This is a genomic window from Mycobacterium sp. NGS59, from assembly GCF_059812345.1.
This window is the reverse complement of sequence record NZ_JCALCN010000008.1, coordinates 57,484-113,846: the sequence shown is the minus strand read 5'-3', so window position 1 is coordinate 113,846 and position 56,363 is coordinate 57,484. Positions and strand designations below refer to the sequence as shown.

The 56,363-nt window shown below is 66.9% G+C and carries 52 protein-coding genes and 3 tRNA genes (2 of these 55 only partly in view); 34 read left to right on the top strand and 21 right to left on the bottom strand.

Translation table 11 applies throughout. From position 1 onward, the window contains the following. From AC5Y46_RS11875 to AC5Y46_RS11840, 8 genes are all read left to right on the top strand, one after another. Window positions 1–153, top strand: partial view of an acyl-CoA dehydrogenase family protein gene (locus AC5Y46_RS11875; RefSeq protein ID WP_499944337.1) — the 3' end only. It extends 1,026 nt beyond the left edge of the window; 153 of the gene's 1,179 nt are visible here — the last part of the coding sequence; its start codon lies beyond the left edge, outside the window; its stop codon occupies window positions 151–153. 4 nt (window positions 154–157) lie between these two features. Next, entirely contained in the window at window positions 158–1,291 is a 1,134-nt protein-coding gene (locus AC5Y46_RS11870; RefSeq protein ID WP_499944338.1) for an acyl-CoA dehydrogenase family protein, read from the top strand. Beyond that, window positions 1,284–1,784, top strand: a complete 501-nt coding sequence (locus tag AC5Y46_RS11865) for a MaoC family dehydratase (protein WP_499944339.1) — start codon at window positions 1,284–1,286, stop codon at window positions 1,782–1,784. Before AC5Y46_RS11870 ends, AC5Y46_RS11865 begins: the two co-directional genes overlap by 8 nt. Then, window positions 1,781–2,206 carry a MaoC/PaaZ C-terminal domain-containing protein gene (locus AC5Y46_RS11860; protein WP_499944340.1) on the top strand — a complete coding sequence of 142 codons (426 nt, stop codon included), beginning with the start codon at window positions 1,781–1,783 and terminating at the stop codon, window positions 2,204–2,206. Before AC5Y46_RS11865 ends, AC5Y46_RS11860 begins: the two co-directional genes overlap by 4 nt. After that, window positions 2,203–3,405 carry a thiolase family protein gene (locus AC5Y46_RS11855; RefSeq protein ID WP_499944341.1) on the top strand — a complete coding sequence of 401 codons (1,203 nt, stop codon included), beginning with the start codon at window positions 2,203–2,205 and terminating at the stop codon, window positions 3,403–3,405. The genes AC5Y46_RS11860 and AC5Y46_RS11855 overlap by 4 nt, the downstream gene beginning before the upstream one ends. Before the next feature lies 1 nt (window position 3,406). Beyond that, window positions 3,407–3,814 (top strand): Zn-ribbon domain-containing OB-fold protein, encoded by a 408-nt coding sequence (locus AC5Y46_RS11850; protein WP_499944342.1) that lies wholly within the window; start codon window positions 3,407–3,409, stop codon window positions 3,812–3,814. Then, window positions 3,807–5,378: a fatty-acid--CoA ligase FadD1 gene (gene fadD1 / locus AC5Y46_RS11845; RefSeq protein ID WP_499944343.1), complete on the top strand. Its 1,572-nt coding sequence runs from the start codon at window positions 3,807–3,809 to the stop codon at window positions 5,376–5,378. The genes AC5Y46_RS11850 and fadD1 overlap by 8 nt, the downstream gene beginning before the upstream one ends. Window positions 5,379–5,499: 121 nt before the next feature. After that, complete coding sequence (locus tag AC5Y46_RS11840; protein ID WP_499944344.1) at window positions 5,500–6,870, top strand: HNH endonuclease signature motif containing protein; 1,371 nt, start codon at window positions 5,500–5,502, stop codon at window positions 6,868–6,870. Between the two features lie 15 nt (window positions 6,871–6,885). On the opposite strand, the gene AC5Y46_RS11835 is transcribed toward AC5Y46_RS11840, so the two are convergent. Further along, a complete protein-coding gene (locus AC5Y46_RS11835) occupies window positions 6,886–8,130 on the bottom strand; it encodes a cytochrome P450 (RefSeq protein ID WP_499944345.1) in 1,245 nt (414 codons plus the stop codon). A 119-nt stretch (window positions 8,131–8,249) separates the two neighbouring features. On the opposite strand from AC5Y46_RS11835, the gene AC5Y46_RS11830 reads away from it, so the two are divergent. After that, a complete protein-coding gene (locus AC5Y46_RS11830; protein WP_499944347.1) occupies window positions 8,250–8,558 on the top strand; it encodes a hypothetical protein in 309 nt (102 codons plus the stop codon). A 4-nt stretch (window positions 8,559–8,562) separates the two neighbouring features. Here the strand turns inward: AC5Y46_RS11830 and AC5Y46_RS11825 are convergent, their stop codons facing one another. The 3 genes from AC5Y46_RS11825 to AC5Y46_RS11815 all read right to left on the bottom strand — a co-directional run bounded on the left by AC5Y46_RS11825 (window position 8,563) and on the right by AC5Y46_RS11815 (window position 13,729). Next, on the bottom strand, window positions 8,563–10,707 hold the full coding sequence (locus AC5Y46_RS11825) for an FUSC family protein (protein WP_499944348.1): 2,145 nt from the start codon (window positions 10,705–10,707) through the stop codon (window positions 8,563–8,565). Between the two features lie 32 nt (window positions 10,708–10,739). Next, complete coding sequence (locus AC5Y46_RS11820) at window positions 10,740–11,225, bottom strand: hypothetical protein (RefSeq protein ID WP_499944349.1); 486 nt, start codon at window positions 11,223–11,225, stop codon at window positions 10,740–10,742. A 128-nt stretch (window positions 11,226–11,353) separates the two neighbouring features. Beyond that, a complete protein-coding gene (locus tag AC5Y46_RS11815; protein WP_499944350.1) occupies window positions 11,354–13,729 on the bottom strand; it encodes a lysylphosphatidylglycerol synthase transmembrane domain-containing protein in 2,376 nt (791 codons plus the stop codon). A 181-nt stretch (window positions 13,730–13,910) separates the two neighbouring features. Here AC5Y46_RS11815 and AC5Y46_RS11810 point away from each other — a divergent pair, with 181 nt between their 5' ends. The 3 genes from AC5Y46_RS11810 to AC5Y46_RS11800 are packed head-to-tail and all read left to right on the top strand — an operon-like array spanning window position 13,911 to window position 17,013. Further along, window positions 13,911–14,855, top strand: coding sequence for a class I SAM-dependent methyltransferase (locus AC5Y46_RS11810; RefSeq protein ID WP_499991175.1), 945 nt, complete (start codon window positions 13,911–13,913; stop codon window positions 14,853–14,855). After that, window positions 14,852–15,928 carry a galactose-1-phosphate uridylyltransferase gene (gene galT, locus AC5Y46_RS11805; RefSeq protein ID WP_499944352.1) on the top strand — a complete coding sequence of 359 codons (1,077 nt, stop codon included), beginning with the start codon at window positions 14,852–14,854 and terminating at the stop codon, window positions 15,926–15,928. Before AC5Y46_RS11810 ends, galT begins: the two co-directional genes overlap by 4 nt. After that, complete coding sequence (locus AC5Y46_RS11800; protein WP_499944353.1) at window positions 15,925–17,013, top strand: galactokinase; 1,089 nt, start codon at window positions 15,925–15,927, stop codon at window positions 17,011–17,013. The genes galT and AC5Y46_RS11800 overlap by 4 nt, the downstream gene beginning before the upstream one ends. A 22-nt stretch (window positions 17,014–17,035) precedes the next feature. Here AC5Y46_RS11800 and AC5Y46_RS11795 read toward each other — a convergent pair whose 3' ends face one another. Beyond that, on the bottom strand, window positions 17,036–18,124 hold the full coding sequence (locus tag AC5Y46_RS11795) for a DUF8808 domain-containing protein (protein WP_499944354.1): 1,089 nt from the start codon (window positions 18,122–18,124) through the stop codon (window positions 17,036–17,038). Window positions 18,125–18,342: 218 nt separating this feature from the next. On the opposite strand from AC5Y46_RS11795, the gene AC5Y46_RS11790 reads away from it, so the two are divergent. Beyond that, complete coding sequence (locus tag AC5Y46_RS11790) at window positions 18,343–19,308, top strand: hypothetical protein (RefSeq protein ID WP_499944355.1); 966 nt, start codon at window positions 18,343–18,345, stop codon at window positions 19,306–19,308. A gap of 92 nt (window positions 19,309–19,400) precedes the next feature. Here AC5Y46_RS11790 and recD read toward each other — a convergent pair whose 3' ends face one another. Genes recD through recC form a run of 3 tightly spaced genes read right to left on the bottom strand, consistent with a single transcriptional unit; the run spans window position 19,401 to window position 27,792 of the window. Next, window positions 19,401–21,161 (bottom strand): exodeoxyribonuclease V subunit alpha, encoded by a 1,761-nt coding sequence (recD, locus tag AC5Y46_RS11785; RefSeq protein ID WP_499991174.1) that lies wholly within the window; start codon window positions 21,159–21,161, stop codon window positions 19,401–19,403. Beyond that, window positions 21,158–24,508, bottom strand: coding sequence for an exodeoxyribonuclease V subunit beta (recB, locus tag AC5Y46_RS11780; RefSeq protein WP_499944357.1), 3,351 nt, complete (start codon window positions 24,506–24,508; stop codon window positions 21,158–21,160). Before recB ends, recD begins: the two co-directional genes overlap by 4 nt. Then, on the bottom strand, window positions 24,508–27,792 hold the full coding sequence (gene recC, locus AC5Y46_RS11775; protein WP_499991173.1) for an exodeoxyribonuclease V subunit gamma: 3,285 nt from the start codon (window positions 27,790–27,792) through the stop codon (window positions 24,508–24,510). The genes recB and recC overlap by 1 nt, the downstream gene beginning before the upstream one ends. A gap of 123 nt (window positions 27,793–27,915) precedes the next feature. Here recC and cynS point away from each other — a divergent pair, with 123 nt between their 5' ends. Both cynS and AC5Y46_RS11765 read left to right on the top strand, forming a co-directional pair. Further along, the gene (gene cynS / locus AC5Y46_RS11770; RefSeq protein ID WP_499944359.1) at window positions 27,916–28,374 is read left to right on the top strand and encodes a cyanase; all 459 of its coding nucleotides are present in this window, start codon (window positions 27,916–27,918) and stop codon (window positions 28,372–28,374) included. A 19-nt stretch (window positions 28,375–28,393) separates the two neighbouring features. Further along, on the top strand, window positions 28,394–29,428 hold the full coding sequence (locus tag AC5Y46_RS11765; RefSeq protein ID WP_499991170.1) for a patatin-like phospholipase family protein: 1,035 nt from the start codon (window positions 28,394–28,396) through the stop codon (window positions 29,426–29,428). An 11-nt stretch (window positions 29,429–29,439) separates the two neighbouring features. Here AC5Y46_RS11765 and AC5Y46_RS11760 read toward each other — a convergent pair whose 3' ends face one another. The 5 genes from AC5Y46_RS11760 to AC5Y46_RS11740 all read right to left on the bottom strand — a co-directional run bounded on the left by AC5Y46_RS11760 (window position 29,440) and on the right by AC5Y46_RS11740 (window position 34,705). Then, complete coding sequence (locus AC5Y46_RS11760) at window positions 29,440–29,919, bottom strand: hypothetical protein (protein ID WP_499991169.1); 480 nt, start codon at window positions 29,917–29,919, stop codon at window positions 29,440–29,442. Continuing rightward, window positions 29,916–32,252 (bottom strand): molybdopterin oxidoreductase family protein, encoded by a 2,337-nt coding sequence (locus tag AC5Y46_RS11755; RefSeq protein ID WP_499991167.1) that lies wholly within the window; start codon window positions 32,250–32,252, stop codon window positions 29,916–29,918. The genes AC5Y46_RS11760 and AC5Y46_RS11755 overlap by 4 nt, the downstream gene beginning before the upstream one ends. A gap of 54 nt (window positions 32,253–32,306) precedes the next feature. After that, entirely contained in the window at window positions 32,307–33,002 is a 696-nt protein-coding gene (locus AC5Y46_RS11750) for a crotonase/enoyl-CoA hydratase family protein (RefSeq protein ID WP_499991165.1), read from the bottom strand. Window positions 33,003–33,038: 36 nt separating this feature from the next. After that, window positions 33,039–33,872: a DUF8453 domain-containing protein gene (locus AC5Y46_RS11745; RefSeq protein ID WP_499991164.1), complete on the bottom strand. Its 834-nt coding sequence runs from the start codon at window positions 33,870–33,872 to the stop codon at window positions 33,039–33,041. Window positions 33,873–33,988: 116 nt separating this feature from the next. Next, window positions 33,989–34,705, bottom strand: a complete 717-nt coding sequence (locus AC5Y46_RS11740) for an MBL fold metallo-hydrolase (RefSeq protein WP_499944365.1) — start codon at window positions 34,703–34,705, stop codon at window positions 33,989–33,991. Window positions 34,706–34,792: 87 nt separating this feature from the next. On the opposite strand from AC5Y46_RS11740, the gene AC5Y46_RS11735 reads away from it, so the two are divergent. The 13 genes from AC5Y46_RS11735 (at window position 34,793) to AC5Y46_RS11675 (ending at window position 41,371) form a co-directional block, all read left to right on the top strand. Continuing rightward, window positions 34,793–35,008 (top strand): type II toxin-antitoxin system VapB family antitoxin, encoded by a 216-nt coding sequence (locus tag AC5Y46_RS11735; protein ID WP_499944366.1) that lies wholly within the window; start codon window positions 34,793–34,795, stop codon window positions 35,006–35,008. A gap of 99 nt (window positions 35,009–35,107) precedes the next feature. Next, window positions 35,108–35,180 (top strand) — tRNA-Thr (locus tag AC5Y46_RS11730). Between the two features lie 37 nt (window positions 35,181–35,217). Next, window positions 35,218–35,291: transfer RNA gene (locus AC5Y46_RS11725), tRNA-Met, on the top strand. A gap of 45 nt (window positions 35,292–35,336) precedes the next feature. Beyond that, window positions 35,337–35,504, top strand: coding sequence for a 50S ribosomal protein L33 (rpmG, locus tag AC5Y46_RS11720; protein ID WP_036352522.1), 168 nt, complete (start codon window positions 35,337–35,339; stop codon window positions 35,502–35,504). A 42-nt stretch (window positions 35,505–35,546) separates the two neighbouring features. Further along, window positions 35,547–36,023, top strand: coding sequence for a (3R)-hydroxyacyl-ACP dehydratase subunit HadA (gene hadA, locus AC5Y46_RS11715; protein WP_499991162.1), 477 nt, complete (start codon window positions 35,547–35,549; stop codon window positions 36,021–36,023). Continuing rightward, the gene (hadB, locus tag AC5Y46_RS11710; protein ID WP_499944368.1) at window positions 36,010–36,438 is read left to right on the top strand and encodes a (3R)-hydroxyacyl-ACP dehydratase subunit HadB; all 429 of its coding nucleotides are present in this window, start codon (window positions 36,010–36,012) and stop codon (window positions 36,436–36,438) included. The genes hadA and hadB overlap by 14 nt, the downstream gene beginning before the upstream one ends. A gap of 3 nt (window positions 36,439–36,441) precedes the next feature. Next, window positions 36,442–36,942 (top strand): (3R)-hydroxyacyl-ACP dehydratase subunit HadC, encoded by a 501-nt coding sequence (gene hadC / locus AC5Y46_RS11705; RefSeq protein ID WP_499991160.1) that lies wholly within the window; start codon window positions 36,442–36,444, stop codon window positions 36,940–36,942. A 117-nt stretch (window positions 36,943–37,059) separates the two neighbouring features. Then, window positions 37,060–37,132, top strand: a tRNA-Trp gene (locus AC5Y46_RS11700). A gap of 147 nt (window positions 37,133–37,279) precedes the next feature. Further along, window positions 37,280–37,765, top strand: coding sequence for a preprotein translocase subunit SecE (gene secE, locus AC5Y46_RS11695; RefSeq protein WP_499944370.1), 486 nt, complete (start codon window positions 37,280–37,282; stop codon window positions 37,763–37,765). A gap of 31 nt (window positions 37,766–37,796) precedes the next feature. Further along, window positions 37,797–38,507 carry a transcription termination/antitermination protein NusG gene (nusG, locus tag AC5Y46_RS11690; RefSeq protein ID WP_499944371.1) on the top strand — a complete coding sequence of 237 codons (711 nt, stop codon included), beginning with the start codon at window positions 37,797–37,799 and terminating at the stop codon, window positions 38,505–38,507. A gap of 41 nt (window positions 38,508–38,548) precedes the next feature. Beyond that, window positions 38,549–38,980, top strand: coding sequence for a 50S ribosomal protein L11 (gene rplK, locus AC5Y46_RS11685; RefSeq protein WP_463825760.1), 432 nt, complete (start codon window positions 38,549–38,551; stop codon window positions 38,978–38,980). Between the two features lie 78 nt (window positions 38,981–39,058). After that, the gene (gene rplA, locus AC5Y46_RS11680; protein WP_499991158.1) at window positions 39,059–39,769 is read left to right on the top strand and encodes a 50S ribosomal protein L1; all 711 of its coding nucleotides are present in this window, start codon (window positions 39,059–39,061) and stop codon (window positions 39,767–39,769) included. A 315-nt stretch (window positions 39,770–40,084) separates the two neighbouring features. Further along, complete coding sequence (locus tag AC5Y46_RS11675; RefSeq protein WP_499991157.1) at window positions 40,085–41,371, top strand: IS110 family RNA-guided transposase; 1,287 nt, start codon at window positions 40,085–40,087, stop codon at window positions 41,369–41,371. Between the two features lie 115 nt (window positions 41,372–41,486). Here the strand turns inward: AC5Y46_RS11675 and cobN are convergent, their stop codons facing one another. After that, entirely contained in the window at window positions 41,487–45,062 is a 3,576-nt protein-coding gene (cobN, locus tag AC5Y46_RS11670) for a cobaltochelatase subunit CobN (protein ID WP_499945145.1), read from the bottom strand. A gap of 56 nt (window positions 45,063–45,118) precedes the next feature. On the opposite strand from cobN, the gene AC5Y46_RS11665 reads away from it, so the two are divergent. Then, window positions 45,119–45,319, top strand: coding sequence for a hypothetical protein (locus tag AC5Y46_RS11665; protein WP_499945144.1), 201 nt, complete (start codon window positions 45,119–45,121; stop codon window positions 45,317–45,319). A 5-nt stretch (window positions 45,320–45,324) separates the two neighbouring features. On the opposite strand, the gene AC5Y46_RS11660 is transcribed toward AC5Y46_RS11665, so the two are convergent. Then, the gene (locus tag AC5Y46_RS11660) at window positions 45,325–46,842 is read right to left on the bottom strand and encodes a molybdopterin-dependent oxidoreductase (protein ID WP_499945142.1); all 1,518 of its coding nucleotides are present in this window, start codon (window positions 46,840–46,842) and stop codon (window positions 45,325–45,327) included. 95 nt (window positions 46,843–46,937) lie between these two features. On the opposite strand from AC5Y46_RS11660, the gene AC5Y46_RS11655 reads away from it, so the two are divergent. Continuing rightward, window positions 46,938–47,771 (top strand): SDR family oxidoreductase, encoded by an 834-nt coding sequence (locus AC5Y46_RS11655; RefSeq protein ID WP_499991155.1) that lies wholly within the window; start codon window positions 46,938–46,940, stop codon window positions 47,769–47,771. Window positions 47,772–47,825: 54 nt separating this feature from the next. Here the strand turns inward: AC5Y46_RS11655 and AC5Y46_RS11650 are convergent, their stop codons facing one another. Further along, window positions 47,826–48,497: an alpha/beta hydrolase gene (locus AC5Y46_RS11650; RefSeq protein ID WP_499991153.1), complete on the bottom strand. Its 672-nt coding sequence runs from the start codon at window positions 48,495–48,497 to the stop codon at window positions 47,826–47,828. 63 nt (window positions 48,498–48,560) lie between these two features. Between AC5Y46_RS11650 and cobG the strand changes: the two genes are divergently transcribed. The 3 genes from cobG to AC5Y46_RS11635 are packed head-to-tail and all read left to right on the top strand — an operon-like array spanning window position 48,561 to window position 51,766. Then, window positions 48,561–49,652: a precorrin-3B synthase gene (cobG, locus tag AC5Y46_RS11645; RefSeq protein ID WP_499991152.1), complete on the top strand. Its 1,092-nt coding sequence runs from the start codon at window positions 48,561–48,563 to the stop codon at window positions 49,650–49,652. Window positions 49,653–49,661: 9 nt separating this feature from the next. Continuing rightward, on the top strand, window positions 49,662–50,288 hold the full coding sequence (locus AC5Y46_RS11640) for a precorrin-8X methylmutase (protein WP_499991149.1): 627 nt from the start codon (window positions 49,662–49,664) through the stop codon (window positions 50,286–50,288). Next, window positions 50,285–51,766 (top strand): precorrin-2 C(20)-methyltransferase, encoded by a 1,482-nt coding sequence (locus AC5Y46_RS11635; protein WP_499991147.1) that lies wholly within the window; start codon window positions 50,285–50,287, stop codon window positions 51,764–51,766. Before AC5Y46_RS11640 ends, AC5Y46_RS11635 begins: the two co-directional genes overlap by 4 nt. Window positions 51,767–51,866: 100 nt before the next feature. Here the strand turns inward: AC5Y46_RS11635 and AC5Y46_RS11630 are convergent, their stop codons facing one another. Genes AC5Y46_RS11630 through AC5Y46_RS11615 form a run of 4 tightly spaced genes read right to left on the bottom strand, consistent with a single transcriptional unit; the run spans window position 51,867 to window position 55,253 of the window. Then, a complete protein-coding gene (locus tag AC5Y46_RS11630; protein ID WP_499991146.1) occupies window positions 51,867–52,586 on the bottom strand; it encodes a cobalt-precorrin-6A reductase in 720 nt (239 codons plus the stop codon). Continuing rightward, on the bottom strand, window positions 52,586–53,341 hold the full coding sequence (gene cobM / locus AC5Y46_RS11625; RefSeq protein WP_499991144.1) for a precorrin-4 C(11)-methyltransferase: 756 nt from the start codon (window positions 53,339–53,341) through the stop codon (window positions 52,586–52,588). The genes AC5Y46_RS11630 and cobM overlap by 1 nt, the downstream gene beginning before the upstream one ends. Next, on the bottom strand, window positions 53,338–54,507 hold the full coding sequence (gene cbiE / locus AC5Y46_RS11620; RefSeq protein ID WP_499991143.1) for a precorrin-6y C5,15-methyltransferase (decarboxylating) subunit CbiE: 1,170 nt from the start codon (window positions 54,505–54,507) through the stop codon (window positions 53,338–53,340). The genes cobM and cbiE overlap by 4 nt, the downstream gene beginning before the upstream one ends. Continuing rightward, window positions 54,504–55,253 (bottom strand): SDR family NAD(P)-dependent oxidoreductase, encoded by a 750-nt coding sequence (locus tag AC5Y46_RS11615; RefSeq protein ID WP_499991141.1) that lies wholly within the window; start codon window positions 55,251–55,253, stop codon window positions 54,504–54,506. Before AC5Y46_RS11615 ends, cbiE begins: the two co-directional genes overlap by 4 nt. Before the next feature lie 35 nt (window positions 55,254–55,288). Between AC5Y46_RS11615 and AC5Y46_RS11610 the strand changes: the two genes are divergently transcribed. Beyond that, a complete protein-coding gene (locus tag AC5Y46_RS11610) occupies window positions 55,289–55,699 on the top strand; it encodes a F420-dependent biliverdin reductase (RefSeq protein ID WP_499945123.1) in 411 nt (136 codons plus the stop codon). An 11-nt stretch (window positions 55,700–55,710) separates the two neighbouring features. Here the strand turns inward: AC5Y46_RS11610 and AC5Y46_RS11605 are convergent, their stop codons facing one another. Continuing rightward, window positions 55,711–56,363: the 3' portion of a phosphoinositide-specific phospholipase C-related protein gene (locus AC5Y46_RS11605; protein WP_499991139.1), read on the bottom strand. Its footprint extends 808 nt past the window's final position; only the last 653 of its 1,461 coding nucleotides appear in the window; its start codon lies beyond the right edge, outside the window — the gene reads right to left on this strand; its stop codon occupies window positions 55,711–55,713.

The following is a 56,363-nucleotide window of genomic DNA, read 5'->3' as shown; positions in this document are numbered from 1 at the left end:
CTCGCGCATCGCAGTACCGCCGCACCGCTCGACGGCTTCTTCGAGCGTCTGTACCGGGTGTCGCCGCTGATGCGGTTCGGTGGCGGCACCAACGAGGTGTTGCGCGATGTGATCGCCCAGTGGGGATACCGCCTGCCCTCCTACGGCCGGTGATCGCATGCGGCTGATACCCGATCAGGACGAACGTGATCTTGCGGCGATGTGCCGCAAGATGCTGGCCGCCGAGTGTCCGGCGACACCGGCTCGCGGGTTGCAGCCACCGGACGGGGACCGCGTCACGCCATCGCTGTGGAAGGCGCTGGGCGAGTCCGGCGTGCTGGGGCTCGCGGTCGAGGAAGCGCTCGGAGGTGCCGGCGGCGGACTCGGTGAACTCGGCGTGTTCAGCGTGGAGGCCGGGCGTGCGTTGTGCCCGATGATCGTGCACAGCAGCATCCATGCCGCGCTCGCCATCGACTGGTTGGGCGGAGGTGACGCCCGGAAAGCGTGGCTGCCGGCGCTGGCGTCCGGCAGCGCCCGCGGGACGGTTGCGTTGTGCAATCCGCGCGACGCGGCCGACCTCACGCCGTCATTACAGGCACGCCGCGACGCCGACGGCCGCTACCGTCTGGACGGCACGGTGGATTTCGTCGCCGACGCCGACCTGGCCGACTTGATTGTCGTCACTGCCGACACCGGCGGCGCCGCACAGGGACTCGTGGTCGACACCTCGTCGTCCGGAATCTCGGCGGAACCCTTGAAAGTGATGGGGGCGCACCCCGTTTTCGCGTTGCGCTTCGAGGACGTGCTGATCGACGACCCCCGCCGAATTCTCGCCGGCGCTGCGGGTCTGACCCAGTCGGACCTGCGCCGGGTGGTCAACGCCACCCTGGCGCTGCTCTGCCTGGATCTGACCGGGGTGGCCGAAGGGGTGCTGCAGCGCACGGTCGACCACACCAAGATGCGTGAGCAGTTCGGGCGTCCCATCGCGTCGTTCCAGGCCGCTCAGCACCTGGTGGCCGACATGCACATCGCGCTGACGGCTGCCCGGCTGGCCGCCCACTCGGCGGTGTGCTGGATCGGCCGCGGCCGCACCGGCACCCGGGAGACAGCGATCGCGCGGATGCACGCAAGTCGGGTCAAGCAGATCACGCTGGATGCCCACCAGTTGCACGGCGGCATGGGTTATGTCGTCGACACCGACCTGCACCTGTTCTCCGAGCGTGCCCGAGTGCTCGCGACCCTGGGAGGCGGCGCCGATATTGCCGCGAGATGGCTTGAGGACGAGATGAATTGGGATGCAACCAGTGACTGACAGTCTCATCGATCCGGAAACCGCCGCGAGCGTCGGCACCGTCGTCGCCACCGCCAGCGGCGAAGTGAACCAGCGGGACTGGCAACGTTGGGCCGCCGCGGTCGATGATCGCAACCCGCTGTGGTTCGACGCCGACCACGCACGCGCGCACGGCTACCGCGACGTGATTTGTCCGCCGTTGTTTCTGCAGTACGCGGTCCTCGGTGTGGCCACACTGGACAACCTGCGCCCAGACGGATCTTCGGGCGCCGTCACCGGCAGCCTGGCCTTCCCGCGGGCGCCAAGGCGGATGGCTGGCGGTGAGAGCACCACGTTCCATCTGCCCGCCTATCATCGGGATCAGGTCGAACTGGTGCGTACCGTCGACGCCATCACCGAAAAGGAGGGCAGGTCAGGCAGGTTCGTGCTGGTGACCTGGCGCAGCGAATACCGCAATCAGCGCGGTGACCTGCTCGCCGAGGCGACCACCTCGATGATCGCGAGGCCCGCATGACCGGACAGCTGTACTACGAGGACATCGAAATCGGTTCTTCGGTAACGCCGTTGACAGTCACGGTGACCGAGACGCAGATGTTCTTCTTCAGCGCCGCGACCTACAACGGGCACCGCATCCACTACGACAAGGCGTGGGCCCGCGACGTCGAAGGTTACGACGACGTACTGGTCCAGGGACCACTGCAGGCGGCGCTGTTGTCGCGTGCCCTGACCGACTGGATCGGTGGTGCCGGGCGGTTGCTGCGTTTCTCGGTGCAGAATCGCGCGATCGCCTACCCCGGGCAGGAGTTGACCTTCGGAGGTGTCGTGACGGGGAAGGGGGAGGGCATCGTGGACCTGGACATCTCCTGTCGACGCGGCGACGAGGTGTTGATGCCCGGCACAGCCAGCGTCTTGTTGCCCCGCAGGAACATTCGGTGAGCGGCCTGCGCGGCGAGGCCGCCATCATAGGCATCGCAGAACTACCGGCGGAGCGGCGCCAGACCCGCCCGGCGTCCTTCACGTTGGATCAGTATGCGTTGCTCGCCAAGCTGGTGATCGAGGATGCCGGCGTGGAACCCACTGTGGTGAACGGACTGTCGTGCCATGGCATCGCCGAGTCGGACATGTTCGCACCGGCGACGCTGTCGGAGTATCTCGGGATCCCGCTGGATTTCGGTGACCGGGTGGACCTGGGCGGTGCGACGGCCGCCGGGATGGTGTGGCGCGCCGCAGCGGCGGTCGAACTGGGCGTGTGCGATGCGGTGCTCGCGGTGGTGCCGGGATCCCTGGAGATCCCCCGCTCGGAGCAACGACCCGGCCGCACGCTGGGCTGGTACGGCGCGTCGAGCAACAACTACGGCTCGCCGCAGGCTGAATTCGAGATCCCGTACGGCAACGTCGGCCAGAACGCCCCGTACGCGCAGATCGCCCAACGCTACGCCGCCGAATACGGTTACGATGCAGCCGCTTTGGCCAGGATCGCGGTGCAGCAACGGACCAATGCCTGCGCCCACCCCGGCGCGGTGTTCCACGGCAAACCGCTCACCGTCGACGACGTCTTGACCAGTCCGGTCATCGCCGACCCAATCCACATGCTGGAGACCGTGATGCGGGTTCAGGGCGGGGCCGGCGTGCTGGTGGCCAACGCCGAGATAGCGCGCCGCGCCCGCCACCGGCCGGTCTGGATCAAAGGCTTCGGCGAACACATCCGGTTCAAGACCCCCACTTACGCCGACGATCTCATGCGCACGCCGATCGCCCGTGCCGCCGAAAAAGCCTTCGCAATGGCGGGACTGGACCGTGCCGACGTCGACGTCGCCTCGATCTACGACTGCTACACCATCACGGTGCTGATGACCCTCGAGGACGCCGGCTTCTGCGGCAAAGGCGAAGGCATGCAATGGTTGACCGAGCACGACCTGACCTTCCGCGGCGACTTTCCGGTCAACACGGCCGGGGGCCAATTGTCGTTCGGGCAGGCCGGCATGGCCGGCGGCATGCATCACGTGGTCGACGGGGCGCGGCAAGTGATGGGCCGCTCCGGCGATGCTCAGGTGCGCGACTGCGACACCGCGTTCGTGACCGGCAACGGCGGCATCATGAGCGAGCAGGTGGCCCTGGTGCTAGGAGGTGACTGACATGAGCCGACCGTTGCCTGAGCCGACACCGGTATCCCAACCGTTCTGGGATGCGTTGCGCGAGCACAAGATACTGATCCAGTACTCGCCGTCGTCGCGCCGGTACGTGTTCTATCCGCGCACACTGGCACCAGGCACCCTGGCCGACGACCTGGAATGGCGCGAGATCGACGGCGCGGGAACGCTGTACACCTACACCGTTGCGCGGCGCCCGACGGGGCCGCCATGGGCTGAGCAGCTGCCGCAGCTGCTCGCCGTCGTGCAATGGGATGCCGGACCGCGGGTCAGCGCCGAGTTGGTGGATGTCGACCCGCAGGACATCCGTATCGGCATGCGGGTTGCGCCCGTCTTCTGTGACGTCCCAGGCCATGAGATCACGCTGTTGCGATACCGGCCGGCCGATGTTTGAGACGGTGCAGCAATTGCTGCGATCGCGGATGGACGACGACACCGTCGCGGTGCGGGACGGGGATCGGACGTGGACCTGGCGCGAGCACCTCGGCGAAGCTGCGGCCGAGGCGTCGGTGCTGCTGGAGCGGCTCGATCCGGCGCGGCCGCTGCATGTCGCTGCGCTGCTGGGCAATTCGCCGGCCATGCTGCGGTCGATGGCCGCGGCTGCGCTCGGCGGGTATGTGCTGTGTGGGATCAACACGACCCGCCGCGGGCAAGGGCTGGCCGCCGACATCAGGAGGTCGGACAGTCAACTGGTGCTCGTCGATACCGAACACCTGGCGTTGCTCGACGGGCTGGATCTGCCCGTCCTGAATGTCGACGGCGCCGAATACCGCGAGGCGGTGACTGCCGCGCAACCCCTTGTGCCGATTCAGGTTTCCGGCGCCGACCCGGTGATGATGATCTTCACCTCCGGCACCAGCGGCGACCCCAAGGCGGTGCGTTTCGCACACGCGATGGCGGTCATGTGCGGCGCCAGCCTGGCCGAGCGGTTCGAGCTGACCGCCGCGGACGTGTGCTATCTCGCGATGCCGCTGTTTCACTCCAACGGTGTCGCGGCCGGGTGGGCCGTTGCCATCAGCGCCGGTGCCGCGATGGTGCCCGCCAGATTCTCCCCGTCACGATTCCTCGCCGACATCCGGGGCTACGGCGTCACCTACATGAACTACGTCGGCAAGCCGCTGGCGCTGGTGCTGGCCACCCCGGAGCGTCCCGACGACGCCCACAACACGCTGCGCGCCGCGTTCGGCAACGAGGCAACCGAGCGTGACCTCGACGAGTTCGCCAGGCGTTTCGGATGCCGGGTGGTGGACAGTTTCGGATCCAGCGAGTTCGCCGTCGTCGTGATGCGTGAGGACGGGACACCGCCGGGTTCCATCGGCAAGGGATATCCGGGTGTCAGCGTGTACCACCCGGAAACCCGGACCGAGTGCGCCGCAGCGGTTTTCGATCAGCACGGTGCGCTGGCCAATTTCGACGACGCCGTCGGTGAACTGGTGAATACTTATGGCGCAGGCGGTTTCAGCGGCTACTACAACGACGCCGCCGCCACCGACGAGCGGATGCGACACGGTATGTACTGGTCGGGTGACCTCGCCTACCGCGACGCCGAGGGCTGGATCTACTTGGCCGGACGCACCGCGGACTGGATGCGAGTGGACGGTGAGAACCTGGCGGCGGGTCCTGTCGAGCGCATCCTGCAGCGCCTGCCGGAGATCAACCACGTTGCGGTGTACGCCGTTCCCGACGAGCGGGTAGGGGATCAGGTGATGGCCGCAATCGTGCTCAACAGCGGAGCGTCGCTGTCTCCCAGCCAGTTCGGCGATTTCCTGGCTGCCCAGCCCGACTTGTCGCCGAAGGCGTGGCCGAGATATGTGCGGATCAACGCCGAGTTGCCGCGCACCGCGACCAACAAGATCCTCAAGCGCGAGCTGATCAGGGATGGCGTGTCTGCCGGGGACGGGGTGCTCTGGGAGCGGGCCGAGCGTGGACGCGAGTACCGCCGCGAGGATGTTGGGTGAATTTCACGATTCCGCAATGAATTTGGAGCCACCACACGGGCTTATGCACAGTTGCAGGTTTATGCACAGGTATGTCGTCGGGGCCGGGGAGTTGTCGGTGCCGGTTCCTAGAATTTGAGGTATGGCAGCGAGCACGCGTGAAGAGATCGTGGAGGTCTTCGATGCACTCGATGCAGATGTGGATCGTTTGTGCGCGTTGTCCTTTGAGGTGTTCACCACCCCGGAGCGGATGCGGGCTCTGGCGCGCCTGGAACGGGCAGCCCGCCAACTGCGCACACCCCAGCACGCGGTGATCAACCAACTCGCCGCCCACGCCGCCGAGGAGGAGTTAGGCGGCAAGCTGCGCAGCGCGTTGGCTGATCGGTTGCGGATCTCTAAAGCCGAAGCCGGCCGGCGCATCGCCGAAGCCAAAGATCTCGGCGCGCGCCGGGCGCTGTCCGGGGAGCCGCTGGGGCCGCTGCTCACCGCGACCGCGACCGCCCAAGGCGCCGGACTCATCGGTGATGAACACATCCGCTTGATCCGCAAATTCCTGGCCCATCTGCCGGACACGGTCGATGCGGGCACCCGGCAGGACGCCGAAGCCGACCTGGTCGACAAGGCCACCCACTTTCGCCCCGAACAAGTGCAGACCTATGCCCAGGAAGTGATGGCCTATTTGCACCCCGACGGCAACTACTCCGAGGAGGAGCGCGCCCGCCGGCGCGGCCTGATGCTGGGCAAGCAGGAGTTCGACGGGATGTCGCGCCTGAGCGGGCTGGTCACCCCGGAACTGCGGGCCGCGATCGAAGCGGCGTGGACGAAGTTGGCCGCACCGGGGATGTGCAACCCGAACGACGAGGCACCGCGCGTGGACGGCGAACCCGACGCCGATGAGGCGCAGCGCGATACCCGCTCGGGACCCCAACGCCAGCACGACGCGCTGCTGGCCGGGCTACGCGCACTGCTGGCCTCCGGGCAGTTGGGCCGCCACCGCGGGCTGCCGGTGACCATCATCGCCACCACCACCGTGGCAGAACTGGAAGCCGCCGCGGGATGGGCGCGCACCGGCGGCGGCTCCCGCCTACCCATGAGTGATCTGATCCGCATGGCCGGCGGCGGCGCCCACCACTATTTGGCGATCTTCGACGGCGCCAAACCCCAAGCCCTCTATCACACCAAACGTTTGGCCTCCCCGGCCCAACGGATCATGCTGTGCGCCAAAGACCTCGGCTGCACCAGACCCGGCTGTGACGCCCCGGCCTACCACAGCGAAGTCCACCACGTCACCGCCTGGCGCCAAACCGGCCGCACCGACATCAACGACCTCACCCTGGCCTGTGGCCCCGATAACAGACTGGCCGAAAAAGGCTGGACCACCCGCACCAACACCCAAGGCCACACCGAATGGATCCCCCCAGCACACCTCGACCACGGCCAACCCAGAATCAACACCTTCCACCACGCCGAGAAACTGCTGATACCCGACGACGACGACGACGAACCCGATTGATCGGGACGGCCTCGATCAGACCGGGCACCTCGTCCCGTACTCGACCTGCCAGTGCTTTATGCCGGTGATGAATGGTGATCGCAGCCGCTCGGGTTCGCCCAGCGAGGTCAGATCCGGCATCGTGTCGGCGATCGCGTTGAACATCAGGTCGATCGTCATGCGGGCCAGATTCGCGCCGATGCAGTAATGCGCGCCGGTGCCGCCGAATCCGACATGGGGATTCGGGAACCGCAGAATGTTGAAGGTGTAGGGGTCGTCGAACACCTCTTCGTCGAAGTTGGCCGAGCGGTAGAACATCACCAGCCGTTGGCCCTTCTTGATCGAGACTCCGCCAACTTCGGTGTCCACCAACGCGGTTCGCTGAAACGCGGTGATCGGCGTCGCCCAACGAATGATCTCGTCGGCCGCGGTGCCCGGTCGCTGGGCCTTGAACAGCTCCCATTGGGCGGGGAAGTCGGTGAACGCCATCATTCCGTGGGTGATCGAATTGCGAGTCGTCTCGTTGCCGGCGATCGCCAACGTCACCACGAACATGCCGAACTCGGCCTCGGATAACCGGTGCCCGTCGGCGTCCGGCTGGATGAGCGTCGTGACGATGTCTGCGCCCGGGTCCTTGGCTCTGCGCTCCGCCAATTGCATGGCATACCACATCATTTCGGCCGCCGATGTCAGCGAATCGTGGTCGGCGAACTCCGGATCGTCGCTGCCGATCATCTGGTTGGACCAGTCGAAAAGCTGTTCGCGGTCTTCCAGCGGAACCCCGAGCAGTCCCGCGATCGCCTGCAGCGGCAACTCGCAGGCGACCTGCCGGACGAAATCGCCCGATCCTTCCGCAGCTGCCCGCGCGGCGATCTGCCGCGCTCGCTCGGTCAGGTCGGCGCGCAGCCGCTCGACGGCGCGGGGGGTGAACCCGCGCGCGACGATCTTGCGCAGTCGGCTGTGCTCGGGGTCGTCCATCATGATCATCGACGTCCGTCCGAGCTCGATCTGGGCCTGCGCCAACTCTTCCGGGTAGCGCGGCACCACCGACTTCTCCGCCGAGGAGAAGACGTCGCTGCGCAGCGATACGTCGCGAACGTCGCGATGCTTGCTCACCACCCAGTAGCCACCGTCGCCGAATCCGCCCCGATCCGGCGGTTGCTCGTTCCACCAGATCGGTGCTGTCGAGCGCAGTTCGGCGAACTCCGCCACCGGCAACCGGTGCGCGTAGATGTCGGGATCGGTGAAATCGAAGCCCGGCGGCAAGTTCGGGGCGGCCATTCAAACCTCCTCGGCGAGGTGCAGAACGCAACGATCAGGCTGATCGTAACGAGGCACCAGCCCCCGGATGCAACAGTTACGCAAGAATCAGGCAAGCGGAGCCCGGCAGGGTGGCGTTCATGAGAGTCACCGCGATAGTGGGAGCCCTGTTGATCGGCGCGCTGGTGGCAGCCAGTCCGGCAAGGGCCGATCCCCGCGCCGAGGTGCAACAGCTGCAGCAGCAGACATCGGATTTGCACGCCAGCTGGGACAGTCTGAGTCCGGCGGAGCGACAGCAGCGGTTGAACCAACTGAGTCAGCAGACGACCATCGTGCAGCGGGGTGTCGACGCCCTGCCCCCGGAGCAGCGGCCGGAGGTTCAGTTGATGCTCAGTCAGGTCGCCATCCAGCTGGCCGACCTGCTCGGCAGATCATGGCCGCGTCAGTAGGTCTTCAATGATGTTGTGCACCAATGAAAAGCGCATCCGGGTCCAGGTGAGTTGCGGCGGCGACGACGATCCGGTCTATCTGGCGCAGCGGGTACAGGGCCGATAAATCCCGAGCCAGTGCCTCGGCGGCGTCGAGGGCGTCGGCCGCCGAGACCAGGCCCTCCGGCTGCGTGCCGTCGAGGGTCTCGATCAGCACATCGATGTTGTGCTGGACCTGCACAGCGGCGCCGGTCACGGCGTCGGCGACCTCGTCGGGGCAGTCGAGGTTTCGGTACTGTTCGCTGCGCCGGGCCAGGACTCGGGCGTAACGATCGCAGGCCGCGAACAACCGAAGCTCGCGCTGGATGCTGCGGCGGCCCGCCAACCCGGCGACACCGGCCAGGAGCGGTTTGGCGGTCGCCCGGTACTGCCGCAGCTTCCGGTCGAGTTGGCGTGCCTGTTCGGTGGGGCTGCCCGCTGCGTCGTGTTCGAACATTATCGCGATGGACGTTTCGATCAGGGCGCACAATGCAGTGAGGAACTCATGGGTGTCGTTGCGGATTGTGGTGCCGATATTGGTGGGCAGCACCAGGATCGCGACGGCGACGCCGATGACCGCCCCGACCGCAGTCTCCTCGATCCGCACCACCAAGACGTCGAGGCTGAACTGGCCCATCAGTCCGTACAGCAGCGCCAGCATCGTGGTGATCCAGAAGGCCATCAGACTCTGGGTGACCTGCATGAAGTAGAACGTGCAGAACAGGCAGACGAAGACCATCACCACCGACCCGACCGTGTTGCCGTCGAAGGCGGTGGCGACCAGCATTCCACAGGGCACGCCCAGCGCCGTGCCCAGCAGGCGCTGCCAACCTTTGGTGAGGGTGTCGCCCCACGTGTTGGTGCCGGCGAAGACCACGAACGCCGCGATCACCGCCCAGTACCAGCGATCCGGTGACACCACGTCGCCGGCGACGATGGCCAGCGACGCCGCGGTGCAGGCCTGGATGGCTTGCCGCGTCGTGGGCAGCAGGCCGCTTCGGGCCGCCTGGACGTCGTCATCGGAATCGTCGTCCGGCTCCGTCGCGGGTCCGGTGGCGTCGGCGGCTTCCTCGATCAGCGACCGCACCTCCGAAGTGGCTGTGGCAGCGCCGATTATCGCCATGGCAAGCCGACGGACGGCAGCGTCGCCGGGCTCTTCTGAGGTGGCGGGCTGGCCGTCGAGCACACCCTGGGCCCGGTCGGCTGCGGCCCGTAGGCCGTCGGGACTGGGAACCCTGATGGCCCAGCCGAGTTCGGAAAGGGCGGCGACGAGTTCGGCGCGGACGGCAGTCGGGATGGCCGGCCCGTGCATGGCGGCCAGCGCCACCCGCTGACCGGCGATCGCCACCCATTCGACGGCGAGTTCGGCGTCGAACAGCCACGGGGCCAAGCGTTCCCCGAGCGAAGTAGCGGCCGGATTGGACTTGTCTTCGAGCCGGTCCTGCACCATCAACGCGGTGTCGTTGAGCCGCGCGATGCGGGTGCGCATCCGGCGTCGGCGTCGCTCGTTGAGCCGGTCCGCCCGCAATACTTCGGCGGTGGCGTCGACCAGGATCGCCATCCGGGCCCGCAGCGAGCGAATGGTGGCTTGTAGCAAACGATCCGGATGGTCGGGCAGCACATAGGTCGTCGTCAGGAAGGTGCACAACGTGCCCACCAGCACGGCGGCGATCATCCACGGCAACTCATGCGGGCCCGCACGTAGATACAGGGCAAAGAAGTAAGCCATGAACGCGACCATGCCCAGTGCCTGTCCACGCGCACCGAACCGGCGGATGTAGACCGCGACGAACACCACTGCCACGAAGACGATGTCGCTGACGAGCTGGTGGCGCGACAGCAGGGCGGCCGCGGTGATGGACAGCGTCGCCGGCACCGGCAGCAACGCCATGGTGATGCGTTGCCGCCGCGGGTCCGGCTCGTTGACCGACCGGGCCGCGACCATGGTGATGACAGCTCCGAGCAGCGCGACGGTCAGGGATTGCCTTGTCGCGGTGGTCAACACGTACATCGCCAGCAGCGAACAACCCAACGCTGTGGTGGCGCGGATGGCCAGTCTGAGGCGAAGCAAGCCGGGATCGGAACCGATCGTCCAGGTTCGTACCCGCTGGAATGTGGCGGCGAGCGTCATCCGCTCAACAACGTTGTGCGCAAAGAGAACTGCTACCCGGCCGGGGTGAACTTGATCGCTACCAGTTTCAGCCGGTCGATCGCCTCGGCGAACTCCTCCCGGGCCGGCACGCGGTCATCGCGGAATTTCAGCCCCATCATCCGCTGCGCCTGCTTGACTCCGTAGGACTGCGCGCAGCGCAGATAGAGGTCGTACGTGGTGCCACGGTCTTCGACGACTTCGCCACGCATCGTGCGGGTCTTGCCGCCGTAGACCACCTGCGCGGGGGCGCCGCCCTTGAAGTTGTACTTCCAGTTGGCGCCGGCCAGCGCATACAGATCGTTGTCGATCACGTGGGCGCTCACCGGGATCGAGAACGATTTTCCCGACTTTCGTCCGGTGAAGTTCAGCACCATCAGCTGCTTGCGCAGCGGCCCCGCGAGCGGAGTGCGTAACAAGGACTTCAACACGGGGTTGACCGCGCGAAGCAAGGGTTCTGGAGGATGTCCGATGTCTACCGCATACGACTGATCTGTCATGTCCACCACCGTAAGTCCATTTGCCGAAAAAGGAACGCCGCGGCGGGGGACGGGCAGGTCGCCGCGGTGGACCGGGACTTGATTGATGTTCTTCTCCGGGATGTAGTGGTCCTGAACGGCGCGCGTGCTCAGACCATCTCGTTCTTGGTGAGCCAGCGCATCACCGGCCAGCCGAGGAACACCGGTAGCCAGCAGGTGAGCACCCGGTACAGCAACACCGAGGGCACCCCGATCGCCGCGGGAACGCCGAAGGCGGCGAGCCCACCGATGAGCGCCGCCTCGACGGCGCCGACCCCGCCGGGTGTGGGGGCGGCCGATGCAAGGGTCCCGCCCACCATCGTCACCACCGTGACGGTGACGAACGTCGTGCCGCCACCGAATGCTTCGACGCTGGCCCACAAAGCCAGTGCCGCGCCGAGAGTTGTTCCGGCACTGCCCAATACGATCAGCGCGAAGCGTCTCGGCTCCTTGGCGAGCTCGACGAGGTCGTTGGTCACCTCTTTGAGTTTCGGCCGTAGTTCGGTGGCCAGCCAGCGCCGCAGGTTGGGCACGAACAAGAAGGTGCCGACGATGCCCAGCGCGACGCCGGCGATCAGGTACAGCACAGTGGCATCCGGGACGAAATGCGAGAGGTCCGTCGACGTCCCGGCCACCGCGCTGAACATGATCAGCAGCGCGACGTGGACGATCACCTGCACGGCTTGTTGAAGCGCGACCGCGGCGGTGGCCCGCAGCGCGGTCAGCCCACCCTTCTGCAGGAAGCGGGTACTGAGGGCAAGCCCACCCACTCCGGCCGGGGTGGTGGTGGCCGCAAAGGTGTTGGCTATCTGGACGATTGTCAACTTCCAGAAACCCACCAACCCGTCCGCGCAGGCCCACAACGCGGCGGCCGCACCGACGTAGGTCAGCGCCGACACCGCCAGGCCCAGCAGCGCCCACGACCAGTTGGCGTGACTGAGTTCGGAGAAGAACGTCGGCGCGGTGCTGAGGAAGGGGTACGCGACATAGACCAGCGCCCCGATCAGGACCAGTTGAATGACCTGGCCACGGGTGAACCTGGTGATCGTCTCGTCTTTGATCTGATCGGCACCCGTCTGGCGTTTCACCTCCGCCCGGGCTTCGGAGATGACGCCCTTCGGGTTGGCGACCGACTGCCGGATGCGTTTCGGCACAGCGGATTTCGTCAGCCTCCGAGAAGCGATGAGGATGGTTTCCTTGCCGAACGTGTCGATCGCGGCGGCCACCGCGGAGTGCGCGTCGTACAACGCCGAGGTCGTCACGAGCAGGTGGGCGATGTCGGACTGCAGTTGGGCGTCGGTGGCACCGTATTCGGCCGAACCGAAACCGCCGAACAGCACGGAGCCGTCGGCGACGGTGATCTCGTTGCAGCGCAGGTCTCCGTGGGAGATCTGGTGATCGTTGAGGACTCGCAGGGATTCCCACGCTTTTGCGACCGGCGTCTGGCCGGCACATTCGTCCAGCGGCACCCCTCGGACGGGCTTGTGCGCGTAGAGCGTCCAGCCGCGGTCGAGTGCGGCCAGCGCGATGGTCGCGGTGTTGGCAACGCCGATGTCCCCGATGGCGATGGCCATCAGCGCGCGATGCTCGACGGCGCGGCGCAGCGAGGTCTGCAGCGGTGCCGTCTCGGATCCGCGCAGCCGCAACTTCCACCACAGTTGCCGCAGGGCGCCACCGCTGCGTTGATGAGGCCCGTACAGCTCGACCGCCGCTCTGGCTTCGGGATCGGTGGATTCCGCGGACAGCACCAGAGGACCGGGCCCGCCCGGCCGGACCACCAGCAGCCTGGACACCAGGAAGCCACGCTTGGCCATCGCGCGGACCGCACCCTCCAGCGGCACCTCCAGGGCGGGGGTCCCCACGACCAGCACCACGAACGCGCCGACGAACCAGCCCACCGCCAGCCCGACCACCGCGCGCGCCGGGACGATGGCGCTGACGACGAGGTGAATCGGTACGAACGCCAGCAGCAGTCCCCACCACCAGTGCCGCCAGCGGGCCGGTAGCCAGGGCCCCGACACGGTCAGCACCGCGGAGAGCATCGCGATCCAGCGCGGGTCGTCGAGGAACTGCTCTGGCAGCGAACTGAGTTTGTCGGACAGGTCGAAGTGCCAGCGCGGCGCGGCGATGCGGTTGCTGCTGATGGACAGCGGGAGAACGGCCATCAGCGCGGCGGCGCCGTATGCGCCGAGCAGCTTCCATTGGCGCGAGACGATCAGGCCGATCAGGATCACGAACGGCAGCGCCAGGATCGCGATGCCATAGACCAGGTACACCAGGTCGGACTGGGTCTGGGTCAGCACTCCGACGATTTGGGAGATGGATTTCTCCAGCGCCACCCACCGAGGACGGGTGATCAGCGAACTGGTCACCACTGCCACCAGCGCGACGGCCGCCAGCGCCAGCCGGATGATGTCGTTGGTGCGCCGGGTCATCGGTTGCAGCAAGCTGCCGGACACCGTGATGTCGCGTCCGTCAACTCGCATGTCCATAGATCCTTCGGCTGCGCCGTGTCTCTTAGCGGCCCGCACACAACTTAACCGGAGTCATGCGTCATGGGGCTGATGGACACCGGCGACGCGCTGTGATCAATCGCGAAGCCGGGGTGCGCATCTGCGCAGGCTGAGGCGTTCTAATGTCGAGTGTCGACAACGGAAGGGCGCGGACGTGGCGAGGACAGACGACGACAGCTGGGAAATCACCGAAAGCGTGGGAGCTACTGCGTTGGGGGTGGCCGCGGCCCGCGCGGCGGAAACGGAGAGCGACGATCCGCTGATCAGCGATCCGTTCGCACGGGTATTCCTGGACGCTGTCGGCGATGGCGTGTGGAACTGGTTCGCCGGACCAGATCTGCCCGAGAAGGTTCTCGAGGCCGAACCCGAACTGCGGACCCGGATGGGGTCGATGAGAGGCTACATGGCCTCTCGCACAGCCTTTTTCGACACCTTCTTCACCGATGCCGCCGGATCGGGGATCGATCAGGTGGTGATATTGGCCGCGGGATTGGATTCGCGGGCCTGGCGGTTGGCGTGGCCGGATGGCACGACCGTCTACGAGCTCGACCAACCGAAGGTACTGGACTTCAAGGCCTCGACACTGGCCGAACATGGTGCGTCGCCCACCTGCCAGCGGGTCGCTGTCGCGGTGGACCTACGCCAGGATTGGCCGGCCGCACTGCAACAGGCCGGGTTCGATCCTTCGCGACCCAGTGCCTGGTCGGTGGAAGGGCTGCTGCCCTACCTGCCGGCGACTGCCCACGAGCTACTGTTCGACCGTATCCAGGGGCTCAGTGCGGCCGGTAGCCGGATCGCGGTGGAGGCGCCCGGCCCGGACTGGATGGACCCGGAAGTGCGTGCGCGACGCCGCGACCGGATGGATCGCCTGCGCGTCTTGCTGGCCGAAGTCGAACCGCAGCGCGAGATCCCGAGAACCGACGAGTTGTGGTATTTCGAGGAACGCGAGGACGTGGGCGGCTGGTTGGGCCGGCACGGCTGGGATGCGACGGTGACGCCGGCGCAAGAGTTGATGGCCGGCTATGGGCGCGGAGTGCCTGCCGGGGTCGAGGACACCACCCCGCGCACTGTGTTCGTCAACGCCCTGCGACGGCCGTGACGGAGCCGACGCGGTGGACCCTGGCCGACGGCCGCGATCTCCTTTTCTTCGCGCTGCCCTCGCACGTTCCCGCGCCGGTACCCGATCGCCGGCCACTGCCTGGCCGCGACCCGGCCCCATCGCAACTGCGGTACGACCGGACCACCGGCCAGTGGGTGATCGTTGCCGCACAGCGGCAGGACCGCACCTATAAGCCGCCGGCCGAATCGTGTCCGCTGTGCCCGGGCGAGACCGGGATGACCAGCGAGGTCCCGGCCGCCGACTACGACGTGGTCGTGTTTGAGAATCGGTTTCCCAGCCTCTGCGGCGTCGGGCCCGTCGCACCACCGCAGGAACCCGGGTTCGTCTCTGCGCCGGGGCACGGCCGCTGCGAGGTGATCTGCTTCTCCGCCGAACACACCGGATCCTTCGCGGACCTGGACCCGGCCCACGCCCGGCTGGTGGTCGAGGCGTGGCGGCACCGCACCGCCGAGTTGATGGCGCGGCCCGGGATCGAGCAGGTGTTCTGCTTCGAGAACCGCGGCGAGGAGATCGGGGTGACCCTGACCCATCCGCACGGCCAGATCTACGCCTACCCCTATCTGACCCCCCGCACCGACACCATGCTGAGGCAAGCCCGCCTGCACCGGAAACTGAACGGCGACAACCTGTTTGCGCACCTGCTGGCGGCCGAGTTGGCGGACGGCAGTCGCGTCGTCGCTCGCGACGAACTGTTCACCGCGTTCGTGCCGTTCGCCGCACGCTGGCCGGTAGAGGTGCACATTTACCCAAATCGGTTGTTGCGCAACCTTACTGACTTCAGTGCCGCAGAGTTGGACGGGTTCGCCCGGATTTATCTGGACATGCTGCGCAGGTTTGACCGGATGTATTCGGCGCCGCTGCCGTACATGTCGGCGCTGCACCAGTACACCGATGCGCAACAGGACGGCTATTTCCACGTCGAGTTGATGTCGATTCGGCGCAGCGCCACCAAACTGAAGTATCTGGCGTCCGCCGAGTCGGCGATGGGTGCCTTCATCGGCGACGTCATCCCGGAGACGGTGGCCGCACGATTGCGGGAATCAGGCGCATGACCGTCCGTTACGCCGCGCCGGGGCGGGTCAACCTGATCGGCGAGCACACCGACTACAACCTGGGGTTCGCGCTGCCGATCGCGTTGCCGCAGCGTACCGTCGCCGCGTTCGCACCTGAGCGCACCGACGCGGTCACCGTGACCAGCGATCGTGCGCAGGGCGCGGTTCGGATCCCGCTGGACACCGAGCCGGGCGAGGTGGCGGGTTGGGCCGCCTATGTCGCGGGGGCGATCTGGGCGCTTCGGTCGGCCGGCCACGTGCTTCCCGGCGGGACGATGTCGATAACCAGCGACGTCGAAAGCGGTTCGGGCTTGGCCTCTTCGGCCGCGCTGGTGTGCGCGGTCCTCGGCGCGGTGGGTGCGGCCGCGGGCGTCGATCTCGGCGCCACCGAGTTGGCCAGGGTGGCGCAGCGGGCAGAGAACGACTACATCGGTGCCCCAACGGGTTTGCTCGATCAGTTGGCGGTGCTGCAGGGCAGGCCGAAAACCGCGCTACAGATCGATTTCCGGGATATCAGCGTCCAACCGGTACCGTTCGACCCCGACGCTTCGGGTGTCACGCTGCTGCTCATCGACTCCCGGTCCCGGCACCGACACGTCGACGGAGAGTATGCGGCGCGACGGGCGGCGTGCGAACGGGCGGCCAGGGACCTGGGTGCGTCGTCGCTGCGCGTCGTCCAGGACCGCGGCTTAGCGGCGCTGGATGCGGTGATCGATCCGATCGATGCGCGACGTGCCCGTCACGTGCTGACCGAGAACGACCGGGTGCTGGAATTCATTGCCGCACTGAGTGATTCGGACTTGATTCGGGCCGGACAGATCATGACCGCCTCCCAGCGGTCGATGCGCGACGACTTCGGCATCACCACCGAGCACATCGATCTGCTGGCTGACAGCGCACTGCACGCGGGTGCGCTCGGTGCCCGGATGACCGGGGGCGGTTTCGGAGGCACCGTGATCGCGCTGGCGCCTGCCGACCGAGCGCCGGTGGTCGCGGACGCGGTGCGACGGGCGGCTGCCGACGCCGGCTACCCGGAACCGGCGATTCGCCGGACTTTCGCCGCGGGGGGTGCGGGCCGATGCTGACGATCCGTTCTTTCGGCCGGCGTCAGCAATCGATTCGGATCCACCACGGCGGCGTGCTGATGTCCAGACGTGTACTCGTGCGGTACCCGGACCACGTCGGTACACCGGACGGTTGGCCGCGGTAGATACCCCGGGCGGCGGCGACAACCCGGCTGCGTTGGGTCGGCCATTGGATCTCGCTTGCGATCTGTTCCAACAGATTCCGGTCGCGCCCCAGGACGCGGTCGATGATATCGACGGCGGGCAATGCGCCGCTCTTGTCGCCATTACAGCGCGCGCACGCCAGCACCAGGTTGGCCAAACCGTCGATGCCGACCAGTGACCAAGGCAGCACATGGTCGATCGGGTTGCTCGCCGGCAGGTCGGCGCCGCAGTAGAAACAGCGGGCACCGAAAGCATCCTTGAGGGGTTCGCGGACCATCGCCAAAGCTGTTCGCTCGCGGCCGAAGAGGTGACCCGCGACGTCGGGAACCTCGGCATCCAAGAACTTGTTCATGCGCCGTACGTCCTCGACCCACATCATCTCCAGTGCGGGCTTGAGTAGCCCCGCGAGCCGTGCCAGGCCGTAGGCCACGCCGGGGCGCAGTTCTATCGAGTCGCCGTGGGCCCGCAGCGTCGACCGGGATACCTGGTCGTGCAGGAACGAGTCGTCGTAGAGGAACGAGTCGCTGCATGATGCTCCGGGCAATCGTTGCAGTCGGTGCAGCGGTTGCTGGGCCAGACACAGCGCGATCTTGTCGATCGTCTCCTGGTAGACCTCGGGGACTCTCGTCATCGCTACTTCCAGCGCCAAGCCGCTTCCGCCGGCCCCGGAAGCTGACCGCAAGTGATTGGTAGCCATCAGGATTCGTGCTTTCGAACCGTGGACCTGCCGTAGTTCATGCCCGTCGAACGGCCGGACCTGTCGCCAGTAGATCTGCAGCACCCGGTGGGCCAGGTCCGGGATCGAAACCCGCAGCGCCCGGTCGGGATGGTCGGGAAGGTTCTCGATGCTGAAGTCGACGAGCGCCATCAGGGTGGCGAGCTTGTAGGTCGCGCTACGCAGACCCGTTTCCAGAATCGCGACGACGCGCTGTCCCAGCAGTAGCGGGTCCATGCCTTGCTCTGTCATTGCGTCGCTCGCGTCGGTGCCTGGTGTCTCGGCCATGGTACGGGGCCAAGAACTCCGCCTGTGGACAAGTTGCCCACTGTGGATGACTCCGTCGTGCGCGGCGGATTGCCGGCGTTGTTGTCGGACCCCTGCGTGATGCTTGGCTCAGTCGGCGCGATGTCAGAAGCGCGCCAGTGCGGATTGGGGCCGAGATGGGAAACCGGGCGAACTTCGTGATCGTGAAAGATCAAGACTGGCAACTGTATTACTCGCATTGGGCGGGTTGTCGGATGCTTGATGCGCTGATCGGTGGACCGGATCTCGCGCTGCGCTATGTGCAGTCGCTGCGACCGTGCGCGAAGAACGACTGGGTGGATCCGCTGTGGGCCGACGGCGGTGCAGTGGTCGACCTCGACCGCCGCCGGCTGCTGTTCTTCGGCGACGGGTTGATGGTGAGCATGCCCGAACGCCGGGCGATGATGAGCGTGCTTGCCGCGGTGTGGCCGGGTTACTCGATCGGGTGGGCCTACGACGGAACCATCGAACTGGCCGGTTACGTCGGCGCGCAGTTGCGACTCCAATCCTGGGACGACCAGCCGGGGATCAAGCTCGCCGACGACCTGAACGTCATGTGCCACTTGGTGTCCGTCGTCGATGCCGCCGGCCGCGTTCGGATGTGGCCGCTGTGGTGGGGCGATCTCAACAAGTCCTGGCACGGACCCGCACTGCTCGACCTGCTGCCCGGTCGCGGCCTGCGGCGGGTGGCTCTCGGCAAGATCCCGGAGGGGGGCGTCCACATCGACGTTGCGCGCAAGACGGTCGGAGTGTGGCAGACCGCGGATGCGATGGGAATCTTCAAAGCCCTTCCGGAAGTGTGGAGGGGTTGGGCCACCGAGTGTTGGGAAGACCGCTTCGATCAGCAGGTTCTCGGATGCAATGGAGCACTGCGGGTCCCCGCATTGGACTTGGCGGCCGGTGTGGACGATGCGCTGGCATGGATCCGCAAAAGGGTATTCGAGAGCTTCGCCGACAGCCCGGCGGGACAGATCAGAATGATCGCGGGATTGCTGGCGCCGCTCGCGCCGGGAATGCAGGTAGGTAGCTACGCCCTGGTCAACGACGGGGTGCGGCCACGTCCCGACGAGTGGGCGCGTTTCGAGGCCGCGTGTGATGCATTGCGGGGACAGCGTGCGGCGTCTGCGTGAGCGGGCTGCGCAGGAAACCGCAACGGAAGGTTGGTGACTCTCCACACCGCGCTGGCTCACCTGCACCATGGATGTCGCGGTGCTTGTCGCCGTCAGTGGAGGGTCCGGGTGGCCTGGAGGCGATGGGCGAGGCCGCTGGCTCGCATCGCGCGCCGCTCGATTGCGGCGCGCACGGTCGCCTCCGACCCCACCACCCGGACCTTCTTCTTGGCGCGAGTGACCGCGGTGTAGAACAGCTCACGGGTCAACAACCGCGAATCCTCTTGCGGCATCAGCACAGTCACCTCATCGGCCTGGCTGCCCTGGCTCTTGTGGATCGTCATGGCGTGCATGGTTTCGACGTCGGAGAGCCGACTGGTGGCGAACTCGAGCAACTCGTCGGCACCGGCGACGACCGCGCGTAGCTGCCCTTCGCTGTCCAGCACCGTCACCCCGGTGTCGCCGTTGTAGACGCCCAGCCCGTAGTCGTTGGTCGTGACGAGCACCGGTCGGCCGGCATACCACGAGGACCAGATCGGTTCGCCCGTCGCTTCGGTTATCCAGCGCTCGATCTGCCGGTTCCAGTGCTGGACGCCGAATGGACCGCGCCGGTGCGCACACAGCAGCCGGTGCTCGTCCAGCGTGGCCAGCGCGGTCGCCGCATCGCCGAGCACGGCCGCCTGTCGCAGCCGCAACGCATGCGGCACCAGCACAGCACGCAGCCGGTCGGCAGAATCATCGCTGTCGATCCACTCGACGTGATCCCCGCCGGCCCGCAGCACGTCGACGGCCGTGCCGGTGTCGCCGGAACGGATCGCGGCCGCCAGCTCGCCGATGGATTCTCCGAACCGGTGCGAAGTCTGCAGCGCCGCGAGTGCGGCGTCCCGGGGTCCCAGCCCGTCGACCAGGTCGGCCAGCACCGCGCCGGCCTCCACCGAGGCCAACTGGTCGGGGTCCCCGACCAGCAACAGCCGCGCCTGAGGACGCACCGATTCCAGCAGCCGGGCCATCATGGTCAGCGACACCATCGACGTCTCGTCGACCACGATGACATCGTGCGGCAACCGGTTACCACGATGGTGGTAGAACCGCGACGAGGTATCGGGCCGCCTGCCCAGCAGCCGGTGCAAGGTCGTTGCCCGCAATCCCGAGACCCGTTGCCGGTCAACCGGTTCCAGCTTGTCGATTTCCAACTGCACGGCCTCATTCAACCGCGCCGCGGCCTTACCCGTGGGTGCCGACAAGGCGATGCGCAGCGGCGGTTTGCCGTCCAGTTGCGCCTGTTCGGCGAACAGTGCCAGCAGCCGCGCCACCGTGGTCGTCTTGCCGGTCCCTGGACCGCCGGTCAACACGGTCAGACCTTGTCGCAGCGCGACGGTCGCCGCCGCGCGCTGTTCCTCGTAGCCGGCCGGAAACAGACGGTTGATTCCCGGCGGATCCGGCGCCGCGTGCGCCGACAGCAGAGCAGAAAAGTCCTCGGCGACCTGTTGCTCCTCGAGCCAGTATCTGTCCAGGTACAGCAGCCGGCCGTCGTAAACTCTCAATACCGGTGGGGATCCGGCCAGCGGGCTGGCCGAGACCGCGGCGAGCAACTCGTCACCCGTCGGCCACGGCAAACCGGCCACGCCGACCTGCGATTCGACGGATCCCAAGTCGACGCACACCGAGCCGCCCCGCAGCGCGCGCACCGCCAACGCGACAGCCAGTGCAACCGTCGGGTTCGACTCACCGGCCATCGTGGTGAGTCGTTGCGCGACATGCACATCCGCGGACTCGATCACTCCGGCCTCGTTGAAAGTGAGCAAGATGCCGGTGGCGCTGACCACCCGCCGCCGGTCGGCGGGGTCGATGATCTCGGTCGACGGCGCCGTCATGCCGCCGCCGTGCGCGCGTCGAGCAGATCGGATAACTCGCTGATCAGTGCGGTCGGCGGTGCCCAGCTGAAGACCCCGGCCGGATGGCCGTCCACCATCGGAGTGGCGGGCCCGCACATCCCCCGCAGGAACAGGTACAGCACACCACCGAGATGCCGCTGCGGATCGTAATCGGGCTGCCGCCAGCGCAGAAACCGGTGCAGCACAACGCTGTACAGCAATGCCTGCAGTGGATAGTCCGAGTGCAGCATCGCCTCGGCCAGCCGCGGGCGGGTGTGGTCGGCGGCGCTCAACGGCCGGTCCGGATCACCGAGCCAGTTGGTTTTGTAATCGACGACCAGGTAGCGGGGGCCGCAGTCGGTGGAAATCCGCAGCACCGCGTCGATCGAACCGCTGAGGTAGCCGCGCAGCGACTGTCCGCCCAGCGGTTCGCCGGCCAGACGCTCGGCATACGACACCAGCGGGTCGTCGGCGGGCAGGTGTGACCGTAGCAGCCGCCCGACGTCGGCGAGTCGGATGTCGGCGGCGTCGACCCGAACGTCGCCGCCCGCGACCCGAACGTCGCCGCCCGCGACCCGAACGTCGCCGCCCGCGAGTGGGAACTCGAAGTCCAACTCGCGCAACCGGTCTCGCAGACCGATCTGACGCAACGTCAGCCCGTCGGCCAGCGGCCCCAGGGGAGTGTCGTGCATCGGGACCATGGCGGCGGCCAACTCGGCGGCCGACACGTCCAACGGCCACCACACCGCATGGGTACGGATCTGCGCCTCGAGTTCACCGGCCAGATCCGCCGCGAACGGGTCGGCGGTCTCCAGCACCGCGTGCACGAGCGTGCCGAACTTCGCGCCGGTCGGCAGCGCGCCCATCGGCGAGGGCACATCCGGCACCGCAGCGACCTCGGTCAACGGGATGTCGCTGACTTCGTCGTCCAATTCGGCGACCTCGGGCTCGCTGGTCACGCCGAGGGGTGCCGCCTGCTCGGTCACCCGGATCAGGCCCGAGTAGGAGGTACGCCGCCAGGCGGTGTCGATCGGGCGATGGAAGTGCCGGATATCCAGGTCGTGCGGCAGTAGCGGCGCGGAAACGCTTGGGGCGGAACCGATCACGGACTCCTCCAGCACCGGCCCGCCCGCGGTCTCCCACTCCTGCAGCCGGGCCCACGCCTGGTCGTCGTCGATCTTGGTCGGAATGCAGCGGTCCGGAACCACCGACTCCCCGGGTCGCCTGCCCCGCAACAGTCGCGACAGACCGCCATTGGGCTCGTCGTGCGCAGGTGACCACCAGGCCACCACCTGTGACTGGGCTCGGGTCATCGCGACATAGGTGAGCCGGCTGTCGTCGTTGGCGGATTCCTGGACACCGAGTTGTTCGACTTCGGCGAAGTCCGGGCTGTCCTTGCCGCCGACGTGCAGACAGCGCACTTCCCCGTCGTGGAACAGCACCGGCTCGCGTTGCTGGATGTTGCGATTGAACGCGAAAGGCAGATACACGATCGGGTATTGCAGGCCCTTGCTCACCCAGACCGTCATGACCTGGACGGCGGCTGCGTCGCTGTCGATTCTGCGGTTGCGTTCGCCGCCGCTACCCCGATCCTCGCGCTGGTCGCGCAGCCAATCCCGCAGTGCCGGCAACGAATAGCGCTCGCGGTGGGCGGTCTCCTGCAACAGTTGCGTGACGTGGGCCAGGTCGGTCATGTGCCGCTCGCCGCCCTGCCACGACAACACCCGGTCGCTCATGCCGCTGCGTTGCGCGGCCTCGTAGATGGCGGCCACCCCGCGTTCCCGGGCATGATCCGCCCACTCGCGCAACGTATCTGCCACCCGGTCGGTCAGCTGGTCACCGCCGGCGGCGAGGTCTTCGGCGCAGTGGCCGAAGAACATCGTCGCTGCGGCGGCACGCACCACGCCGGGGCGGTGCGGCTGGTCGAACGCCTCCAATAAGCACAACCAGTCGTCGGCGGCCGCCGAATCGAACAGATCGGAGTCGCCGGTATACACCGCCGGGATGCCTGCGCCGGTCAGAGCGCGGTGGCAGATGCGGGCGTCTCTATGAGTCTCGACGATCACCGCGACATCGCGCGCCGCGACCGGGTTGCCGTCGTAGGTTGCCCGGCTGGCCAACAGCCCGCCGATGTCGGCGGCGAGGTCGCGACCGATGTGCTCGCGCAGGTCGTCGATCTGAATGTTCTGAATCCCCTTACGGCCGAACGTAGCTCGGCGGACCACGCGAAGCCGGAACGGATCATTGCGCGGGGCGCCGACCAGCCGATGACCCCGGTGATACGCCTGCACATCGTGGACCACGATCTGCGGGTCACCCAACTCGGCCCCGTTCAGCACCGCTTGTAACCGCTCGACCAGCGCGCTGTCGCTGCGCCAGTTCGTGACCAGTGTTCGCTTTTCGCCGGCGGTTTTCGCCGCGTGCAGATAGGTGACGATATCGCCGCCACGAAACGCATAGATGGCCTGCTTCGGGTCGCCGATCAGGATCAGCGTGGACCGTCCGCTGAACGCGCGTTCGAGAACCTGCCATTGCACCGGGTCGGTGTCTTGGAACTCGTCGACCATGACGATCGGCCAGCGCTGGTGCATGCGCGCTCTGGCCGGGGAGTCGCCGGTGTCCAGCGCCTCGGCCAGCCGGCTGAGCAGATCGTCGTACCCGAGGATGCCGCGCCTACGCTTGCGGATCTCCAACTCGGACAGGACTCTTCTCGCGAAGTCGACACGCAATGCCGCAGGGGAGCCGGGTTGGGGTGCCAGGGGCCGCAGCTGCGCGCACGGGTTGTTGACCACCTTGCGGGCCATTCTGAGCGCATCCGGGTAGCTCAGTGCGGGATTGTCGCGCTGATGACCGAAATGGGCGAGATACAGATCGTCGACGATCTCGGTGATCAACTCGTCGAGGTCCTCCACCAGCGTGACACCCGCATCGGTATCACCGGCTACGCCAAGGGATTTGAGGACCAACTGGCAGAACTGATGGATGGTGGCGATCGTCGCGGCGTCGAAGCCGGCCAACGCGTCGCGCAACCGCTGCTTGCGTTCGTCGCGCTGTGTTTGGCTGCCCTCGAGCAGATGGGCGACCAGCTGGTTGTCGCCTACGGTGGTTTCGTCATCGAAAGCGACCAGCGCAGCCAGGATTTGGCAACGCACACGCTCGCGGAGTTCGAGGCTGGCCGCCCGTCCGAACGTGACGAGCAGCATCTGGTCGAGGGTGGCTCGGCCTTCGGCGATATAGCGGGTCACCAGCCCGGCCAGCGCGAACGTTTTGCCGGTGCCGGCGCTGGCTTCCAGCACCGTGGTGGACCGGTCCTTCGGAAGCGGACCCAGCAGATCGAACGGTTGCATCAGCCGGGACTCCTGTCGGCGCGCAGCATGGGCAGCCACAGACGCGCGGCGTAGGCGCCCAGACGGTTGTCCTCGCCGTCGTACTCCTCGCCCGGTCGCAGCGGTTGCATGAGTTTCGACAGCGGCGCGTACCGGCCCCAGGCGCGCTCGTGAGCGGGCGCCTTGTCCTCCCCGGGATACCGGCCGGATTTCCATCGGTATTCGGCCGGAGTCACGGGGTAGTCCCCGTTGTGCCGGGCCGCCGCCCAGGCGTAGGAAGTCTTGACAGGCAACGGGATCGGCTCGCGCCGCCCGGCGTCGTAGATCGCCACCAGCTCCCGCAGCACCTCGATCGCCGACTCCCGCGGGGGACCCAGCCCCAGCTGCCGTGGACTCGTGCCGCGCTTCGGCCGACCGATGCACACCGCCGACCAGTCCCGGCCGGGGTAGTGGGCGAACAAGGCCAACAACGGGATCCACGATCCGAGCAGATGCTTGCCGTCCAGCTTGGAGTACGTCACCGACACCAGCCGGTCGCCGAACACCTCGGGCACGGTGCCGGTCAGCCGTCTGGATCCGAGGTCGATGTCGACGTCGTAGGGTTTGGCTTCGTCGTGGCGGAACTTGCGGGCGGCCGCGGCCAGCAATCCGGCCTGATCCCGGATCTCGTTCACCTTGCGCCAGCCGAGCTGACCGGGCGGCAGGGTGCCCCGGCGCCACTCCGCCTGTCTGGCCTCGTCCGGAGCCATGCCGGCCAGGATGTCGTTGAGCATCCGGTCGCCGACCGTCCATTCCTCGAGCGCGTCGATATCGACCGGCATGGCGTCGGCCACGCCGTCGACGTCCCACGGCAGCGTGTATTCGAGGGCCCGGAAAAACCCTTTGACCGGGTCCTTGAAGAAAGTGATCAAGTCGGCGAGGACGACGTCATCCGGCGCAGGCGGCGGCAGCGGTTCGCCGATGAACTGCGGCTGCGGGGCCCGTGATCCGGTGAGCGAACGGGCCGCCCGCAGGACGATCGGGTCGAAACTGAACGGCACTGCGGGGACGAGTCGGCCGGGCTGCACATTGCGAATGTCGAAGGGCTGCAACGGATGTTCGACGACGATGCGGGAGCGGACCTTTTCCTGCGTCGTGACGTCCAGGGTGTCGAGCAGTTCGGCCAACGGTACCGCGGGTGGTCGGCGCTGACCCGAGTATTCGTTTGCGCCGGTGTAGGTGATGACCAGATGTGTGGTGGCCGCGCCGATGGCGTCGAGCAGCAGTTGGCGGTCTTCGGAACGGATGTCACGCTCACCGGTCAGCGGGCGGCGGGCCAGGACGTCGTCACCGTCGACGACACCGAGTCGCGGGAACACGCCGTCGTCGAGTCCGACCAGGCAGATCACCCGGTGCGGAACCGAACGCATCGGGACCATGGTGCAGACTGTCAGGGTGCCGGTGCGGAAGTTGGCGCGGGTGGGCCGTCCGGCGAGGTGACGCTGCAGCAACGCGCGGATGTCGGTCAGCCGCATCGGGGTTTCCGACCTCGTCCCCGCGGTGTGGAGCACGTCGGCGAACTCGCGCTGCATCTGGCTGCTCTGCCAGATGTCGGCGTCGTCGATGCGGGTCAGCAGGGCGATGCCCTCCGACAGCGCCGCCAACCACTCGCGTAACGGCCGCGTACCGGTGAGGGAGACGACCACCCGCTGCAACCGGTCGACGAATTCGGCGAATCGGCCCACCAATTCGATGCTGTTGCTGCCGACGTCGTCGAGCGGCAACGTCGAGTCGATCCAGGCGTGCGAGGCCTCCGACATCGCGACGCCGGCCAGCACCCGGTCGATGCCGAATCGCCAAGTGTTGTGGACGAAGTCGACGCCGAACGGCTGCCGGTGCTCTCGGTCGAAACCCCATCGGATGTTCGCCTGCCGGACCCAGCTGGTGATGTCCTCGAGATCGTCGTCGCTGAAGCCGAACCGGGCGCGCACCGGCGTCGCCTGGGCGAGGTTGAGCACCTCACTTGCGGTGGCACGACCCCCGGCCAACGCAAGCAGCTGCGAAGCGACACCGAGCAGCGGATTGGTCTGCAACAGGGAACGGTCGGCCAGGCACACCCGCAGCCGATGCCCGGGATGCGAGTCGTGGATCACGTCGCCCATCCCGAAGTCCGCGACGATCAACGGCGCGTAGGTCTCGATGTCGGGGCACATGACGAGGATGTCGCGCGGCTCCAGCGTCGGGTCGTCAGCCAGCAAGCCGAGCAATACCTCGCGCAGCACGTCGATCTGGCGGGTCGGACCATGACAGCTGTGCACCTGGATGGAGCGATCGTCGTGGGCCAACGAGCGTCCTTGCGCGCGGACGGCATTGGCGGTCAGGTCGGATTGCAGCCAGCCCAGCAGGGTGTCCGGGCGGTCGGCCCCGCCGAGCGCCTCATTGGTGGCCGGGCGGGCCGGCAACGCGCGTTGCAGTTCGCGCAGATCCCGACCCAGCGTCGCCAGCAGGGGGTGGCCTACCTTGCGATGGCTGGTGTCCTCGCGCCGCGGCAGGGCGCCGTGATCGCCGGCCAGGGACCGCCAGAGGTCGTCGCTGGGATGCGGCAGCCACAGATGCAACTCGTGATGGGTCGCCACGGCGTCCAGTAATTCGATGTCGGTGCATGCCAGCCGGGTGTGACCGAACAGCGAAAGCCGGGAAGGCAGATCGGCGCGGCCCGCCCGCAAGCCGGCAACCGTCTTGGCGTGCCTGATGTGCGGCGGGTCGGCCGGAACCAGCCTCACCAAGGCCCGCCACAATTCGGGCTGCCAGGCCAGATCGTCATCGAGGTCGGCTACCTCCCCGGCCAACCAGTCGACCAGCAGCCCGGGCCGTTGCCGGGCATAGGACGCGAACAACCCGGCCAGCCGGCGCGCGACCGCATACCGCCGGCCCCGACGCAATTCGGCTTCGTCGTCGACGTCGAAATGCCCGAGATGTCTTGCCAGCGTGCGGCACCACGGCTCGTCCATCGAGCAGTCGATCACCTGCAGCAGCGGCCAGGTCATCGCCTCCGGCGACCACGGGTCGTCCTCGACGGTGCCGGTGATCTCGGCGATCAGCGACGCGGGATTGCGGAACGACACGCCGGCGCACACCCCGTCGCCGCGGTCCGGCGCCGACCCCAATCGGTGGGAAAGTCGCTGGCTCAACCAGCGCTCCACGCCGCGGGCCGGCACCAGCACCAGATCCTCGGCAAACGGGTCCGACGGCGGCTCGGCCAACAGTTCGGCGAGACCGTCGGCAAGGAGATCTGTCCGTTCGGCACGGTGGAGATGAAGCGCCATTGCGGGCCACCATAGACCGGGGGGCCGACAAGTGGGCACGATGGTCGCGACCGGCCCGTTCGCCGGAGCCGTCCCTCGTGGCCGCTGGTTAACGCCGCACCGTTGACGGGCATGCTGAAACCCATGAACCGAAACGAGCTCACCGAGAAGATCGTGATTGCCCGGCTGGCCAAGGGACTGAGCTGGCAGGAACTCGCCGACGCCATCGAGCGCCCGCTGCTGTGGACGACGTCGGCGCTGCTCGGTCAGCACCCGATCCCAACCGAACAGGGCAAGGTCTTGGTGGAGATCCTGGGTTTGGACGAGTCGGCGATACCGGTGCTGGCGGCGCCTCCGATCCGCGGCGGCCTGCCCGATTCGGGAGTGCCGACCGATCCGACCATCTACCGCTTCTACGAAGCCCTGCAGGTCTACGGCGGCGCGCTCAAGGAGGTCATCCACGAACAATTCGGCGACGGCATCATGAGCGCGATCAACTTCAGTATGGACCTGCAAAAGAAGCCGCATCCGTCGGGCGACCGCGTCGTGGTCACCTTCGACGGCAAATTCCTTCCCTACCAATGGACTTCGGCACAGGACTGAAGCCCGCCAAGGAGAGACGATGACGAAACGACGTTCCAGGATGCCGCGTCGCAAACCCGTCGACCTGGTGCTGTCCGGCGGCGGTGTGAAGGGTGTCGGATTGGTAGGGGCCGTGGTCGCCGTGATGGACGCGGGCTACGCGGTGAAACGCGTGTCGGGTGTCTCCGCCGGTTCGCTGGTCGGTTCGATCCTGGCCGCAGCGTCCAACGGCGACCAGTTGACCACCGACCAGATCAAGGAGATCGCGCTCACCCTGCCGTATCAGAGATTCCGCGATACCGGACCGGTCGGGCACCTGCCCGTGGTCGGACAGGCCTGGGGACTACTGCGCGAAAACGGCTTGTACAAAGGCGATTTCGCCCACGAATGGATCCGCGGGGAGCTGAAGAACCTCGGCGTCACGACGTTCGGTGACCTCGCCCTGAACGACCGCCAGATCAGTGCCGAGCGCCGCTACCGGTTGGCGGTCACCGTCACCGACATCACGACCGGACAACTGGTGCGACTGCCCTGGGACTACCAGCGGCTGTACGGGCTGGATCCCGACGAGCAGTCGGTGGCCGACGCGGTGCGCGCGTCGATGTCGATTCCGTTCTACTTCCGGCCGGTCACGTTGACCAGTTCCGAGGGACTCACCTCGACGCTCGTCGACGGCGGCGTGCTGTCGAACTTCCCGATCGACTCGTTCGACCGACCCGATTGCAGGCCGCCGCGCTGGCCGACGTTCGGTATCACGGTGGTGCCCGATCTCCCCGAAGGCAACGACCAGTTGATCCCGGGGCTGGGCGCGCTGCGCCTGCTGGGTCCGCCGTCGGTGCTGCTCGAGCAGCTGATCACCACAATGTTCGTCGGCCACGACCAGACTTATCTGAACCAGCCCTGGGTCAGTGCCCGCGCGATCCGGGTCGATTCGACCGCGGTCAACTTCCTGGATTTCGGGATCTCGCGCCGGGACGCGGAAGCGTTGTACGACAAGGGATATGCCGCGGCCCAGGCGTTCCTGTCGACCTGGAACTGGGTCGAGTACCTCGAACAGTTCCGGCAGTACCAGTAGCCGTCGGGCGATCAGCTCGTCAAAATCTGCGGTGAGAGCTCCTTGAGCATCGCATTCGCCCAGCGCATCTGCCGTAACGTCTCGGGATGGCACCGCGAGGTCACGTCCAGCAGTTCCTCGTCTTTGGCAGCCTGGGCCGCCTGGCTGAGCAGTTCCCAGTCGAGGGACACTCCTGCGGCCAATCGGTGGACGTGGCGCAGTTCAGCCAAGAGCAGCAGTGCGGGTTCGGGGCGGTGTCGCAACATCTCACTCAGTGCGGACTGGTACCGGCCGGCGAGGGCTGAGGTGCGCGGCGTCGCGGACAGTCGCACGCCGTAGTGACGGCCGTGCTCGGCCAGCGCCCGCAGATGGCTCTGGGACCAGCCGGCGAGGTCTTGCGCCAGATGAGAGATGTCCTGATCGGACCGGTGCCGTGCCGCGATGCCGTTGAGCGTGCGCGCCAGTCTGCGTTCCGAGCGGTGCAGTTCACGGATTGCCAACTTGAGTTTCATCGTCGACCTGCCTGTCGATCTGCCGGTCGGCATGCCTGCACCTGTGCTGCGGCGGTCTTGAAGATGGGTTGCTTGGACACCGGGTCCCAATCGGTCAGGGTGAGTTCGTTGCCGGCTCGGTGGTGGCCCTGGCCGCCCGCGTCCCAGTAGCCGTAATGGAAGGGCACGAACAGCACGCCCGGACGGATCCGCCCGATCCGGGCGGCGCAAATGATGCAGCCACGCGCTGTGGTTACTTCGACGAGTTGACCTTCTTGAATGCTCAGATGCTGGGCATCGGGTTCGGAGATCTCTACCCAGACCTCCGGTGCGGCACGCTGAAGTTCCGGTGTCCGTGCGGTCTTGGTGCGGGTGTGGAAGTGGTAGACGGTGCGTCCGGTGATCAGCACGAACGGATAGTCGCCGGACGGCTTCTCGTGCGGCGGAATGTATTCCGCAGCCTTGATGATCGCTTTGCCGTACGGGTTCATGGCCCGGTATTCGGTGGGTTCCAACGGTGCGCCGGTGATCAGGTCCTTCCCGTAGGCCTCGCAGTATCCCGGGTCTGCCCAGAACTCCCCGTTGCAGTAGAGACGTTCGGTCCCGTCGGGATGCTCTGCGTTGCAAGGCCATTGGATTCCGCTGCCGCCGCGCAGTTTGGTATATGTGAGGCCGGTGTAGTCACAGGGACGACCCGCGCTGCACTTCTTCCAAGCCTCGAACGCCGATTCGGCGTCATTCCAGTAGACCAGTGGCCGGTCGTCTTTGTTGCGAAAGTCCATGCGCCGCGCGTAATCCAGGAAAATGTCCAGATCCGAGCGGGCCAGACCTGGTGGCTCGACGGCCTTTTCGGATATGTGCACGGTCCGGTCGGCATTGGTGAAGGTCCCGGTCTTCTCGCCCCAGGCCGCCGCCGGCAACACCACGTCGGCCAGTTCGGCGGTCTCGGTCAAGAAGATGTCCTGGACGACGAGGAACAGCCGGTCCTGGGAAAGTATCGTGCGGATGCGTGCCAGTTCCGGCAGAGACACCGCTGGGTTGGTCGCGGTGACCCAGAGCATGCGCAACGTGCCCTCTTCGGCGAAGCGAAACATCTGCATCGCGTGCGTGGGCGGCGCGTAGTGCGGAATCTGTTGTGGCTCGACGTTCCAGAGCTGGGCGAGTTCGGCGATGTGATCGGGGTTCGCCCAATTGCGAAACCCGGCGAGGTCGCCGTCGGCACCACACTCGCGGGTGTTCTCCGCAGTGGGTTGCCCGTTCATCTGCAGAATCCCGCAGCCCGGCCGCCCGAGCATGCCTCGCACCAGATGGATGTTGTTGACCTGAACGCTGGCAGCCGTGGCCTGGTGGGACTGGTAGAAGCCCTGCAACACCGTGGAAAGCAGTCGGTCGGCAGTACCGAGAAGCCGTGCAGCACAACGAATGTCATCAGCTTCGACACCGCAGATCTCGGCCGCGCGGCTTGGCGGGAACTCGGCCACCCGGCGACGCAGCTCGTCAAAACCGACCGTGTGCGCGGCGATGTAGTCGTGGTCCACCCAGTCGTGGGCAAGGATCTCGTGCAACAGCGCATTCATCAGCGCGACATTGGTGCCGGGCAGCGGCGCCAGATGGACGGTGGCGTGCTCGGCGACGGGAGTGCACCTGGGGTCGACGCACACGATCGCCGGCGGGTCGGATCCGGCCAGTCGATCCAGCATCCGTGCCCACAACACGGTCTGTGTTTCGGCGACGTTGTGACCGAACAGCGCGATGACGTCGGCGTGGTCGACGTCGGCGTACGAACCTGGCTGCCCGTCGCATCCGAACGATTCCTTGAGGGCCTCAGCGGCCGTGGCGGTGCACAACCGGGTGTTGCCGTCGACGTGGTTAGTCCCGATCGCCGCGTGCGAGATCACCGCCTGCGTGTAGTACTCCTCGAGAAAGAGCTGCCCGGAGGTGTAGAAGCCGATCGCGCGGGGCCCCAGCTCATTCAGAAGTTCCTTGCTACGCGCGACGATCCGCTCCATCGCGGTGTCCCAGTCGGTGGGCTGCAACTGGCCGCCAACGCGCACGAGGGGAGTGGTGAGCCGGTCTGACGAGGCGTTGGCCTGCCAACCGAACAGATCCTTCGGATCCAGCCGGCCGCGGTTCACCCGGTCCGCCACCCGGCCCCGCACCCCGACCATGCGATCGTCCTTGACAGCGATGTCGAGGCCGTCGCCGTTGGAATGCAACACCGCTGCGGACTGCACCCAACGGTCCACGGACCCGACACCGGGGGCGAGGAATTCGTCGAAGCGCTCAGGCCACTGCTCGCCCGCTCCGTACGGAGTCCGCGTTCCCCATGGGTCGGCAATGCGATCCACCGCCATGACGGACGCTTACCCGGCGGCGGGTGGTCGAAACGCTGCAGCCGGGTGTCTAGCTCAGAGCCCGAACTCCTTCTCGATCCCGTCGATGCCGGCACGGATCGCTTTGAGCGCGTCCCTGCGGGCACGCAACTTGGTCGCGGCATGAGCCTGCTGATTGAGGCGGGCGAATTCGTGCGCGGCTTCCTCGGCGCGGGCGACCACCATGTCCGGCAGCGCCATCTCGTCGATGAGCCCGCCAGCCAGCGCGGTCTCCCCGAAGAATGTCTTGGCCAGGCCGGTGGCCTGTTGGTAAGCCGCGCGCGTCAGGCGCAACTGCAGGATCTCCAAAGCGGCCCACGGGATGACCATCCCGATGGCGACCTCGTTGGCCTGAATGTTGTAGGCGTGGGCGGCAATTCGGTGATCGCCGGAGCACAGCAGGAACGCGCCCATCGCAATGGCCGGGCCAGTGCAGGCCATCACGACCGGCTTGGGGTAGGACAGCAGCCGGTACGCCAGCTCGAATCCGCCGCGCAGCATGTCGATTGCGGGCTGCGCTTCACCGGACGTCAGGATTTTCAGGTCGAATCCGCCGCTGAACACCCGCTCGTTGCCCGTGATCACCAGCGCCCCGACGTTGTCGCTGTCGGCCTGGTCGATGGCGTCGTTGAGGGCCTGCTGCATGCCGGGACCCAGTGCGTTGACTTTGCCGTCGTCCATCCGGATCACCCCGATCGATTGGTCGTGGGTGTAGACGACCGGACCGCTCATGGGTGACTCCTTCGCTGCGGGCAACGGGGTCGATTCTTACACGCGCTGGCTGCGGTGCTTACCCAGCTCGTTCTCGGCGTCGCCCCAGCGCAGACTGACGTCGGTGGGCTCGTCGAGCTGCCGGGTCCGCCACCGGTCCTGGGTTTCCTGAACGGCGCGGTTGATGCGGTCGATCTCGCCGCGGAACACCTCCGGGCGGGTCTCCTTGCTGGCGTAGTGGAAGTAGGTCAGCAGGCTGCGCAGCAACTCCAGCTTCTGCTTCTCCCGCTTGGCCAGGTCGTGCGTCGTCATCAACTCGATGCGCTGAACCGGCGGCAGCGCATCCCAGTCCAGCACCACCTTGGTCTGCAGGGGGCGCCGGTCCCGCTGCCAGAACCTCCAGCCGCGCGGCGACTCGGGACGGTCGTAGTAGGTCACCGTGCCTTCGAAGCGGGACTCGACGCCGTGGCCGATCTCGGCGCGGTCCAGCGCCGAATCCCACACCATCCGCCACTCCTGGCCGGGAGCCAGCGTCGGCAACTCCCGGGGCAGCTGAAGCTCCACCACGTCGGCGTAGCCGTCGGAAGCATTCTCGTACTCGGCGACAGTCGGGGGGTGCGGAAAGTTGAACCGAACGTCGTAGGCCGCGGTGCGCCCGAAATTGCGCACGACCAGTTCGATGACGTGCCAGTCCGCGACGTGCGGCTCCATCAACATGCCGACGTAGGGCCTGGTCTTCTCGGCGGCCAGGGCACGGTTCCGTTGCAGTTGCCGGTGGGTGAAGATCAGCGCGGCGACGCCCAGCGCCAGAGCCGCCCACGCGGCCCACGCCAGCCAGGTGCTGGACTCCACGTCCTCGATCCCGTGCCAGCTGCCTTGGACCCACCCCATGGAATCCGCCCTCCGCTCGCCGAATATAGCTGTGATGATCGTAGAGGGGCTTCCTGTGTATTGCTGCCAGACCTATCGACCGTGCACAGAATAATTCTCTGTGTTCGCCGGAGTGGTCAGCCGCCCATCAGCATCCGCCATTGGTCGAGGTTGGCGGGGCGGTACACGTAGTTGGTGCGTTTGACCTCCGACAGCGCGGCGCTCGGATCCGCCGCATACCAGTGCCCGGGGAAAACCGTCGGGTCACCCGGGAGCGTGGCGAGCTGCTGCAGGCTGCGATACATCTCGTCGGAATCGCCGCCGGGGAAATCGGTCCGCCCGCACCCTTCCAGGAACAGCGTGTCTCCGGCGACCAGCCGTCCGTCGAGCAGGAAACACTGGCTGCCCGGTGTGTGACCCGGTGTATGCAGCAACTCGATCTCGATGTCGCCGATGCTGATCTTGTCCCGGTGTTCGTGGGTGGTCAGGTCAGTCATCGGGATGCCGGTGATCCGGGAAACCCACAGCGCCTCATGGGTATTGACGTGCACCGGCACGTTCACCCGCTCCAGCAACTCGGCCAGACCTTTGAGCTCGAATCCCATCATCGAGCCGCCGATGTGGTCCGGGTGGTGGTGCGTCACCAACACTCCGGACAGATGCAGGCCGTCGGCTTCCAAGGCGTCGACCAGATCGTTTGCGGCGTAGGCCGGGTCGACCACGACGCAGTCACCGGTCTGACGGTCACCGATCAGGTAGGCGAAGTTGCGCATCTGGGCGGCGATCGGGTCGCCGGCGGCGAAGTCGCGACCCGAGAGCAATTGGCGGAAATAGAGGCGTTCCGAGTCAGGCACGTCACCAGGGTATGGGGCGCCGGAAATGCGGCTCAACCTGGCCTTCAACCAGGTGCGGGGCACCTGCGTAGTGAGTAAAGTTGGTACATGCTGAAGAGGGTCGAAATCGTGGTTGACGACTCTTTGCTGCAAGAGGTCATCCACAAGCACCACCTGGCCGACGCGCGCGAAGCGGTCTATCTCGCGCTGAAGGCTTTGCTCGACGACGCGGACAACATGGAGCACGAACCGCAGGACGAAGAATACGACGAGTTCAGCGACATGGGTGCCTGGCGTCTGCACCCGAGCAGCGGCTCCGTCTGACCCCGTCGCCGACCGGCGGTTTGGTGACGTTGTGCGCCAGGTTGTACCCTCTCTTGAGCCCTTGAAGCGCACCCGCACGACTGGTCGCTACGGGTGACGGCCCCCTTAGCTCAGTCGGTAGAGCGTTTCCATGGTAAGGAAAAGGTCAACGGTTCGATTCCGTTAGGGGGCTCGGCGGACGCCGAGCAAGGCGGACGGCACGTACCAGAGGCGATGTAGCTCAGTCGGTTAGAGCGAACGACTCATAATCGTTAGGTCGCCGGTTCGAGTCCGGCCATCGCTACAAGACAACATTGGGACTTCGAAAGAGATTCGAGAGAGAAAACTCATGGCTTCCAGTACCGACGTCCGGCCGAAGATCACCCTGGCGTGCGAGGTGTGCAAGCACCGCAACTACATCACCAAGAAGAACCGCCGCAACGACCCGGACCGGCTCGAGCTGAAGAAATTCTGCCCGAATTGCGGCAAGCATCAGGGCCACCGCGAGACGCGGTAACTGCGCAGGTGCCCACAATCTGAGTAGTTAGGTTCAAAAGCCGTGCCGTTGAGCGCAGACATCGTCGGGATGCACTATCGCTACCCCGACCATTACGTGGTCGAACGGGAGAAGATCCGCGAGTACGCCGTCGCGGTTCAGAATGACGACGCCGCATTCTTCACCGAGGAAGCCGCCGCCGAACTGGGCTACTCGGGCCTGGCTGCCCCGCTGACCTTCATCTGCGTCTTCGGGTACAAGGCCCAGTCGGCCTTCTTCGATCACGCGAATATCGCGATCTCCGACGAGAAGATCGTGCAGATCGACCAGATCCTGAAATTCGAGCGTCCGATCGTGGCGGGCGACAAGCTTTATTGCGATGTCACCGTAGATTCAGTACGCGAGGCGCACGGTACGCAAATCATCGTGACCAAGAACATCATCACCAACGAAGCCGGTGAGATCGTTCAGGAGACTTACACAACTCTGGCGGGTCGCGCCGGCGAGGACGGAGAGGGATTTTCTGATGGCTCTGCGTGAGTTCAGTTCGGTGCAGGTGGGTGACCAGCTCCCGGAGCGGACCTACCCGCTGACCCGCCAGGACCTGGTCAACTACGCCGGGGTGTCTGGTGACCTGAACCCCATCCACTGGGACGACGAGATCGCCAAGGTGGTGGGGCTGGACACCGTGATCGCGCACGGCATGTTGACGATGGGAATCGGCGGCGGTTACGTCACCTCGTGGGTCGGGGATCCCGGTGCCGTGACCGAATACAACGTGCGCTTCACCGCGATCGTCCCGGTGCCCAACGACGGCAAGGGCGCCGAGCTGGTGTTCAGCGGCCGGATCAAGTCCGTCGACCCGGAGAGCAAGTCGGTGACCATCGCCCTGACGGCCACCACCGGGGGCAAGAAGATTTTCGGCCGGGCCATCGCCTCGGCGAAGTTGGCATAGCGGATGGCACTCAAGACCGACATCCGCGGGATGACGTTCGAGTACCCCGACTACTTCGAAGTGGGCCGTGAGCAGGTCCGTCAGTTCGCCCGATCCACCAAATGCGACCACCCGGCCAGCTTCGACGAGGAGGCGGCCGCGGAACTCGGCTACGACAACATCATTGCTCCGCTGACCTTCGTGACGATCCTGGCGAAGCTCATCCAGGACGACTTCTTCCGCAATGTCGACGTCGGATTCGAAACCATGCAGATCGTGCAGGTCGACCAGAAGTTCGTCTACCACACGCCGGTGCGGGTCGGCGACAAGCTCTATGGCAGCCTGCGCATCGAATCGGTCAACGAGCGGTTCGGCGCCGACATCGTGGTCACCAGGAACTTCTGTCACAACCAGGATGGAGTTCTGGTCTTGGAGGCATACACGACCCTGATGGGCCACGAAGGCGACAACTCGATTCAGCTCAAATGGGACAAGGAATCGGGCCAGGTCGTCAGGACCGCGTAATTAGTATCTGGGACCTGCGTGGATGTACACTCGGACCTCGGGTTTTCCCATCACCAGCGCGCTGTCCGTCGGTTCGCAGTACCGAACGGGGAGCGCGCGAGTCGTGTAAGCCCGCAAAGGGGCGTAGCTCAACTGGCAGAGCAGCGGTCTCCAAAACCGCAGGTTGCAGGTTCAAGTCCTGTCGCCCCTGCTGAACGACGCGTCTGGTGACGACGCAGGCCGGCATGGCCTGAGGAGGAGCCGGACCGGAGGGGTGTCGTGCCATGGTGGACACTGGGAAGAGTGGCCATCCGCGAGGCACGGCCCGCGGGACAGCAGACGAACGAAGGAGCGTGCGGTGAGCGACGAAGGCGACGTTGCCGACGACGCCGCAAGCGACGGCGGTGACACCGACGACAGCGGTGGTCGTACGGCCGTGGTGACCAAGGCGGCGGCGCGGCCGCAACGGCCGACGGGCAAGCGGTCCCGTCAGCGCGCGGTGACGGTCGACGAAGACGGCGACGACGAGTCAACCGCGGTCGACCTCGCCAAGAAGGAGTCGGGCAAGAAAGACACCGGCAAGACTGCCAAAGGTAAGTCGGTTCAGAAGGACAAGGCCAAGAAGTCGAAGAAGGCCGGTTCGTCCAGCACGGTCAACCCGTTCGTTTTCGTCTACAACTACCTCAAGCAGGTTGTGGCCGAGATGCGCAAGGTGATCTGGCCCAACCGCAAGCAGATGCTCACCTACACCTCGGTGGTGCTGATCTTCCTGGCCTTCATGGTTGCGCTGGTATCCGGCGCGGACCTGGGCTTGAGCAAGCTCGTGCTGCTGGTGTTCGGCTGAGACTTTCCAGTAATAGAGAGGACTGAAAACCGTGACTACCTTCGACGGTGACACGTCCGCGGGTGAGGCGGTCGACGTGCAGGAGGCCCCGGAAGACGCCGCGACTCCGGCCGAGGAGGTCGACCCGGCCGCCGCGCTCAAAGCGGAGCTGCGCGCCAAGCCCGGCGACTGGTACGTCATCCACTCCTACGCGGGTTACGAGAACAAGGTGAAAGCCAACCTCGAAACCCGGGTGCAGAACCTCGACGTCGGCGACTACATCTTCCAGGTGGAGGTGCCCACCGAAGAGGTCACCGAGATCAAGAACGGCCAGCGCAAGCAGGTCAACCGCAAGGTGCTGCCCGGCTACATCCTGGTGCGGATGGACCTCACCGACGACTCGTGGGCCGCGGTGCGCAACACACCGGGCGTGACCGGGTTCGTCGGCGCGACGTCGCGCCCGTCGGCGCTGTCGCTGGACGACGTGGTGAAGTTCCTGCTGCCGCCGGGGTCGGCCAAGAAGGCCGCCAAGGGCGCGGCCAGCACCGCCGCAGCTGCGGAAACGGGCGGTCTGGAGCGTCCGGTCGTCGAGGTCGACTACGAGGTCGGCGAATCGGTGACGGTGATGGACGGGCCGTTTGCCACGCTGCCGGCCACCATCAACGAGGTCAACGCCGAACAGCAGAAGCTCAAGGTGCTGGTCTCCATCTTCGGCCGCGAAACACCGGTCGAGCTGACCTTCAGCCAGGTCTCCAAGATCTAGCCCGCCGGGCAATCGAATTCAGGAAGGAACGTAGAACACTCATGGCCCCGAAGAAGAAGAAAGTCGTCGGGCTGATCAAGTTGCAGATCACCGCCGGGCAGGCCAACCCTGCCCCGCCGGTCGGTCCCGCGCTCGGCCAGCACGGCGTCAACATCATGGAGTTCTGCAAGGCGTACAACGCCGCGACGGAGAACCAGCGCGGCAACGTGATCCCGGTGGAGATCACGGTCTACGAGGACCGCAGCTTCACGTTCGCGTTGAAGACGCCGCCCGCGGCCAAGCTGCTGCTCAAGGCGGCCGGTGTGCAGAAGGGCTCGGCGGAGCCGCACAAGACCAAGGTCGCCAAGGTCACCTGGGACCAGGTCCGCGAGATCGCCGAGACCAAGAAGACCGACCTCAACGCCAACGACGTCGACGCCGCCGCCAAGATCATCGCCGGCACCGCCCGGTCGATGGGCATCACCGTCGAATAGTTCTCGACACAGCAGAACGCGTGGGAGGGCCAGCTTCGGCCCGATCAACCACGAACCCAACACAGATTGGACAGGTCAATGAGCAAGAACAGCAAGGCATACCGCGCGGCCGCCGAGAAGGTGGACCGCAGCAACCTCTACACCCCGCTGCAGGCGGCCAAGCTGGCCAAGGAGACGTCGTCGACCAAACAGGACGCAACCGTCGAGGTGGCGATCCGGCTCGGCGTCGACCCGCGCAAGGCCGACCAGATGGTCCGCGGCACGGTGAACCTGCCGCACGGCACCGGTAAGACGGCGCGGGTCGCGGTGTTCGCGGTCGGTGAGAAGGCCGATGCTGCCGTCGCCGCGGGGGCTGACATTGTCGGCAGCGACGACTTGATCGAGAAGATCCAGGGCGGCTTCCTGGACTTCGACGCCGCGATCGCCACCCCCGACCAGATGGCCAAGGTGGGGCGTATCGCCCGGGTGCTGGGCCCGCGTGGCCTGATGCCCAACCCCAAGACCGGGACCGTCACGCCCGACGTCGCCAAGGCCGTCAGCGACATCAAGGGCGGCAAGATCAACTTCCGCGTCGACAAGCAGGCCAACCTGCACTTCGTCATCGGCAAAGCGTCGTTCGACGAGAAGAAGCTGGCCGAGAACTACGGCGCCGCGCTGGACGAGGTGCTGCGGCACAAGCCGTCGTCGTCCAAGGGGCGCTACTTGAAGAAGGTGACCGTGTCGACCACGACGGGCCCCGGCATCCCGGTGGACCCGTCGATCACGCGCAACTTCACCGCCGAGGGGTAGGTTTTTCTGCGCGAGCAGCTAACCAGGGGGCTGCGCCCCGCCGTGGAGGATGAAAATTCTGCGGTGTGGTTCGGCTTGGTCGGGCGGTTGCGTTAGCGCTGGTCCGGGTTGACGCTAGAGGGGTGTTTCGGTAACCCTGTTGCGTCTGTGTTGCCGGCGAGCACGCCGAGCAGCTTGTGGTTGGAGTGCTCCCCCGTGGTTGGTGCGGGGGCCGTGGATTGTTGCCTTGAGCACGCGAGTGAGACTCCTGTATTTGTTTGCATTCCCCGAAACACTCTCCATTGCAACAACTTTGGATGTGAGTGGTGATTGATTATGGAAGTGATGCACCAGCGGTGTGCGGGTATTGATGTGTCGAAGAAAGACGCCAAAGTCTGCATCCGTATCCAGGGCCAGGGCCGACGCGCCACCACTTCGAAGGTGACGACGTGGGGTTCGACGTCGGGTGAGATCTTGGCGTTGGGCGCGTATCTGACGGCTGAGAAGGTCAGCTGTGTGGTGATCGAGTCGACCTCCGATTACTGGAAGCCGTTTTTCTATCTGCTCGAAGATCAACACTCGATCATGCTGGTCAACGCCAAAGCTGCCCGCAATGTGCCGGGCCGCAAGACCGATGTCTCTGATGCGGCGTGGCTGGCCGATCTGGGGGCGCACGGACTGGTGCGGGCTTCATTTGTACCCCCACCTGCGATCCGGATATTGCGTGATCTGACGCGTAGTCGCACCGTCATCACCCGCGAGCGCACCAAAGAGATCCAGCGTCTGGAAAAGCTTCTCGAAGACGCTGCGATCAAACTTTCGGCGGTGGCCTCCAATATCGTCGGGGTCTCCGGACGAGCCATGCTCGAAGCGTTGATCGACGGTGAGCGCGACCCGGCGGTTCTAGCTGACCTGGCCAAATGCGGGCTGCGCGCAAAGATCCCGGCATTGACCCAGGCCTTGCAGGGGCGCTTCACCGAACATCACGCGTTCATGGCCCGGCTCTTCCTGGACCGTATCGATGCCCACAGCAGCGATATCGCACGACTCGATGCCCGCATTGAGGAGCAAATCGCACCTTTTCAGTACGCCCGGGACCTGCTGATCAGTATCCCGGGCTGGTCTCAGGTGGTCGCTGATGTGTTCATCGCCGAAGCCGGCGCCGACATGAGCGTGTTCCCCTCAGCCGGTCATCTTGCGTCCTGGGCCGGGGTAGTGCCCGGCAGTAACGAGTCCGCAGGCCGGGTCAAATCCGCCCACCCCCGACCCGGCAATCGGCACCTCAAAGGCGCCCTCGGCATCGCCGCGCTATCGGCCGCACGCACCAAAAATACCTACATCGCTGCCCGATACCGGCGAATCGCCGGCCAACGAAGACCCACCCAAGCCCGCAAGAACACCTCCCGATCGGGCTCCATCCAAACCATGACAGCAACCGTGGCCATCGAGCACAAGATGCTCATCGCCGCCTGGAACATGCTCACCAACGGCACCTTCTACCAAGAACCCGGCACCGACTACTACACCCGACACCAAACCGGACGCGCCAAAGCCAAAGCGATCAAACAACTCCAAAACCTGGGGTACGACGTCACTCTCGAACCACGCACCACCGTCGCCTAACCATCACCACCTAGCCACTCACCAGCCGTGGTCACCTCTATTTTCGAGTGAGACGCAAAAGCCCCTCATTTCGGCACGAAATGGGGGCTTTTGCGTCTGCTCGCGCGTCCCGGGGTCAGCCCTCGAGGTCGCCTTCGGTTTCCAGCAGTGCCTGACGCAGCCCGTCTAGAGTGTCTTGCCGCGGCTCGGCCCACATGCCGCGCCCGGCGGCCTCCAGCAGCCGCTCGGCCATGCCGTGCAGCGCCCACGGATTGGACTCCGTCATGAATTTGCGGTTCTCCGGGTCGAGCACGTAGCGCTCGGTGAGTTGCTCGTACATCCAGTCGGCCATCACGTGGGCGGTGGCGTCGTAGCCGAAAAGATAGTCGACGGTGGCCGCCATCTCGAACGCGCCCTTGTAGCCGTGCCGGCGCATCGCCGACATCCAGCGCGGGTTGACGACGCGGGCGCGGAAGACCCGGGTGGTTTCCTCCGACAGCGTGCGGGTGCGGATGGCGTCGGGCCGGGTGTTGTCGCCGATGTAGGCCGCCGGCGCCTGACCGGTCAGCGCCCGCACGGTGGCCACCATGCCGCCGTGGTACTGGAAGTAGTCGTCGGAGTCGGCGATGTCGTGTTCGCGGGTGTCGGTGTTCTTGGCCGCCACCGCGATTCGCCGGTACTGGCGGTTCATGTCTTCAGTGGCGGGCCGGCCTTCCAATCCGCGGCCGTAGGCGAATCCGCCCCACGCGGTGTAGACCTGCGCCAGGTCGGCGTCGTCGCGCCAGTTACGGCTGTCGATCAGTTGCAGCAGTCCGGCGCCGTAGGTGCCCGGCTTTGACCCGAAAATTCGTGTGGTGGCGCATCTTTGGTCGCCGTGAAGGGCGAGGTCGGCGCTGGCGTGCGCGCGCACGTAGTTGTCCTCGTCGGGTTCGTCCAGGGCGGCGACCAGGCGCACGGCGTCGTCGAGCATGGTCACCACATGCGGGAACGCGTCGCGGAAGAACCCGGAGATGCGGACCGTGACGTCGATGCGCGGTCGGCCCAGCTCGCTCAACGGGATCGGGGTCAGGTCCACCACGCGCCGCGACGCGTCGTCCCAGACCGGCCGCGCGCCGAGCAGGGCCAGCACCTCGGCGATGTCGTCACCGGAGGTGCGCATGGCCGACGTGCCCCACACCGACAGGCCCACCGACCGGGGCCACTCCCCGTGGTCGGACCGGTACCGGTCCAGCAGCGAATCAGCCAGTGCCACACCGGCTTCCCATGCCAGCCGGGATGGCACCGCCTTGGGGTCGACGGAGTAGAAGTTGCGTCCGGTGGGCAACACGTTGATCAGTCCGCGCAGCGGAGAGCCCGACGGCCCGGCTGGGATGAACCGGCCGTCCAGTGCCCGCAGCACCTGGTTGATCTCGGCCGAGGTGCCGGCCAGCCGCGGCACCACCTCGGTGGCGGCGAACCGCAGCACCGCGGCGACGTCGGGGTTGTCGGTGAGCCGGTCGGCCGCCGCTGGGTCCCAGTCCGCCTTCTGTAGGGCGCTCACCAATTCTCGTGCCGCGCTTTCGGCCTCGTCGACGGCGACGCGTTCGTCGCTGCCGTCCTCGGCCAGCCCGAGCGCCTGCCGCAAGCCGGGCAGCGCGTGTTCGCCGGCGAAGAGTTGGCGGGCCCGCAGGATGGCCAACACCAGGTCGAGTTCGCCTTCCCCGGTTGGCTTTTGGCCAAGGATGTGCAGGCCGTCGCGGATCTGCACGTCCTTGATCTCGCAAAGCCAGCCGTCGACGTGTAGGAGCATGTCGTCGAAGGTGTCCTCGGCGGGGCGCTCGGTCAGACCCAGGTCGTGGTCCATCTTGGCGGCCCGGATCAGCGTCCAGATCTGCTGCCGGATGGCCGGCAGCTTGCCCGGGTCCAGGGCGGCGACGTTGGCGTGCTCGTCGAGCAACTGTTCCAGACGGGCGATGTCACCGTAGGTTTCGGCGCGGGCCATCGGCGGGATGAGATGGTCGACCAGCACCGCGTGCGCCCGCCTCTTGGCCTGGGTGCCTTCGCCGGGGTCGTTGACCAGGAACGGATAGATCAGCGGCAGGTTGCCCAGTGCGGCGTCGGATCCGCAGGCCGCCGACATGCCCAGCGTCTTGCCCGGCAGCCATTCCAGGTTGCCGTGTTTGCCGAGGTGCACGACGGCGTGCGCCCCGAAGCCGGTATCGAGCCAGTGATATGCCGCCAGGTAGTGGTGACTGGGCGGCAGGTCGGGGTCGTGGTAGATCGCCACCGGATTCTCGCCGAATCCGCGCGGCGGCTGAACCATCAGCACCAGGTTGTCGGATTGAATTGCGGCAATGACGATTTCGCCGTCGGGGTCGCTGCTGCGGTCGACGAACAGGTCACCGGGCGGGGCGCCCCAGTGGCGGGTCACCGCGTCGGTGAGCTCGGCGGGCAGCGTGCCGAACCAGTCGCGGTAGTCTTTGGCGGACACCCGAATCGGGTTGCCTTCCAGCTGGCCCTGAGTGAGCCAGTCCGGATCCTGTCCCCCACGTTCGATCAGTGCGTGGATCAGCGCGTCACCGTCGCCGGCTGCGACGCCGGGCAGCTCGCCGACGCGATACCCGTTATCGCCCATGGCCCGCAGCAATGCGACCGCGCTGGCCGGGGTGTCCAGGCCGACCGCGTTGCCGATGCGCGCGTGCTTGGTCGGGTAGGCCGAGAACACGACGGCGACGCGCTTGTCGGCCGGGTCGACACGTCGCAACTGAGCATGCCGGATGGCCAGGCCGGCCACCCGGGCGCAGCGCTCGCGGTCGGCGACGTAGGAGATGAGGCCGTCGTCGTCGATCTCCTTGAACGAGAACGGAACCGTGATGATGCGGCCGTCGAACTCGGGCACCGCGACCTGGGTGGCCACGTCCAGTGGCGACAGACCGTCGTCGTTGGTGTGCCACTGGTCGCGCGGGCTGGTCAGGCACAGTCCCTGCAGGATCGGGACGTCAAGTGCGGCAAGGTGTTCGACGTTCCAGCAGTCATCCGACCCACCGGCCGCCGCCTCCGCGGGCTTGGTTCCCCCGGCTGCCAGCACGGTGACCACCATCGCGTCGGATTCGGCGAGCTTGGCCAGCAGTTCGGATTCCGCGGTGCGCAACGACGCGCAGTAGACCGGCAGCGCTTTGCCGCCGGCGTCTTCGATCGCCTCGCACAGCGCCTCGACGTAGGCGGTGTTGCCGGCCAGCTGTTGCGCGCGGTAGTAGAGCACCGCGATGGTGGGGCCGTCCGGGTTTCCCGCATCCTGGCGCTGGAACACGCCCCAGGTCGGTGTCGCCACCGGTTCGGTGAAGCCGACGCCGGTCATCAGCACGGTGTCGGACAGGAAGGCGTGCAGCTGGCGCAGGTTCTCCACGCCGCCGTGCGCGAGGTAGATGTGGGTCTGCACGGCGATCCCGGCCGCCACGGTGGACCGTCCGGTCAGCTCGGCGTCGGCGGCTTGCTCACCGCTGACCAGCACGGTGGGCACGCCGCTGGCCAGCACCGTGGCGATGCCGTCCTCCCACGCCCGGTAGCCGCCGAGGATGCGCACCACGACGATGTCGGCGTCTTCGAGCAGGTCGGGCAACTCGACCTCGGCGAGCCGCGCCGGGTTGGCCCACCGGTAGTTCTTGTCGGTGGAACGGGCGGTGATCAGGTCGGTGTCGGACGTCGACAACAGCAGGATGGTCGGCTCAGCCACTCCCCATTCGTACCGCAGGGCGATCAGTCCACCGAATCGGCGCGTAGGGTCCAGGCATGAGCAGGGGTTTCGTCGTCATGTTCGCCGTCGGATTGATCGTGGCCCTCTTCGGCCTGATCTGGGCGCTGCAAGGCTTCGGAGTGCTGGGCGGCAGCCCGATGAGCAACACCACGACGTGGTCGGTCATCGGTCCGATCACGGCGTTGATCGGTGTGGTGATCGCGGTCTTCAGTTGGCGGAAACTGTCGTCGAAGTAAGGCTTTCAGGCCACGGTGAAGTTCACCGAGTGCCAGCCGGTGGCGCCGTCGGGGACGGGATCGGCCCGGTCGTCGGTCTGCGCGGCGCCGGTGTTGTCGATGGCTCGCACGGTAATCTGCTGCCGCCCGGGGCTTTTCGCCTGCCACCGGAAGCTCCACAGCCGCCAGGTTTCGTTGGAATAGCTTGCGCCCAGTTCGGCGGACTGCCAATCGCCATCGCCGATGCGGACTTCCACGGCTCGAACACCACGATTCTGCGCCCATGCCACCCCGCCGAACACCGCGGGTCCGATCGGCACCTGCTGACCGCTTCTCGGCACGTCGATGCGCGACTGCGTCTTGATCGGCGCACGCGCTGCCCAGCCATGCCTGGTCCAGTACGCCTTGGCCCTGTCGAAGCGGGTCAGTTCCAGATCGACGACCCACTTGGTGGCCGACACGAAGCCGTAGAGTCCGGGCACCACCAGCCGCGCCGGGTAGCCGTGCTCGACGGGCAGCGGCACCCCGTTGAGGCCGACCGCCAGCAGCGCCTCCCTGCCGTCCGTCACCGCCTCTACCGGCGTACCGGCGGTGAACCCGTCGATGGAGGTGGACAGCACCATGTCGGCGTCCTTGTGCACACCGGCCGCCGCCAGCAGATCGGCCAGCCGGTAGCCCGTCCACAGTCCCGTCGAAATCAGATCTCCGCCAACCGGATTGGATACGCACGTCAGCGTCGTCACGGTATCGACGACGTCAAAGCGTGCGAGATCCTCCAAGCTGTAGGTGGTTTCGTGGTCCACCATGCCGTGGATGCGCAACCTCCAGTCGCCGCGGCTGAGTTGCGGCACCGCGAGCGCCGTGTCGATTCGGTAGAACTCGGCATTGGGAGTGATGAAACTCGGCAGCGCAACACCTTTCGGCTGCACGTCGGGCGGTATCTGCGGTGCCGTGGTGCGCGCTCGCGGCAGGGCGAAGGTCTTGCGGTCAGCGGTCACCGAATGCGCCAACCGCGTGAAGAAGGCTCCGGCGACTCCGCTGACGACTCCAAAGCCCAGCAGTCCGAGCATGACCAGTCTGCGCCGGCCGGCATCAGGTGCATCTTCCGAATCGGACCAGGACCGACGGGCGAGCGCGCGCAGGACCGCCACGCCGCAAGCGGTACCCACGACGGTAGGGATGACGTCCAGCGCCGATCCGCCCTGCCGCGACAACACCGCCGCACAGCCGAGGACGCCGAGCACCACCAGCACCGCGCTGCCCATCGGGCGTCGTCGCGTCTCCAAGGTCCCGGCCAACGCTGCGATCGTGGCAACCACGATCAGCACGACCACCGCCAGGAAGGGCTTGTCCAAGGTGCCGAGGGTCTGTATCGCCCACTCTTTGACAGGGCCGGGCGTCAGGTCGATCACCGCCGAGCCGACCGCGGTGCGGGCGTCGGCCCGTCCGCCGAACGGAATGCAGAGCAGCTGGGCGACACCGAGAGCCACCGCGGCCGAGGCGACCCCGGCGATCATCCGTTCATTCCACGAGGCCGTCGCCATCGCAGCTACTCTACTCGCGACTGGAAAACCTTTGCGGTGCAGCAGGACAGCGGAATCGGGCGCGGTCCGGGTGAGCGGGACCGTACGCTGATGCGATGCACACTGAGTCTCTTGCCGGGAAGGTCGTCGCTGTTACGGGCGGCGCTCGCGGAATCGGTCTGGCCATCGCGACCGCCGCTCAGCGGTCAGGCGCCAAGGTGGCGATCGGAGACATCGACGACGCAGCCGTCACCGAGTCTGGCGACCGGCTGGGGTTGACGGTCTCGCGTCACCTGGACGTCACCGACCGCGCGTCGTTCATCGAATTCCTCGACGCGGTGGAGAACGGGCTGGGGCCGATCGACGTCCTGGTCAACAATGCCGGCGTGATCGCGGTGGGCAGCGCCGTGGAGGAGGACGACGACGTCACCCGCCGGCTGCTCGACGTCAACGTGTTCGGCGTCATCCTCGGCACCAAGCTGGGTGCGCAGCGCATGTTGCCGCGTCGTCGCGGTCACATCGTCAACATCGCGTCGCTGGGTGGTGTGTTACCGGCCGAGGGCATCGCCACCTACTGCGCCACCAAGCACGCGGTGCTCGGCTACACCGACTCCGTCCGGCTGGAGAATCGGGGCAGCGGCGTGCAGTTCTCGTCGATCATGCCGACGCTGACCAACACCGAGATGATCGTCGGCATCGGGCACGCGAAAGGATTCAAGAACGCCGAGCCGGTGGACGTGGCGCAGGCGGTGGTCAGCGTCATCACCAAACCCGAAGCGCGGGTGGTTATTCCGCGGTCGATGGGCATCATGGTGTCGTTGCAGCAGCGGCTGATGCCGCGTCCGCTGGCCGAAGCGATGGGGCGCGTGCTGGGCACCGACCGGGTGTTCACCAGCGACGTGCAGGCCGACAAGCGCCGGGGTTATGCAAAGCGGACCGGGACTTCCTGAGTTTCAGGCACTTCCGGGACAACCCCCAGCCGGCGGCCACGGCGGTCGACTACTTCACTTCAGCGTCGCCGCGATGCGCTCGGCGACTTCCCGTGCCACCAGCTGTGTCTCTTCGCCGTGACCCGGCACGTACCGGTCGGCGGCGGCGTCGTATTCGGCGCCGGCGATCGAGCCGTGATCGGCCGCCAGCTCAGCCAGGTCCACCGGCCATCCGATCCGTTCCAGTGCGGCTGCGAAGTCTCTGCTGGCCGCGACCGGTACGGCATCGTCAGCGACGCCGTGCAGCAACGTGAAAGGCGCGCCGATATGGTCGGACGGCAGCTCCTCGGTCAACACCCGACCGGTGATCGGATCCGGTGCCATGAATGCGCCGGCCAGGCAAACCGTATGTGCGAGAGCAAGATCGCGGCGGGCGCCGTCGAGGGTGAGGCCCGCGGCGGCGGCTCCACCCAGGGACCAGCCCACCAGCACGATGCCCTCGGTGTCGTTGCCGTGTTGACGGGCGAAGTCCAGCGACCGCAACAGATCCGCGCGGCCACCGTCGTCAGCGTGTGAGTTCCAATCCGGGGCGACCACCGCGGCGCCGTGGCCGGCGATCAGGCCGGCCAGCGGGCGGACCGCGGCGCGGGCATCGGTCTGCATGCCGTGCCAGAGCAGCACCAGCGGTTGAGCCGGGTCACCGAACACGTCGGCCAGCCGACCGGGGGCATATTCCTGCGTTCGCACAGACACCGGTGTGCCCGAGAAGTCTGATTCCAAACCGTGCCGCCGAAGTCGTACCGTAGTTGGGTGGCCAGAACCCGCGACTTCGACGCGTGTCCGGGCGCATTGCAGGTGCACCCGGCCGCCGACGGCGCGTTGGTGCGGGTTCGGCTGCCCGGCGGCATCATTACTGCCGAGCAGTTGACCACGTTGGCCCGGCTTTCGGTGGAACACGGCTCGGGCATGTTGGAGTTGACCGCCCGCGGCAATGTGCAGTTGCGGGCGGTCGCCGATGTGGACGCGGTGGCCGACGCGGTCGCCCGAGCCGGGCTGTTGCCGTCGGAAACGCACGAACGGGTCCGCAATATCGTGGCGTCACCGTTGTCCGGTCGGGCCGGCGGTAACGCCGACGTGCGACCGTGGATCGCCGAACTGGACGCGGCGATCTGCGGGGAACCCCGGCTCGCCGGACTGGGTGGCCGGTTCTTGTTCAGCATCGACGACGGCCGTGGTGACGTGTCGGGTCTGCGCGCCGACGTCGGTGTGATCGTCGCCGAGGACGGTCCGGCGCTGCTGGTCGCCGGGCGCGACACCGGTATGCGTCTGCACGACGTCATCGACGAGCTGATCGGGCTCGCAGTGCGGTTCGTGGAGATCCGCGGAAAGTCTTGGCGGATAACGGAACTGGACAACCTGGCGAAGCTGCTTCCCGGCGTCGCACTGGGCACTGAGTTCGCCCCGGTGACCAAACCGCCGGTGGGCTGGCTCCCCCAGGACGACGGACGGGTCGCGCTCGGCGCGGGGGTCCCTCTCGGGGTGCTGCCCGCTCGCATCGCGGAGTTCCTCGGCGCGATCGAGGCGCCGATGGTGATCACACCGTGGCGGTCGGTGCTGGTGTGCGATCTGAGCGACGAAGTGGCCGACGCCGCGCTGCGCGTGCTGGCGCCGCTGGGCCTGGTGTTCGACGAGCACTCGCCGTGGCTGAATGTCAGCGCGTGTACCGGCAGCCCGGGTTGTGCGCACTCGAGTGTCGATGTGCGCGCCGACGCGGCAGGGGCGCTGGACGAGACCTGCACCGTGCACCGGCACTTCGTCGGATGCGAACGAGCGTGCGGCAGCCCGCCAACCGGGGAGGTGCTGGTCGCCACCGGGACGGGGTATCGCGTACTGAGGTCTTAAGGTGGGCGGGTGCTCGACTACATCCGCGACGGCGCGGAGATCTACCGGCAGTCGTTCGCGACCATCCGCGCCGAAGCCGACCTGACCCGGTTCCCCGGCGACGTCGAGCGGGTGGTGGTGCGGTTGATCCACACCTGCGGGCAGGTCGACGTCGTCGAACACGTGGCGTTCACCAATGATGTCGTGGTCCGCGCCGGCGCCGCGTTGCGCCAGGGCGCCCCGGTGCTGTGCGACTCGTCGATGGTGGCTGCCGGGATCACCAGCGCGCGCCTGCCCGCGGGCAACGAGGTGGTCTCGCTGGTGGCCGACCCACGCGCGCCCGAGCTCGCCGCCCGCCGGCAGACCACTCGATCGGCGGCCGCCGTGGAACTGTGGGCCGAACGAGTGCCTGGCGCCGTCGTCGCCATCGGCAATGCCCCGACCGCGCTGTTCCGGTTGCTCGAACTACTCGACGACGGGGTCCCGCCGCCCGCCGCGGTGCTTGGCGGACCGGTCGGCTTCGTCGGGTCCGCGCAGTCCAAGGAAGAGCTGATCGAAAACCCGCGCGGCATGGCATATCTGGTGGTGCGCGGCCGTCGCGGCGGCAGCGCGATGGCCGCCGCGGCGGTCAATGCGATTGCGACCGAACGCGAATGACCGACCGGGGCACGCTGTGGGGAGTCGGGCTGGGCCCCGGCGATCCGGAACTGGTGACCGTCAAAGCCGCGCGGGTGATCGGTGACGCCGACGTGGTCGCCTATCACAGCGCGCGGCACGGTCGCAGCATCGCGCGCGGTATCGCCGAGCCCTATCTGCGGCCCGGTCAGATCGAGGAGCACCTGGTCTACCCGGTCACTACCGAGACGACCGATCACCCCGGTGGCTACGCGGGCGCGCTGGAGCATTTCTATGTCGAAGCCACCGAGCGCATCGCCGCGCACCTGGCCGCCGGGCGCAATGTGGCGCTGCTCGCCGAGGGGGACCCGCTGTTCTACAGCTCCTACATGCATCTGCACACCCGGCTCACCGAGCGCTTCGATGCGGTGATCGTGCCCGGTGTGACGTCGGTGAGCGCCGCCTCCGCCGCCGTCGCCACCCCGCTGGTGGCCGGCGACGAGGTGCTGTCGATCCTGCCGGGCACCCTGCCGGTGGCTGAATTGACCCGCCGGCTCGCCGACGCCGACGCGGCGGTGATCCTCAAGCTCGGACGCTCGTATCGTAATGTGCGGCAGGCACTTTCGGTGGCCGGCCGGCTGGACGAGACGTTCTATGTGGAACGGGCCAGCACGCCCGGGCAGCGGGTGCTGCCGGCCGCCGACGTCGACGAGACCAGCGTGCCGTATTTCTCACTGGCCATGCTGCCCGGGGGGCGGCGACGCAATGGCGCCTCCGCCGCCACCGGTTCGGTGGCCGTGGTGGGTCTAGGCCCGGGCGGCTCCGATTGGATGACACCGCAGAGCCGGCGCGAACTGGCCGCGGCGACCGATCTGATCGGCTACGGTAACTACCTGGATCGGGTGCCGGTGCGCGAGGGACAGCGCCGCCATCCCAGCGACAACACCGACGAACCCGGGCGGGCCCGGCTGGCCTGTTCGCTGGCCGAGCAGGGGCACTCGGTGGCGGTGGTGTCCTCGGGGGATCCGGGGGTGTTCGCGATGGCCACCGCCGTGTTGGAGGAGGCCGAGCAGTGGCCGGGCGTGCCGGTCCGGGTGATTCCGGCGATGACGGCAGCGCAGGCGGTCGCCAGCCGCGTCGGGGCTCCCCTGGGGCATGACTACGCGGTGATCTCGCTGTCGGACCGGCTCAAGCCGTGGGACGTGATCGCCGCGCGCCTGCGGGCCGCCGCCGCGGCCGACCTGGTGCTGGCCATCTACAACCCGGCATCGAAGTCGCGGACCTGGCAGGTCGGGGCGATGCGTGATCTGTTGCTCGAGCATCGCGAACCCTGCACGCCGGTGGTGATCGGCCGCAACGTGGCCGGCCCCGACGAAAAGGTGCGGGTGGTCCGGCTGGCCGACCTGAACCCCGACGAGGTGGACATGCGCTGCCTGCTGATCATCGGGTCGTCGCAAACCCGTTGGCAGACAACACATTCAGGTGATCGGGTTTTCACGCTGCGGCGGTATCCCGGCTAACTGCGGACCCCTCGCGAGCAGACGCAAAAACACCTCATTTCAGCATGAAATGGGGGTTTTTGCGTCTGCTCGCGCTACCGGAGCGCCGCCACTGCTCGCGCTACCGGAGCGCCGCCACCCAGTGCTCGGCCTCCTCGACGGTGCCGACTGTGTTCACTCCGTCGGGCAGGCGCGGACGCGCCACCATCACCACCGGGATGCCGAGTGCGGCAGCCGCATCCAGTTTGGGACGGGTCATGTCCCCGCCACTGTTCTTGGTCACCAGCGCGTCGATGCGGTGCTCGGTCATCAGCGCGAGTTCGTCGTCGTACTCATAGGGTCCGCGGGAGAGCAGCAGTCGATGCCGGGACGGCAACACGTCGGGAGCGGTGACCACCCGCACCAGAAACCATGCGTCGCTGTCGGCGAACGCCCGGACAGCCGATCGGCCGCTGGTCAGGAATACCCGCGAATAGCGTTGCCGTGCAACAACCTCCGCCGCCTCGGTGTCGGATGTCACGACCGTGGCGGCGCCGGGATCCCACGGCGGGCGGGCCAGCACCAACAGCGGTATCCCCAAATCGCCGCACGCTCGCGCGGCATGCGCGGTCATGGTGGCCGCGAACGGATGGGTGGCGTCGACGACGGCGTCGATGTGTGCGTCGTGCAGGAAGCTTCGCAGCCCGTCCACCCCGCCGAAACCACCGATGCGTACCCGGCCGACCGGCAACGCGGGATCAGGCACCCGGCCGGCCAGCGAGCTGACGAGGTCGACCCGCGGGTGCAGTCTTGTGGCCAACGCGCGCCCTTCAGCGGTGCCGCCGAGCAGCAGCACGCGCATCAATGCGGTCCCAGGCCGCGTCGCGCCGCGGAGTACAGATAGCTGTCGGTGAATCCTTCGGCGGCCAACACATCGCCGATCAGGATGACCGCAGTCTTGGTGATCTTCAATCGATGCATTTGTGCGGCGATGTCGGTCAGCGTGCCGCGCAGCACGGTCTGTTGCGGCCAGCTTGCGAAAGCCACGACCGCGACCGGGGTTTCGGGGCGGTAACCGCCGTCGAGCAGCTGTGGCACCACCGCGTCGATCTGCGCGGCGGCCAGGTACAGGACCAGGGTGGCGCCGGGTCGGCTCAGGGCGGTCAGGTCTTCGCCCGGCGGCATGGCGGTCGACAGCGTCGAGACTCTGGTCAACGTGACCGTTTGGGCCACGCCCGGCACGGTGAGCTCACGCTTGATGGCGGCGGCGGCCGCGGCGAAAGCGGTTACCCCGGGCACGATTTCGTAGCTGATGCCCCGGGCGTCCAGTTGTCGGCACTGCTCGGCCAGCGCGCTGTAGAGCGACGGGTCACCGGAGTGCAGTCTGGCCACGTCGTGGCCCGCGGCGTCGGCGGCCGCGAGTTCGCCGACGATCTGATCCAGCGTCAGCGGGCCGGTGTCGACGACTTTCGCGTCGGGCCGACATTGCGACAGCAGGTCTGTCGGCATGATCGAGCCGGCGTACAGGCACACCGGACAGCGTTGTAAGAGCCGTTGACCGCGCACGGTGATCAGGTCCGCGGCGCCGGGCCCGGCACCGATGAAATACACCGTCATTTCGTCACAACCCACTGCGTGACGGGCAGCTGCGGGCGCCACCCGGCGAACCCGCCCAGCGGTTCGGCTCGGTAGTGCTGAAATCGCTGCAGGCCCCCGCCGTGGCGGGAATATGCTTGCGTCAGTAGAGCTTCGGATTCCACGGTGACCGCGTTCGCTACCAGCCGACCGCCGTGCGGCAGGTGATCCAGGCAGGCGTCGAACAGACCGGGCTGGGTGAGGCCACCGCCGACGAAGATCGCCGACGGCCTCGGGGCACCGTTGAACGCATCCGGTGCGGCGCCGCGGATTTCGATATGCACACCGTGGGCCGCGGCGTTGGTCCCGATATTGCGACGACGCTGGTCATCACGTTCGAAGACGACCGCTGTGCAACCGTGGCCGGCTTGGCACCATTGCACCGCGATGCTGCCCGAACCGGCGCCCACATCCCATAACCGCTGTCCCGGACGGGGGGCCAACGCCGCGAGGGTGACCGCCCTGATGCCGTGTTTGGTGATCTGGCCGTCATGGGCGAAGGCGTTGTCGGGCAACGAGAACACGCGCTCGTCGGGCAGGTACCGAACGGCGATCACATTCAGGTCCTCGACATCGACAGGGGTGTTCTCGGCCCACCCCCGCGCGGTGTCGTCGCGGCGTCGTTCGCGCGGGCCGCCGAGTTCCTCGAGCACGGTGAACTGCGAGTCGCCGCGGCCGTGGTCGGTGAGCAGCGCGGCCAGTGATGTGGGGGTTCTCCCGTTGCCCGACAACACGATTGCCTGTCCCCCGCGCCGCACCGCGGTGTGCGGCTGCGCCGTCACCAGGCTGATCACCTCCGTCTCATGGACGTTCCACCCCATCCGCGCGCATGCCAGCGTCACCGACGAGACATGTGGCAGCACCCGCACTTTGTCCGGGCCGAACAACCGGATCAGCGTGCCGCCGATGCCGAACAGCAGTGGGTCACCGCTGGCCAGGACGTGGATGTTGGATTGGTCGACGGGCAGGTCTTGCAAGGCCGGCAACAGCGGGGACGGCCACTCCTTCCGGGTCGCTCGGACGGTGTCGTCGAGCAGGCCGAGTTGGCGTGAGGATCCGTAAACGACTGTGGCGTTGCGTAATTCGCGGCGCGAGGCATCCGAGATCCCGGCCATGCCGTCGGCGCCGAGACCGACCACGGTAATCATCGCGGCATCCGCCGCCACACGAATTGCGGCAGCAGCTTGAGCCCGAAGAACATCGGCCGCAACGCCCAGGGAATCCACACGGTGCGTCGGCCCTTGCGCAAGGCACTGGCCGTGGCCGCAGCGACCTGTTCGGGGGTGCTGGACAACGGCGCCGGTGCCATCCCCTCCGTCATTCGTCCGATGACAAAGCCCGGCCGTGAGATCAGCAACCGCACGCCGCTGCCGTGCAGGGCGTCGGCCAATCCGCTGGCGAAGCCGTCCAGACCGGCCTTGGCCGAACCGTAGACGTAGTTGGCCCGACGCACCCGCACCCCGGCCACCGAGGAGAACACCACCATGTCTCCCCTTCGGGCCTGGCGCATGACGGCCGCCAAATGGGTGAGCAGGCTGACCTGCGCGACGTAGTCGGTGTGCACGATGTCCACGGCGTGCGCGGCGTCGGTTTCAGCTCGGGTCTGGTCGCCCAGGATTCCGAAGGCCAGGACCGCGGTGCCGATGGGACCGTGATCGGCGACGATCGACTCGACGAGGGGGCCATGTGCGGTGACGTCGTCGGCGTCGAACTCTCTGGTGTGCACCGCCGCGGCGCCGGCCGCTCGTAGCGCGGCGACTTCGTCAGCGAGCCGGTCGGCGTTGCGCGCCAGCAGTACCACCGACGTCCCGGGAGCCAGGCGACGCGCGAGTTCGATGCCGATCTCGCTGCGCCCGCCGAAAATTACCACCGGACCCGTGCCCGTGTCGTCCACGGCTGTGATTATTGCCTGCGCTAGCGTGGAGGGCGATGGCCAAGACCACGACCCGCCTCACCGACGACGCGCTGGCGTTTCTCACCGAACGCCATCTGGCCATGTTGACCACGCTGCGAGCCGACAACTCGCCGCATGTGGTGGCGGTGGGATTCACCTTCGACCCCAAGACTCATATCGCACGGGTGATCACCACCGGCGGGTCACAAAAGGCCGTCAACGCCGAACGCGGCGGCATAGCGGTGCTGAGCCAGGTCGACGGTGCCCGCTGGCTGTCACTGGAGGGGCGCTCCATCGTGAACAAAGACGTCGACGCCATCCGCGACGCCGAGTTGCGCTACGCCCAGCGCTACCGCACCCCGCGGGCCAACCCGCGCCGGGTGGTCATCGAGGTCCAGATCGAGCGGGTGCTGGGCTCGTCGGAACTGTTGGACCGCGTCGAATAGCTCTCGTCGGCCTACGGCGTGAGGGTGTACTGCACCCACGCGCCGCCGACCGGTCCCGCCGCCGCATGCAGCAGGGAGTTCTGCACCCCGGTTCGTGGCAGTCCGAAGGTCAATCCCAAGGCCGTGCACGCGGCCGGAGCTGCCGCAAACGCGACGGGCGCCGTCACCGTCCAGGCACCTGACCCGGTCTGGCAGGCCGCGGGATGCGATTCCCCGCACGAGGTGGCCGCCCACCGGCCGTCGGCTCCCTGCAGCGTGCAGGTTCCTGCGCTCGCGCGCGGCTCGTCGGGCGCCCAACTCCACAACGTGCCCTGAATACGTCCGTCTTCGGGCAGCAACTGGTCGAAGCCGAACAGATTGACGCCGCAGTTGGTCATCGACTGCGTTTTGGCCGGGGTGAGCGCCTCCGGATTGTTGGGCGGCATGGTCGGGTGGACCAACGCAGAGACGAACGTCGAGTCCTCGAAATAGCGGACGATGTTGGTGGCATAGACGGGCGGACCGTAGGTGCCGTCGCAAGCCGGGTAGGGCTGGTACTGCGAGGTCTTACCGCTGTCCACCTCTTCGCCTTGCCAGTTGAAGACGGCGTTGCCGAGCGCTGGCGCACAAGGGCTGCCGCTGACCAGCACGACCTGGGCGCCGGCGGTGCGGACGTCGTTGCGTG

What these genes read in the sequence shown, in the direction of transcription:
- recD (WP_499991174.1), bottom strand. Translation starts at nt 21,161, where the DNA reads ATGACGGCGCCGTCGACCGAGATCATCGACCCCGCCGACCGGCGGCGG.
- AC5Y46_RS11815 (WP_499944350.1), bottom strand. Translation starts at nt 13,729, where the DNA reads ATGCGAGTTGACGGACGCGACATCACGGTGTCCGGCAGCTTGCTGCAA.
- AC5Y46_RS11760 (WP_499991169.1), bottom strand. Translation starts at nt 29,919, where the DNA reads ATGAAACTCAAGTTGGCAATCCGTGAACTGCACCGCTCGGAACGCAGA.
- AC5Y46_RS11665 (WP_499945144.1), top strand. Translation starts at nt 45,119, where the DNA reads ATGAGCAGGGGTTTCGTCGTCATGTTCGCCGTCGGATTGATCGTGGCC.
- rpmG (WP_036352522.1), top strand. Translation starts at nt 35,337, where the DNA reads ATGGCTTCCAGTACCGACGTCCGGCCGAAGATCACCCTGGCGTGCGAG.
- AC5Y46_RS11765 (WP_499991170.1), top strand. Translation starts at nt 28,394, where the DNA reads ATGACGAAACGACGTTCCAGGATGCCGCGTCGCAAACCCGTCGACCTG.
- AC5Y46_RS11755 (WP_499991167.1), bottom strand. Translation starts at nt 32,252, where the DNA reads ATGGCGGTGGATCGCATTGCCGACCCATGGGGAACGCGGACTCCGTAC.
- AC5Y46_RS11830 (WP_499944347.1), top strand. Translation starts at nt 8,250, where the DNA reads ATGAGAGTCACCGCGATAGTGGGAGCCCTGTTGATCGGCGCGCTGGTG.
- rplA (WP_499991158.1), top strand. Translation starts at nt 39,059, where the DNA reads ATGAGCAAGAACAGCAAGGCATACCGCGCGGCCGCCGAGAAGGTGGAC.
- recB (WP_499944357.1), bottom strand. Translation starts at nt 24,508, where the DNA reads ATGCAACCGTTCGATCTGCTGGGTCCGCTTCCGAAGGACCGGTCCACC.
- AC5Y46_RS11850 (WP_499944342.1), top strand. Translation starts at nt 3,407, where the DNA reads ATGAGCCGACCGTTGCCTGAGCCGACACCGGTATCCCAACCGTTCTGG.
- cynS (WP_499944359.1), top strand. Translation starts at nt 27,916, where the DNA reads ATGAACCGAAACGAGCTCACCGAGAAGATCGTGATTGCCCGGCTGGCC.
- AC5Y46_RS11795 (WP_499944354.1), bottom strand. Translation starts at nt 18,124, where the DNA reads ATGACAGAGCAAGGCATGGACCCGCTACTGCTGGGACAGCGCGTCGTC.
- AC5Y46_RS11820 (WP_499944349.1), bottom strand. Translation starts at nt 11,225, where the DNA reads ATGACAGATCAGTCGTATGCGGTAGACATCGGACATCCTCCAGAACCC.
- AC5Y46_RS11800 (WP_499944353.1), top strand. Translation starts at nt 15,925, where the DNA reads ATGACCGTCCGTTACGCCGCGCCGGGGCGGGTCAACCTGATCGGCGAG.
- recC (WP_499991173.1), bottom strand. Translation starts at nt 27,792, where the DNA reads ATGGCGCTTCATCTCCACCGTGCCGAACGGACAGATCTCCTTGCCGAC.
- AC5Y46_RS11835 (WP_499944345.1), bottom strand. Translation starts at nt 8,130, where the DNA reads ATGGCCGCCCCGAACTTGCCGCCGGGCTTCGATTTCACCGATCCCGAC.
- AC5Y46_RS11630 (WP_499991146.1), bottom strand. Translation starts at nt 52,586, where the DNA reads ATGCGCGTGCTGCTGCTCGGCGGCACCGCTGAAGGGCGCGCGTTGGCC.
- AC5Y46_RS11610 (WP_499945123.1), top strand. Translation starts at nt 55,289, where the DNA reads ATGGCCAAGACCACGACCCGCCTCACCGACGACGCGCTGGCGTTTCTC.
- AC5Y46_RS11635 (WP_499991147.1), top strand. Translation starts at nt 50,285, where the DNA reads ATGACCGACCGGGGCACGCTGTGGGGAGTCGGGCTGGGCCCCGGCGAT.
- AC5Y46_RS11655 (WP_499991155.1), top strand. Translation starts at nt 46,938, where the DNA reads ATGCACACTGAGTCTCTTGCCGGGAAGGTCGTCGCTGTTACGGGCGGC.
- rplK (WP_463825760.1), top strand. Translation starts at nt 38,549, where the DNA reads ATGGCCCCGAAGAAGAAGAAAGTCGTCGGGCTGATCAAGTTGCAGATC.
- AC5Y46_RS11825 (WP_499944348.1), bottom strand. Translation starts at nt 10,707, where the DNA reads ATGACGCTCGCCGCCACATTCCAGCGGGTACGAACCTGGACGATCGGT.
- hadC (WP_499991160.1), top strand. Translation starts at nt 36,442, where the DNA reads ATGGCACTCAAGACCGACATCCGCGGGATGACGTTCGAGTACCCCGAC.
- AC5Y46_RS11675 (WP_499991157.1), top strand. Translation starts at nt 40,085, where the DNA reads ATGGAAGTGATGCACCAGCGGTGTGCGGGTATTGATGTGTCGAAGAAA.
- AC5Y46_RS11750 (WP_499991165.1), bottom strand. Translation starts at nt 33,002, where the DNA reads ATGAGCGGTCCGGTCGTCTACACCCACGACCAATCGATCGGGGTGATC.
- AC5Y46_RS11840 (WP_499944344.1), top strand. Translation starts at nt 5,500, where the DNA reads ATGGCAGCGAGCACGCGTGAAGAGATCGTGGAGGTCTTCGATGCACTC.
- AC5Y46_RS11870 (WP_499944338.1), top strand. Translation starts at nt 158, where the DNA reads ATGCGGCTGATACCCGATCAGGACGAACGTGATCTTGCGGCGATGTGC.
- AC5Y46_RS11860 (WP_499944340.1), top strand. Translation starts at nt 1,781, where the DNA reads ATGACCGGACAGCTGTACTACGAGGACATCGAAATCGGTTCTTCGGTA.
- cobM (WP_499991144.1), bottom strand. Translation starts at nt 53,341, where the DNA reads ATGACGGTGTATTTCATCGGTGCCGGGCCCGGCGCCGCGGACCTGATC.
- cbiE (WP_499991143.1), bottom strand. Translation starts at nt 54,507, where the DNA reads ATGATTACCGTGGTCGGTCTCGGCGCCGACGGCATGGCCGGGATCTCG.
- AC5Y46_RS11745 (WP_499991164.1), bottom strand. Translation starts at nt 33,872, where the DNA reads ATGGGGTGGGTCCAAGGCAGCTGGCACGGGATCGAGGACGTGGAGTCC.
- hadB (WP_499944368.1), top strand. Translation starts at nt 36,010, where the DNA reads ATGGCTCTGCGTGAGTTCAGTTCGGTGCAGGTGGGTGACCAGCTCCCG.
- AC5Y46_RS11660 (WP_499945142.1), bottom strand. Translation starts at nt 46,842, where the DNA reads ATGGCGACGGCCTCGTGGAATGAACGGATGATCGCCGGGGTCGCCTCG.
- AC5Y46_RS11735 (WP_499944366.1), top strand. Translation starts at nt 34,793, where the DNA reads ATGCTGAAGAGGGTCGAAATCGTGGTTGACGACTCTTTGCTGCAAGAG.
- fadD1 (WP_499944343.1), top strand. Translation starts at nt 3,807, where the DNA reads ATGTTTGAGACGGTGCAGCAATTGCTGCGATCGCGGATGGACGACGAC.